We start from the raw sequence: 57671 nt of genomic DNA, 5'->3' as shown, positions 1-57671 counted from the left end.
ACTTTAATTGGAATAAAAGGAATCCTAACATTATATCCTGCTATCGCTTTATTGTTAGCGTCGCTTGTTATAGGTTTTTTGTATAAATTGACAGATGAAAAACACGCTATGATTGTCCAAGAGCTAAAAGAGAGACATGGCTCTATGTTATAACCGAGATGAAAAGAGGCGTAGCTCTTTAAACCGATAATAGCTTTTAAACATAAGTTTTAATTAAAGAATTAAGTTAAATTCTTTAATTGAGATACAGTCAAAATTTATTTGTGAGACAATCCAGATCGTGCTATATTTTATCATAAGATTACAAAAATTTGAGAAAGAGGTTGCTTAAAATTGGTAACAATCAAAGATATAGCAAGATTGGCAAATGTATCTCATACGACTGTATCTCGCGCTTTGAACAACAGTCCGCTGATTAAGGAGGAAGAATTTTAACGATCGCTTCAGAGTTGAACTACATACCGAATTACAGCGCGAAAAGCCTTGTTATGCAAAAATCTTATACGATCGGTCTTTTTTTTACGAGCATTAAGGCGGGAACATCCTCAAGTTTTTTTATAGATACAATCAAAGGGGTAAATGAAGTCATAAGCGAAAACTATCATTTGTTAGTTCGGGGTATCGATGATTTTCATGATTATACAACAATCCATCCGAAAAGATATGATGGAATTATTTTCATGAGCCAGAGCGATCGAGACAATGCGTTTATTTATCATGTTTTGGAAAAACAAATTCCGCTTGTTGTATTAAATAGGAAAATCAGGGATGAAAGGTTTACAAATATTTTAGCCAATGATAAAGAAGGGGCCTATCAGGGAGTTCTCCACCTTGTTGAAAATGGCCATAAGCGGATCGCGATCATTGAAGGGAAGGAAGGTTTTCAATCAACGGTTGAAAGAAAAGAAGGTTACATCCAAGCGTTGCTTGATCATCAGCTGCCGATTCATGGCGAGTATTTCATCAAGGGGGAGTATGATGTCAAAAGCGGTTACAATGCCATGAAGCAATTGCTTTCATTAAAAGAACCGCCGACTGCGGTTTTTTGTTCGAATGATGATATGGCGATTGGAGCGATGCATGCCGTGTTTGAAGCGGGCTTGTCTGTCCCTAAGGACATTTCCGTTGTAGGATTTGACGATATTGAATTGGCGCAATATACGTTTCCTCCTTTGACGACTGTTAAACGGCCAATCGAAACGATCAGCAAAAGGGGAGCTGAAAAACTGCTTTCTTGCATTGACAACCCGGATGCAGGAACAGAAACCATTTTCGTTCCGACGAAACTGACCATAAGAGGATCAGTCCGAAAGCTTTGTTCATAATGTTCACGTTAACATAAAAAGGGTGGATAGGCAATGAAAATGTTAAGGAAACAATTGATTCCTGATTATAAGAAATATCCCGAAAAAGTGCTGCAATTCGGGAGCGGAAATTTTTTACGTGCTTTTGTTGATTGGCAAATTGATCAAATGAATCAAAAGGCGGATTTTCATGGCAGTGTTGTCATTACACAGTCAACCGGAAGCGGAACAGTTGATAAATTAAATGAACAGGACGGTTTATTTACCGTTTGCATTCAAGGCTGTGAAAATGGGCGTGTCATTGAAAAACAGTCGGTTGTCACGTGTGTTCAAAGGGGGATCGCAATATCTGAAAGTTACCAAGAATTTTTACAAACGGCGCAAACTCCTTCACTGCGGTTTGTTGTTTCCAATACAACGGAAGCGGGAATCCGTTTTGAAAAGGAGGCATTGGGCAATCAGCCGCCCAAAACATTCCCTGGAAAATTGACCGTTTTTTTATATGAACGGTATAAAGCGTTTCAGGGGGACGACAGCAAAGGGCTGGTGATCATTCCTTGCGAGTTGATTGAACGAAACGGCGAAGTGTTGAAACAAACTGTCCTGCGATATGCAAAAAGCTGGCATTTGGAAAATGGATTTGTCCGGTGGATCTATGACGCCAACACATTTTGCTCCAGCTTGGTTGATCGCATTGTTCCCGGATTTCCGCAAGAAAAGTTCAGCGAAATGACGGCAAAATTAGGCTATCACGATCAGCTTCTCGTAATGGCGGAGCCGTATTATTTATGGGTGATCGAAGGCCCGGCATCATTAAGGGAGGAGCTCCCTTTTGAAAAAGCTGGATTAAACGTCCTTCTGGTCGATGATATGACACCTTATCGAACATTAATGGTAAGAATTTTAAACGGCGTTCATACGGCGATAGCGGCAGTCGCCTATTTGCATGGTTGCCGGACAGTCGGTGAAGCGGTAAGAGATCAATTGATTAAAGAATATATTGACAAACTTATATTTGGAGAGATTGTTCCAACATTGGATTTGCCCGAGGAAGAGGCAAAAACATATGCAAGGTCGGTGTTGGAACGTTTTGAAAACCCGTTTATTCATCATCATTTAACAAGCATTTCATTAAATGCCCTGTCAAAATTTAAGACGAGAAATTTGCCTGCAATCTTAGACTATTTTGAACGTTTTGGAACATTGCCGAACTGTTTAGTGTTTGCCCTCAGTTCGTTGATTTCCTACTATAAAGGCGAAAAAGGGAATGAAGCCATTCCATTGAACGATGATGAAGAAGCGATAGAGCTATTTTCTTCATTATGGCGCCGATATGATGGATCCGATACAAGCCTTGCTTTCATTGTCAAACATGTATTGGCTGCCAAAAAGATTTGGCAAATGGATTTGAATGTCATTCCTGGCTTGGCGGATCTTGCCGCATCTTTTTTAACGGCAATTGAACATGAGGGGATGGAATCAGCAGTCAAACGTGTGACAAAAAAGGGGGAGAGCGAGTGAAGGAATATATCATCATTAATGAGAAAGACAATGTTGCTGTTGCGCTTCGCGATTTGAGTCTTAATGAAATCATCAAGGTATATGAAAAAAAAGTCACCGTCAAACAGGATATTCCAAAAGGGCATAAAATCGCAATCAAGCCGATAAGCAAGGGTGAACATATTATCAAATATGGATTTCCGATCGGCCATGCGATCGAACCTATTCCGGAGGGCGGATGGGTGCATGTGCATAATACTAAAACGAATTTGCAAGGCGTCCAAAACTATTGCTTTAAGCAACGACTATTTCCGTTAAAGTTATCCAAAAAAAACTTGACTTTTCAAGGTTTTAGAAGAAAAAATGGAAGTGTTGGCATTCGCAACGGTCTATGGATTGTGCCAACCGTCGGATGTGTGAATGGGATCGCAGAACAAATGATCCAGCAATTTTTGGATAAAATTGAAAACTTTTCTCCATTTGATCATACGCTAGTGTTGAAACATCAATACGGCTGTTCACAACTAGGGGACGATCATTTGCATACAAGAGACATTTTAAGCTCCATTATTGAACATCCGAATGCGGGGGGAGTATTGGTTTTAGGACTCGGCTGCGAGAACAACCGTTTAAGTGAATTAAAAGAGGCGCTTGGGGCTGTAGACGAAGCACGGATGAAATTTTTGAATTGCCAGGAAGTTGACAACGAAGTGGAAGCAGGCGTCAAGCTGCTGATGGAATTATACGAATCGGCTCGGCATGACAAGCGGGAATCCTTTCCGTTGTCGGAATTACATATCGGTTTGAAATGCGGCGGGTCGGACGGTTTTTCCGGCATTACGGCTAATCCTCTTCTTGGCCGGTTTTCAGACTTTTTAGTAGCGCAAGGGGGAGCTACCGTTTTAACTGAGGTGCCGGAAATGTTCGGAGCTGAAACATTGTTGATGGAAAGAGCTGCAAGCAAAGAAGTGTTTGATAAAATAGTCGATCTGATCAACGGTTTTAAACAATATTTTCTGGAGCACAACCAACCGATTTATGAAAACCCTTCCCCTGGGAACAAAGCAGGGGGAATTACAACATTGGAAGACAAGTCGCTTGGCTGTACACAAAAAGCCGGCACGTCAGCGGTTGTGGATGTCTTGAAATACGGAGAACGCTTACGAACAAAAGGGTTAAATCTTTTAAGCGCTCCGGGTAATGATCTTGTCGCTTCAACGGCTTTAGCTGCAGCGGGCTGCCAGATGGTTTTGTTTACTACAGGCAGAGGGACTCCGTTCGGCACTTTTGTTCCAACTGTCAAAGTGTCCACAAACACGGCGTTATATGCGTCGAAACCCCACTGGATTGATTTTAATGCTGGAACTTTAGTAGAGGGAGCCGCTTGGGAGGATGTTCTCCAAGAGTTCATCTCATATATCATCAGCGTGGCAAATGGAGTAGAAGTAAACAACGAAAAAAATCATTTTCGCGAAATCGCCATATGGAAAACAGGCGTGACTCTATAATTCAATAGCCAACAAATACTAGAATTGTCGGGGGTGCACACATTGGAATCACGTTTACTTTCATTGTTAAAAGAAGAAAAAATCATTGCCATCATCCGCGGGGTTCAGGAGGAGACGATCGAACCGATTGCTCAAGCGCTGGCTGACGGCGGCATAAAATTTTTGGAAGTGACAATGAACACAGAAGGCGCTTTAAGGGCGATCGGCAATTTAACAGAAAAATTTGCGGGACGCCTGGAAATTGGGGCAGGGACTGTACTGAATGTCGAAATGGCAAAAGAGGCGATTCTTGCTGGAGCCGAGTATATTATTTCTCCCAATTTAGACGAACAGGTTATCCGCTATTGTGTGGAACAAAATGTCGAGGTATGGCCTGGAACGATGACACCGTCGGAAATATATAAAGCCTATCAATTAGGGGCAAAAGCGGTGAAAGTATTTCCGATCGGAACGCTAGGAGCCAAGTATATTAAAGAAGTGAAGGCACCGCTCAACCAAATTGAGTTGATTGCAACAGGAGGCGTGAATTTGGAAAATATTTCTGATTTCTTAAAAAACGGCGCCATTGCGGTAGGCCTCGGCGGGAACTTGGTCGATAAACAGCTTGTGGAACAAAAGAATTTTGAGGAGTTGAAAAAACGGGCGCAAATGTTTGTCGAGCGTGCGAAAGGAGCGGTCGCACAATGACCGCTCAAGTTGATGTCGTGACGCTCGGAGAAAGCATGATATTGTTTCAGCCGATGACGGAAGGTTCTTTAACTTATTCCCATCTGTTTTCAAAATCGATCGCCGGAGCGGAATCAAATGTTGCGATCGGGTTAACAAGATTAGGGAAAAAAGTTAGATGGATCAGCCGCGTTGGCGCGGATCCGTTCGGAAAGATGATTCTTTCCACTTTAGCCGGAGAAGGGATCGATGTATCGCATGTCATTCAAGATGATAGCGCACCCACTGGCATTTACTTTAAAGAATTTAAAGGGTATGGCGATCCGAATGTGTATTATTATCGGCATTTTTCCGCAGCAAGCAGGTTTTCCGTCAAAGATATAAAACCGGAATGGTTTGAAAATGCCAGACATTTGCATGTAACGGGCATTACTCCCGCCTTAGGCGATCATACGGCTGAATTTATGCAGGAAGTTATGAAACTGGCAAAGGAAAAAGGGCTGACCGTTTCATTTGATCCGAATTTGCGCCGTAAATTGTGGAGTGAAGAAAAAGCAAGGGCTGTCTTAACTTCTTTAATACCATTGTGCGACATTTTTTTGCCGGGAATTGAAGAAGCGGAGTTTTTGCTCGGGATTCAAGATTATTCTCGCTGCTCGGCAGAGTTTTTAAAGATGGGGCCGAAGTTAGTGGTGATCAAGCTCGGGGCGAAAGGATCAGCCGCATTTTTCGGAAAGCAAACGGTAATGGTGCCGTCAACACCGGTTGAAGTAGTGGTTGATACGGTAGGCGCAGGCGATGCATTTGCGGCAGGACTTTTGTCAGCGCTTTTAAATGAAAAAAATCCGTTGGATGAAGCAACTTTAACAGCAACAATACAAGACGCTTTACAGCGCGCCAATTTGCTTGGCGCACTAGCGACGCAATTTAAAGGGGATTGGGAAGGGCTTCCTTCTCTTGAAGAAGTTGAGCACCTTTTGGCGGGAAAAGAACAATTCACAAGGTAAAGATTTACGATAGAGGGCGAAAGTTTTTCTTTTGCCCTCTTTTTGTCCGTGTTAATGACGATCGAGGCAGGGAATGGGGAAGAAAAATTGATGAAAGTGAAAGCGGAGCCAAAAGAGAGGGAAAAGAAAGGTTATCAGTCATTCAAGAAATGCAATGATAGCCAAAGCCGCTTTCACAAAAGACGACATCGCCTCTGCATTAATTGGTTCACAAGCTACAGAGATGTTGAAAAATATGTGGGTAAACCGTTTATTTCTCGGGACAAAAGCGATTGATGCCAAACATGGATGAAGCGTTTTTAACAGTTTGCATGCTGATTGGAAGAAAGAGCCATTCAATGTGCCGAACATGTAACATTGCTTGCGGATTCAACAAAATTTAGGAAAACAGCCTTGCTTCAATTTGCCTCAATTGATCATATTGATGATATCATTACAGAGAAAAAATGGACGAATCTATGAAGGAGCAGTTTGCCCAGTTTGGTTTACCAATTGTCTTCGCAGCTGTCAATGGGCGCTCTTAGGGTCTGCGAGATCTTTTTTATATTTGCAAAAAAGTGTATTGCAGATCTGTCAGAAATACTAATGAAACCAAAACAAAACAATCATTTAATCTACTTTAAATAAAAAATAATCAAAAAGGAGAATGTTAAAAATACTAAGGAGAAGTTTGTCAATGTAATCCGCTTTGATAGACAAGTCGAACAATTTACGAAAGAAAATCCGTACCTGCAGGCAAATCTTTTGCGACTGGCGCGAAGAGGTGATTTCGAGGACTGACGACAGCCACGCCCTCCGCACCACTGATATCACCGCATTTAGACAATGATGCACGATCTCGTTTACAGATTGTCAGTCACGTGGCAAAATGTTGCCGACAAATCAACCTCCGCATTCAAGTTTTTTCTGTCATGGAATGAAAAAAACCGCCTTTGCCCGGTATTCATTGGTTGAAAAGAAAATCCGTCCTTAATTTTTGGGTTTCTGCACATTTGACACTCTTTTTTTTCTGCTGTTTTGATTCCAAATCTTTTTCCCATATGGAATGATGGTATCCAATATGATCAAAAGGATAAAAACAAACAGAACAACCCGTTCGTAGCCATCCATGACACGAAAGGGATTCGCAATGTTATGCAAAGAATTTCGCAAATTAGAACCGGATAAAATGTATAAGCATTGGATTAAAGACGTTAAAATAATAAAAAGCAGGATGGTCATTCCAAGATTTTTCATCCAATTTCACCCTCCATTTTTATGTTCCCCTTTTTTGTTCTTTTTAAAATATACATACATTTCCCTTTTAAAGAAAAAAATAAGAAAAAAAGCTGGGATGAAGATAATGACATTTTCTCCGAATAATCATAATCAACAACAGATACAAAACGATCAACGGAAGCCTCATCATCTAAACAAATCGTTAGCGGTCAATATGGATTATTTGAAAAAAAGGATCGGAAACAGTACGGATGTTATTTTTCGATCAATAAAAATCGGACACAAATTGGCTCTCCAATTAACGATCGTTTATGTCGAAGGGATTGCCGATGATAAAAAGATCGACCAATATTTAATTTCAACGATCTATAATAAGCGCAAATTTTACGATCAATCCATTCTCCAAGATACACTTAATAAGATAAAAGATGAAGTTTCCTCAATGGGCTCCGTCAAACAATCCGAAAATTGGGAAGACATCCTTGCCTCTTTAATGTCCGGAAATACGATCATCTTTGTCGACGGCATTGATCAAGCAATAATTGCCAATACTGCAGGTGGGGAAAAGCGTTCGATCGAAGAGCCCATCACACAAGTTTCCATCCGAGGGGCTCGGGATGGATTTATTGAATCAATCAGAACGAATACTGCAATGGTTCGCAAGCGTATACAGAATCCTGATCTTTGGCTTGAGACGTTCAAAATCGGCCGTACAACCAAGACAGATGTCGCAATCATGTATATAAAGGGAATTGCCAAGGATGAAATTGTCGAAGAAGTCCGGAGGCGGTTAAAGCGAATTAACATTGACAGCATCTTGGAAACAGGTTATATCGAACAGCTGATAGAAGATCAAACATGGACCCCTTTTCCAACCGTTTACCATGCGGAAAGGCCGGACGTAGTGGCCGGCAATTTGCTTGAAGGAAGGGTTGCCATTTTCGTAGATGGAACTCCGTTTGTTTTGCTTGTTCCGGCCGTCTTTATTCAGTTTTTTCAAGCTGTTGACGATTATTATGCCCGGTTTGATATTTCATCAGCGTTAAGATTTTTGCGGGTTTTGGTTTTCCTCTTGTCAATTATCGTTCCGGCCTTTTATATTGCGATTACCACCTTCCATCAGGAGATGATTCCAACGCAGCTTTTAATCGTTCTTGCCGCACAGCGGGAAGCGGTGCCATTTCCGGTTTTTGTTGAAGCGTTTTTAATGGAGGTTGCTTTCGAAATATTGCGTGAAGCAGGGATCAGGCTCCCAAGACCGGTAGGACAAACCGTTTCGATCGTTGGCGCATTAGTGATTGGGCAGGCGGCTGTTCAAGCCGGCATCGTTTCTCCTGCGATTATCATTATTGTTTCAATCACGGCCATTGCAAGTTTTGCCACTCCTTCTTATTCAATTGCCATCTCCGCAAGGTTGATTCGATTTATATTCATGATTACCGCATCATCGTTCGGGTTCTATGGTATTTTTCTCGGAATGGTGATCTTAGCAGCACATTTGTGCAGCCTCCGTTCATTTGGCATACCTTATTTGGAACCGCTGGCTCCTTTCGTACCAAAAAATGCTGGGGATACATTAGTGCGGCTGCCATTGTGGTCTCTCAAGGAAAGACCGAGATTAATTGTCGGGGAAAACAATATTCGCGAAGGGGAACATCTCAGACCCGGCCCTCCGAAAACCCGCTCCATCCGAAATGATAAGACAGAAGGGGGGAGAAAGGATGAATCTTAAACTCTTCTTTTTTTTGCCAATTATATTATTAACGATTGCCGTTGTTTCGGGTTGCTACAGTCAAAGGGAATTAACAGATATCGCGATTGTCACCGCAACTGGATTGGATAAATCGGAGGATGGGAAATATGTTCAATCATTTCAAATCGTCGATCCGGAGAACATTTCCAGCGGCGAGCAAGCAAAAGGCGGCGGACAAGGTCCGCCCATCACCGTTTATTCAGCAAAGGGAAATAATGTATCGGAAATCAATCAAAAAATTTCTAAAAAGGTGTCGCGAAGATTGTATTTTTCCCATACCCAACTGCTGATTATTGGCGAGAAAATTGCAAGGGAAGATGGATTGGATCATATTTTGGACGCGTTTGAACGGGACAATCAATACCGTTCCACGATGATCGTTGTCATTGCGAAAGGTTCAAAAGCAGAGGATTTTATTAAAACGTTGACGCCCATTGATAAAAACTCAGGGCGGAAAATCGTAAAATCTTTGGAAATCACTGAAGAATCTTCAGGTGAAAATATAAAAGTAAATTTGAAGGATGTCATTGATGATCTGATGTCTCGCGGCAAGGAGCCATTAATCAGCGGAGTTGAGCTCATTGGAAGCAAAGAAAAGGGGCAAAAGATGAATACATTGCAGAAAACTGAACCGGAATCGCTAATAGAAGTGGACGGGATGGCTTTATTTAAAAACGGGAAACTGGTGGATTGGATATCAGGCAAAACATGCAGGGGGGTTTCCATCATCCTTAAAAAAACGAAAATCTTTAATGTAAATCTTGACTGGAAAGGCAAAAAAAATGTTATTGCTTATCAATCGATACGTTCGAATACGGATGTTTCAGCAAAATTCCAAAACAATCGGCCTGCGGTCGCCATCCAAATTGAAATAGAAGGAAGAATTTCAGAGGCGAATGTGCCGATTGACCTCTCCAATCCGAAAGTTTTAGTGAAACTTGAAAAAAAGATTGAGAAAAAGATTCAGAAGGAAATATACGCTGCCATCAACAAGGCAAAAAAGGATAAAACGGATGTTTTTGGATTCGGTGAGCTGTTGTACCGCTCATATCCTAACAAATGGAAAAAAATGGAACATAAGTGGAACGATGTTTATTTTCCGGAAGTGCAGACAAAAGTGGGCGTTAATGTTTTTATCAGGCAGACAGGATACAAAAACAAATCTCATATGACGGAGATGGATTCCTAAAAGTCTATTAGAGGAAGTGTTACAGAATGGAAAATGCGAAAATCGATAAATTTCAGCTATTCGTGTTAATTTACCTTTTTGAACTCGGAAGTACGTTGTTAATTCCTCTAGGAATTGATGCGAAAAATGATGCATGGCTGGCAATCCTTTTAGGGATGGTTGGAGGTTTCCTGCTACTTTCCCTATATTTCGCTCTTTATCAATACCATCCTGATTTGCAATTGACGCAATATTCGATAAAGATATTAGGCAAATATGTAGGTTGGGTTGTCGGGTTTGCCTACAGTGTTTATTTTCTTTACATAGCTGCAAGAGTGTTGCGCGACTTCGGAGATATGCTGGTAACCTTTGCCTATCCGGAAACGCCTCTTTTTATTATCAACTTCATGTTAATTGCTACCATTATGTACGTGATCCATAAAGGAATCGAGGTGTTGGCCAGAACGGGAGAAATACTTTTTGTGCTTATGTGTCTTCTTGGCGTTTTGGGGTTTATTTTGATTTGCATTACCGGCTTGATCGATTTTAATAATTTGAAACCCGTTCTGGAAGAAGGCATCAAGCCTGTATTAAATGTGGTTTTTACGGAAACTTTGTATGTTCCGTTCGGCGAAACAATTGCATTTACAATGATTTTTCCATATGTCAACAACCATAAAAACATGAAACTTACCGGCTATGCGGCTATGGCGGCTAGTGGGATGGTTTTGGTGTTGACAATGGCTATCAATATTGCGGTTCTAGGGTATGGCGTTACCTACCGCTCACAGTTTCCGCTGCTAACGACCATCCAGCAAATTAAAATAGGGGAATTTTTGGCGCGCCTTGATATTTTTTTCATAATTGCGCTGATGATTGGCGCCTTTTTTAAAATCAGCATCTTTTATTATGGGGCGTTGTTCGGTTTTGCAGCCCTATTTAACGTGGAAAAAATCAGCAAGTTAATATTACCTTTGGGGTTTATTGCACTTTTATGTTCTGCGGCAATGGCGAGGAGCGCCCAAGAGCACATTAAAATAGGGCTGGAATATGTGCCAATGTTTTTGCATATCCCGTTTCAAATCATCATTCCGGTACTGTTGATGATGACGGCTTTTGCAAGGAAGAAATTTCGCAAATGATGGCAAAACCGGCTGAAGAAGACAGAAAGGTTGAAAAACTCAACGTTTGGGTGTTTCAATTTTTAATGCATATTAAGCAGCTAATAGATAGTTACCAGTTTATTCAATGATATAGTCAGTAAAAAAAGAACCAATTAAAACATAGTCAAACATGGTTATGGTGTTTGCAGGACGGCAAAGTGGCACTCGTGACAGGGGTCAGCAGGGGACTGGGGCAAGGGATGGCTGTCGGATTGGCGGAAGCGGGCGCTGAAATTATCGTCGTAGGGGGGAGCGGCAAGTCAGAAACAAAAGAGAAGAGGTTTTGACAAATTACGCTTGACCTTTCTGAACAAGAACCCACCTATCAGCTCGTAAAAAAGGCGTTAAAACAAACAAACTGAATTGACATTTTGGTAAACAATGCCGAAATTATCAGAAGGGAACAAGCTGAAAACTATTCGTACTAAGATTGCCATGAGGTGATTCAGGTCAATTTGGACAGTGTTTTCAAAATAACGAGAGAAGTTGGCAAACATATGCTTGAACAAGGAAAAGGGAAAATCATCAACATTGCTTCTATGCTGTCATTTCAAGGCGGAATGACAGTGCCTGCTTGCTGTATTGTCCGTTTCCATATAGCCAGATGGATTCGCTTTTCGTTGAGGCCTGTTTGACCATTCATTCGCGAACGATTTCGCCAATCCTGTTTCCGCATGCTTGCTTACCATAGTTTACATAATGAAGTTATCGTAAATATATGTTATATGTAATCTAGTAAAAGCAATTCGTGATATTATGCTTCGTTCTGTTTTTACGCGTTTTTGATCTTTGGTTTTGTAATTCTCTTTGGATTAGCCAACGGATATTGGCTTGACAATCACACTCTATCAATTTTAGAATTAACACCAAAATTTCTTCTAAATAATTGGGACTTGTTTAGGAATTTTATTGGTTATGCAGTTGGTTTGCGGGTAATTAAAAACCACTCAAAAAGAAGATGTGTTCCTGCTAACCGGCAAATTGAAGTTTGAAAAAATTAATTTGCATGTATGAAAGGAAAATAAGGAATAATAAAGTTTTTCGAGACGTAAAAGCAATGACGGGGTTTATTTTGTCTATATTATTGAGTTTTGCAGCAGTAATTCTTGTAGTACATAACAATAGTTTTTGGGTTGTTTTCGTTGTTATATCAATCATAGTTTCGACTTTAAGTGTATTTAGGGCTGATACGTTATACAAAGAAAATAAAGAACATAGTTGACGGCATTTACATTAAATAAGTAATGACGATCGTTTGCAACCTATATGCTGTTTTAAGGCATTGAACTCATTTGCTTTCAAAAAAATCTTTTTTTAGGATGGGAAAAAGAGAGCCGTGAATGTTCTCAAATGCCTTTGGCTCTCTATTGTTTCAACAGATTATGAATATTTTTTTACAAATTGCAATGATTTTTCAATAATCAACGGCTGGTCATGGTCGAGAGTTGCGACATGATAGCTGTTTTCTAATCGAATCAATTCTTTTTCTTTTGATGAGATGGTCTCATAGATCATTTGGGAATTATCAGGAGGTACAACGTGATCTTCATTAGAAACAAGAATGAGTGTCGGGCATGACACCTTATGAAGATTGTTTCTGACGATTTCCATTAATTTTAAAATTTCTTTGATAGAACGCACCGGCGTTTTTTCATAAGCAAGTTCTTTCACATTAGGGTTTTTTATATCCGAACCGATGGCCTCTAAAAATCTGGCATCTTCCAAATCTTTGGCCGATTCCATATCAGGAATTCGCAAAGCAGCATTGATTGGAATAATTCCCTTGATTTCGGGATATTGTTCCGCCATGTATAATGTTAACGTGCCTCCCATGGAAAGTCCCGCTACAAAAATCGTGTCGCACCGCTCTTTTAACCATTGGTAACCTGCTTCAACGGACGAAATCCAATCTTGATAAACGGTTCTCTCCATGTCTTCATAATGTGTCCCATGTCCTTTTAGACGCGGGCCGCATACCGTATAGCCTGCCTTTCTAAACGCTTCTCCTAACGGACGCATGCTTTGGGTTGTTCCGGTAAAACCGTGCGAAACTAAAATGCCGATGGAATTCCCTTCAAAGTAAAAAGGTTCTGCTCCATTCATCACCGGATATTTTTCATTCACTTTGCTCCCCTCCAATGACATGATGAATATCAAACATACTAAGTATTCGTTGCTAACGTTACAAACTCCTTTTTTGAAAAAAAAGAAAGTGTCGTTTTGAAGAAGCGAGCCATATTTGCTTTTTGGTCTGTAAACGCATCCTACCGCGTTGAGTTTTGCGTCTCTTGCCATTTGAAATCTCCTGGTACTCTTTTCCTTTTTCTTGTAGTAAAATTAATATGTATAGTCGTTTTTCAGCCAAAATTAGGCTTGGAAAAACTTTGCGGATGAATCAATAGTTTGCCGCTTCATGACCGCTTTTTCAAAAAAGCCTTTTTAGAAATGCAAATTTAACAAATTTTCGATTTTTACAAACGAACGGAGTTGATTAATATGACGTCCAAGACATATGAAATAGCATCCATCAATGTTGGAAAACCGAAAAGTTTTGTATATAACGGCAAAGAATTGCTGTCAGGCATTCAAAAAAAACCTGTTCATGAACCGGTATTTTTGTCGTTTCTTCATTTTTCCGGCGATGGCCAAGCCGATTTGGTTCATCATGGCGGAAAAGATAAAGCGGTATGCGTCTATTCGTATGATCATTATCCATTTTGGGAAAAGGAACTGGGCAGGCCGTTGGATTGGGCGGCGTTTGGCGAAAATTTAACGGTTAAAGGTTTAGTCGAAGAGGACGTTTGTATTGGAGATACATATCAACTTGGTGAAGCGATCGTGCAGGTCAGCCAGCCGCGGCAGCCGTGCCATAAATTGGCGAAAAAACATGATATCGCAGATTTGCCGCTTCGTATACAAAACAGCGGGTACACCGGGTTTTATTTCCGGGTGTTGAAAGAAGGCTGGGTGGCGAAGGATTCTTGTTTGATGTTGTTGGACAGACATCCTCTTGCTGTATCGGTTTCCTTTGCAAACCGCATCTTGTACAAAGATCAATCCAATAAAGAGGGGATCGAGAAGATTCTTCGTGTAGAAGAGCTTTCGGACAGCTGGCGGGAAATGTTTCAAAAACGGCTGAACAGGATTAAAGTGGAGAAAAGCAATGTTGCAAATAACTGATATGTTTCGCGTATTAAAGAATCAATATCGATCAAATGGCTCCTCCCAATTTTGGCAGGGGCTTTTTATTATTTCATCTGATTCATTCAAAATAATCCTTAAAACGTTTGAAAATCGGCGGAAAACAAAAGCCGGATTCCTTCGCGTTTTAGGGAAGTTTGCTTTGAAATTCATTTTCTTTCATGATGTTTTACAAAAAAACGGATTGGGTCGATGTTCAAATAAAATGAATCAAAATACGGATTGACATGAAAGAAAAATCGCTATATAGTTACTCTTGTTAATTATTAGCATAGGTAACTAATTGGCAAAAGGAGAGACATGGAGATGCAAGGTTTTTTTACCGATATATCCGTTTATACCGGCCATTGATTAATAAATTAAACGACCTATTAGGCGAATTTGATCTGACGTATTCCTTATGGCAAGTGATTTTTTATGTGAAAAATTTCGGGCCTTGCACCCTGGTGGAAATTTCGAAATATTATCAAGTCGAAAAGCCGAATATTACAAGAACCGTCCGGCGTCTGGAAGAAAAAGGCTTGTTGAAGCAGATTCCCGGAAAAGACAGGCGTGAAAAAATCATTCAGCTGACGGAAAAAGGGGAAGACATTTATCGGAATTGCCGAGAAAAAATTACAGCATTAGAGTTTCAAGTAATGGAAGGAATTCCGGAAGAAGATCAACGAACGATTTTTGAAATGCTTCCAAAACTTCGGGAAAAATTGACAAAGCAGAAGGGGGAATAACATGAAGCAGCAAAAGTTATGGACAAAAGACTTTGTGATTGTTTCGGTTGTTAATTTTTTTCTTTATTTCACATTTTATTTGTTAGTGGAAACGATCACGGTTTATGCGACAGAACAATTTCATGCTGCGCCAAGCGAAGCGGGTTTAGCCTCAGGTATTTTTGTGCTGGGGGCATTGATTTCCCGGCTTTTTTCAGGAAGGTCAATTGAACGTGTGGGCAGGAAAAAATTGCTCTACATTGGATTTATCTTTCTATTCTTTACGACGCTTTTCTATTTTTTTGTGCATAGTTTATGGTTTCTTTTCATAAATCGATTCCTCCATGGCGCTGCATTCGGCATCGCGACAACGGCGACAGGAACGATTGTTGCGAACATTATCCCGGATGAGAGGCGCGGGGAAGGAACGGGCTATTATGCCTTAAGCACAACACTGGCGGCCGCTTTCGGCCCTTTCTTAGGAATGTTTGTTCACCACCATGCTGGCTTTGCCGTCAATTTTGTTTTATGCGCACTTTTATTATCTGTCAGTTTTTTGGCATCCATTTTCCTGTACGTCCCAAAAGCCGAACTTTCGGCAGAAGAATTAAAACAAATGAAAGAATTTACATTCGGTTCCTTCTTTGAACAAAATGCATTGCCAATTTCCGCCATTAGCGCAGTCATCGGTCTCGCTTATTCCAGCATTCTTTCATTTTTAAATTCTTATGCAATGGAAAGGCATTTCGTTGATGCGGCCAGCTTTTTCTTTGTCGTTTATGCTTTCACTGTTTTGGCCTCGCGTCCGTTTACGGGCAGATGGTTTGATGAAAAAGGCGAGAATTTTGTCATGTATCCAGCTTTTATTTTGTTTGCCGTAGGATTGGTTATATTAAGCCTCGTTCATCAAGGCTACCTCCTGCTAATTGCCGGGATTTTTGTCGGACTTGGCTACGGTACCTATATGTCAAGCGCTCAAGCAATTGCCATAAAGGTGTCACCCAGTCATCGTATGGGGCTTGCCACTTCGACTTTTTTTATTTTCGTCGATTTAGGAGTCGGCGTTGGCCCATTTCTATTAGGGTTTATCATTCCGTCCGCAGGCTACAACGGTCTGTATGAACTTATGGGCGCAGTTGTGTTTGCTTGCATCTTCCTGTATTATGCTTTGCATGGGAGAAAAACGATGCGGGCAAAAAAAGTGGTTCATGCAGAACAATAAATTGATACCCGCTCTACTTTTTTGCGAGAGAGCGGGGTTTTGCAATTTGTTATAATGATGAGGAAGGTTGAAAACGGGGAGGAAAAAGAATGGACAATGTTACTTCGTCTATTAAAAAATGGATCACTCAATCCGTTTGGAAAAATGCCGAAATTCTGAACGTTCGTCCTTTAAAAGGCGGCACTTCTTCCACCGTTTTACTTATTCGTCTCATTGTGGCGGGAAAGGAAAAAGAGGCCGTTCTGCGCATTTTCGATAATGAAGAATGGCGAAAGGAAGAGCCTGATCTGGCAATGCACGAAGCGGAAAGTTTACGGTTTGCCGCAAACGTTGCCATTCGCACTCCTGAATTGATTTCCGTTGATCCGGAGGGAGAAGAGTGCGGGTTTCCGGCCGTTGTCATGACAAAATTGCCGGGAGCGGTGATTTTAAAACCGAATGACATGACGGCCTGGATTGAGGGAATGGCCGAATCCTTGGCCTTCATCCACCAATATGATGGCGATTTTCCTTGGTCCTATCAAGCATATACGGACGTATCCTTATTGACTACCCCTTTATGGACAAAATATAGTGAATATTGGGAAGATAGTCTACATTATTTAAAAAAATCACACCCGGCAGCTAATATCAGTTTTATTCCATCCCGCAAACGTGTTATGGACTGGAGATCAGGTGAGCGGCATTGTCGATTGGGTGAATGCTTGCCGCGGGCCAAAAGGAGTCGATGTAGGCCATTGCCGCTTTAATTTAGCCATGCTGCATGGCGTGGAGTGCGCTGATCTTTTTTTAAAGAAATATCAAATGAAAGCTGTTGATTTTCAATATGACCCGTATTGGGATATTTTATCGCTCGTTGATATTTTGACAGGTCCTCCCAATGTTTATGAAGGATGGAAAGCTTTCGGAATCACTCATTTAACCGATCAAATGATGGTGGAGCGTCTTGACGAATATCTCTTCAGTTTGTGGAAAAAAATTCAAAATCTATCCTAAAATAATATTTTTTTATCATTTTATTAAAGCGTTTACAATCCAACATTTATTCTTGATATAATAGGGAAAAAGGCAGTGGGAGGAAAAATATGAAAAAATTAATCAATGATCCAAATCAAGTTGTTCGGGAAATGTTGGCTGGAATGATATCCGCACATCCGAATCGGATCAAGCAATTGCCGAATACGACGGTATTAGTGCGAAAAGATGCACCTGTCCAAGGAAAAGTCGGATTGGTGAGCGGCGGAGGGAGCGGCCACGAGCCTGCTCATGCGGGATATGTCGGGAAAGGAATGCTGGATGCAGCGGTATGCGGAGAAGTGTTTACCTCGCCGACGCCAGATCAAGTGTACGAAGCGATCAAAGCGGTTGACAGCGGAAATGGGGTTTTGCTCATTATTAAAAACTATACAGGGGATGTCATGAACTTCGAGATGGCTGCTGAACTGGCGGAAGCGGATGGCATCAAAGTGGCCAAAGTCGTTGTGAATGATGATGTTGCAGTTGAAGATAGCACTTATACGACAGGAAGAAGAGGAATCGCCGGAACGGTCTTTGTCCATAAAATTGCAGGTGCTCTAGCTGAACAAGGAGCCACTTTGGAGGAAGTGGAGGCTGTTGCCAGAAAAGTGATCCAAAATGTCAAATCGATGGGCATGGCGTTATCCCCATGCATTGTTCCTGCAGCCGGGAAACCTGGTTTTACCCTTCATGACGACGAAATCGAAATCGGCATTGGCATCCACGGTGAACCGGGAATTGAAAAAACGGTCATCAAATCAGCTGATGAAACGGTGAAAATGCTGTTGGAAAAAATTTTATTCGACCTGCGCTTAAAAGAAAACGATCGAGTGGCTGTCATGGTGAATGGCATGGGCGCAACGCCCTTAATGGAATTGTACATCGCCAATCGAAAAATATCCGAGCTTTTAGTCGAAAAAAAGATACAAGTCCACGAAACGTTCGTAGGTGAATTTATGACGTCGCTGGAAATGGCCGGGTTTTCAATCTCATTGTTGAAACTAGACGATGAATTAATGCAACTTTTAGACGCCCAAGCTGATACGCTCGCATGGAAGCAGCTGAAATAAAAAGCAGCTGTTCTATTGGCCGATGAAATCAGAACATAGAGGAGAGATGAATCGTGGCATTCGGAATGGATCAAATGAAAAAGTGGCTGCTGCTTTTTTCAGAAAAGGTGAAAGAGCAAAAAGAGTATTTAACAGAACTCGACAGGGCCATCGGGGATGGCGATCATGGAATTAATATGGATAGGGGATGCCAGGCGGTTATTCAAAAAATTTCTGCTGCCAATTATGCAGATCTCGGGGAGTTGCTCAAAGACGTCGGCATGACGTTTGTGGCAACGGTTGGAGGAGCCTCCGGACCATTGTACGGCACGGCATTTTTGAAAGCTTCCGCTGCATTAAAAGACAAAAAAGAAGCAGATCTGAAAGAATTGATTCAAGCGCTTTCAGAATCGTTGGAAGGGATCAAAGCAAGAGGAAAAGCAAAAGCAGGGGATAAAACGATGATTGATGTTTGGGAGCCTTTAATGGAATTTTTAAAAAAAGAAGAGTTTAAAGCAAATGATATAGTTAGTTTGGCAAAAAAATGCATGGAACATACTCAACAACTTGAGGCGAAAAAAGGCCGTGCCGCTTATTTAGGAAAGCGTTCGATCGGTCATATCGACCCGGGAGCAGCTTCTTCCTATTTGCTGTTTGCATCACTTGCAGAAATTATGGATGAAGGGGATTTGTTTTTATGAAATCTGTGGGAATTGTGCTTGTCTCTCACAGCCGAGAAATTGTTCTTGGTTTGCAAAAGCTGCTCCATCAGCTTCAACCGAACGTTCCTATTGCGATCGCAGGAGGAATGGACGATGGAAGTCTGGGGACGAATGCATTGGATATTCAAAAGGCGATTGAATCGGTTTATTCGGAGCAAGGAGTCGTTGTTTTCATTGATTTGGGAAGCGCAAGGATCAACGCGGAAATGGCAATAGAAATGCTTGAGAATCAGAATAACGTCGTCATCGCTGACGCACCGTTGGTGGAAGGAGCTTTTGTGGCGGCGGTGGAGGCCGGCTGTGGAAGAGGCCTGCATGAGGTGGTAGAGGCAAGTGAAAAAGCCAAAACGATGAAGAAATTGCAGACGTAATTTTAAAAGCCAACGATCATCCTGATGGAAGGGTTAAGTCGTTGGCTTATTTTTTGGGCAAACAAGGAAGGCTGTTTATGATCGTTTACGACACTTTTGAAGATTTTATTCGTCTAATCGGAAGAGAAAGTGAGGTGGCATCGAGAATGCGTGATGAAGATTTGGTCAAAAGGGCGCTTGAAGGCGATGATTCCGCCTTTCGTGAACTTCACGACCGCTACATCGGCCAAGTGTTCCGCTATGCCTATTTGCAGACGGGCGATTATCATCGGTCGGAAGAAATTGCACAAGATGTGATGTACAAAATGGCGGTAAATCTAGCAACATATAAAGGGAAATCAAGCTTTAAAACATGGTTGTTCACAATCGGCAGGCGTGTTGTGATCGATTATCATCGGAAATATCGAAAAGATCGTGCATTGACCTATTTGCAGCATGATCAGCTGAACAAAGTGCGGGACCGCTTCGATAATGAACAAGAATTTTTACAGCATTCATCGCAAGAGAAATTGCTATCTTGTCTGGAAAAATTGTCGCCTGATGATAAAACGGTTCTTTATTTGCGTTTTTTTGAAGGGATGTCTATCAAAGAAACTGCCAAAGTGATGTCGAAAACGGTCATGGCAGTGAAATCACTGCAAACAAGGGCAAAAAAGAAACTTTTGTCCCATTTACAAAGCGAGGTGAACGAAGAATATGAAAAAACGGAACGGACTGCCGGCCAGTGAAAAGCACGAAGAAGCATTAAAACAGCTTTTTCAGCATATTGATATAGAACCAACTGATGAATTAAAAGAAAAAAGTTTTCAAAAAGCATTAGCCGGAATGGAATTAGCTAGAAATATAAAGAGAAGAAAAAAAGCTGCCAGCAAACTTCAACTCGTTTTCTCATTTGCTGCAGCAGCAGCCGGCATCCTTTTGATGATGTATTCTTTTTTTCAAACAGACGGGCAGCCGGAAAGCTTTCAGCATTCAGAACAACAAAACAACTATATAATGTCTCTTCAAGAATCTCAGTACGAAGAAAAGAACGGTAAAGCAAAAAATCGCCCCGAAACGATCGAGTTGACTATTTCGTTGGAAGGGATGGAAGAAAAGGAGACGTATCATCTAGTTAACATGGATCCGCTTCCTTTTACCACTTATATTCCGGATCGTTGGCAGGCTGAATTTATAAAAGAAAAATATTTGGTCGGTGCAAGACTGGTCGCAGTGAATGAAAAGTATGGGAAAGTGGATGTCATGTTTTTTCCAAACGGAACCTCTTTCGCTGAGGCGGAAAAATACATTATCGATCAATTGCTTTCAAATCAGTCTTATGAAGATTTGTCAAAGGAAAAAGAGGAGGGAAGAAATGTGTCTGACTGGTCTTTGCGCTCTTTTGTCTATCAAAATGCACAGCAAACGAGAACGGGCGAGATATATTTAAGTGAATATAACGGGCAGTACTTTTATATACAAAGCGAGTTTGAAAATGAAGCGCTGGAAGGCTGGGGTTCAAGAACGAAAACCATTTTGGAGCAGTGGGAATGGAAGGATACTATGAAAAGATTAGGAGATGACAAGGATTAAAAAAGGAGCGGATCGAACCGGTTTCTTCCTGAATTCTTATAAAATGGCATCTGGCAAAGGGGTTGTCCGAAAAATGGTTTTTCAGCCTAATCATGAAAAAGTAAGACCAAAGAATGCTGTTAAATCAACATTCTTTGGTCTTTTATTTGGAAACATGTGACACTAAAAATAGGCTTTTCAGACAGCCCCTTAATCTTCAGGCAGTACTGTTTTCGCAATCGTTTGATCGAGCGCTTCAAAATCATCGTAATGTATCACGTCATAAAGTTCTTTGCGGGTTTGCATATTCTCTAGTTCACTTTTCTGCGTTCCAGTCGATTTAATTGTTTGGAAAAGGCGTTCATATGCCTTTGCGGCGGCACGAAGAGACGATACAGGATAAATCACCATCGAATAGCCGAGTTCCGAAAATTCTTCGGCCGTGTAGTAAGGAGTTTTTCCAAACTCCGTCATGTTTGCCAGAAGCGGAACCGAAATAGACCGGCTTACCTTTAAAAAGTCTTCTTTCGTTGCAAGAGCCTCTGGGAAAATGGCGTCAGCGCCTGCTTCAACATATCTTTTGGCTCGTTCAATGGCGCTTTCAATCCCTTCCACTGCATAAGCATCCGTTCTGGCAACAATGACAAGAGTTGGCGCTGCTTGCTTAATCGCCTTTATTTTCTGCATCATCTCTTCAACAGGGACGAGCTTTTTGCCGTTCAAATGTCCGCATTTTTTCGGAAGATCTTGATCTTCGATTTGAACAGCAGCTGCTCGCGCTTCTGCCATCTCTTTAGCCGTTCGTGCGGCATTTAAAACTCCGCCGAAGCCGGTATCAATGTCAACGAGAACTGGCAGATCCGCCGCTCGAACAATTTCCCGAGCCCGGCGGGCAACCTCTTCTGATGAGACAATTCCCAAGTCAGGAAGCCCCTGGCTCGCCGTAAAGGCAGCACCTGATAAATATAGGGCTTGAAATCCAGCTTTTCTCGCCATAAGTGCAGCCAATCCATCGTGCGCCCCTGGAATTTGTAATAGTTCTTTTGCGTTCATGAGTGTTCGAAAGCGATCGGACAGTTCTTCTTGTGTTGATTCTTGTTCGACGATCCAAACCATGGAAGCACCTTCTTTCAAAGTGATTTTACTTAGATAACAAACAAATCAACAAACTCATGAACAAACATGTTTTCCAAGACGTGTTGGTCAAGTGAAACGTTTAAAATTTGCTTGAGCTGTTTGCTGGAAAATTTTGTTGCCAAATTGTTTTCATATTTTTGGATAAGCTTGGGCAGCCCTTCTTTACGGCGGAATCGGTGGCCAATTGGATATTCCCGAACGACTTGACGGGTTTCTGTGCCGTCTTTGAAGCGGATTTGAACGGCGTTGGCAATCGATCGTTTGTCAGGGTCTAAATAATCTTTGCTAAACTGTTGATTTTCCACAACTGTCATTTTTTCTCGCAATGCATCAATTCTCGGATCTTGTGCGATTTCATCTTCGTAATGGTCGGCCGTTATATCTCCGTAAATAAGACCGATGGCTGTAATATATTGAATGCAATGATCGCGATCAGCCGGGTTGTGTAGAGGCCCCGTTTTGTCGATGATGCGAATGGCTGACTCGTGTGTAGTAATGATGACTTCTTTTATCTCCTCAAGGCGATTTTTTACTTCAGGGTGAAGTTCAATGGCGCATTCAGCAGCTGTTTGCGCGTGGAACTCTGCTGGATAAGATATTTTAAAAAGAATGTTTTCTATTACGTATGTTTCCAAGGGACGGGCGAGCTTCAGTTTTTGCCCCCGGAAAAGCACGTCTTCAAACCCCCAATTCGGAGCCGACAACGCAGAAGGGTAGCCCATTTCCCCTTTCATTGTCATCATGGCAAGACGGACTGCGCGGCTCGTTGCATCGCCAGCCGCCCATGACTTGCGTGAACCGGTGTTGGGAGCATGGCGGTATGTACGCAAACTGGAATTGTCGATCCAGGCATTGGAAAGGGCATTGATGACTTCTTCTTTTCCGCCGCCAAAAAGTTTTGTTACGACAGCAGTTGAAGCAATTTTTACAAACAGCACGTGGTCAAGTCCGACGCGGTTCAAACTGTTTTCAAGAGCAAGCACCCCTTGAATTTCATGGGCTTTTATGATTGCTTCAAGAACCGCTCTCATTTCAATCGGCTTTTTTCCTTGCGCCAAATTCGTTCGGCTTATATAATCCGCTGCGGCTAAAATCCCCCCCAAGTTATCAGATGGATGGCCCCATTCCGCTGCAAGCCAAGTGTCATTGTAATCGAGCCAGCGAATCATGCAGCCGATGTTAAATGCACCTTGCACAGGATCTAGGACAAATGAAGTGCCGGGGATGCGACATCCGTTTGGAACGACCGTCCCCGGAACGATCGGTCCCAAAAGTTTTGTGCATTCAGGGTAACGAAGGGCAAGAATGCCGCACCCGAGCGTATCCAAAAGCACGTAACGAGCCGTTTCAAACGCTTCTTGGCTAACAATTTCTTGATTGAGAACATAATCGGCAATTTCCTCCAGCAGTAGGTCGGTTTGTCGTTTTTCATTATTTTTTACTAAAAGTTCACCCATGATCTACTAACCTCCTAGAGCTATTTTTGTTATTTTTTGTTCACTTTTAAAGAGCGTTCGCCTACATATTTCACGCGCGGACGGTACAGTCGGTTGTTGCAATGCTGTTCAATCACATGGGCGCAAAGACCGGCTGTTCGTGCACAGAAGAATATCGGAGTGTAAAGTTCAATCGGGATGCCGAGCATGTAATAGACCGGAGCGGCATAGTAGTCGAGATTAGGATATAATCCTTTTTCATCTTTCATGATCTTTTCGCCTGCTTCACACATTTCGAGCAAACGCATATCGCCATGCTCTTGACAGAGTTCCTGAAGCGCTTTTTTCATGAGCAATGCCCTAGGATCCATTTTCCTCATATACACACGATGGCCAAACCCCATAATTCGTTCTTTTTTCGCCAATTTTTTGTAGATAACGTTTTCAAAATTTTCTTTTGTTCCTGCCTCTTTTAAGAGATGCATCACCGCTTCATTCGCCCCGCCGTGAAGATGTCCTTTCAAGGATGAAACAGCACCGGCAAGAGCGCCATACAAGTCTGCATGGGTAGAGGATATGACGCGGGCAGTAAATGTAGAGTTTGGCATTTCATGTTCAATATAAGCGATGAGTGATCTGTCGAATATTTTTGTTTCAAGTTCAGTCGGAATTTTCCCTGTAATCATATATAAAAAATTGGCACTATAGGAGAGATTTTCATCTGGAGGAATGACATCTTGCTGATTAAGCAAATGATAACTGCTGGCCATCATTGTCGGCATCTGTCCGAGAAGATTGATTGATCTCAATTTGTTGGCTTGTTCAGATCGGTCATCAATGAGCGGGTCAAATCCTGCTAAAATGGAGATGCCAGTTCTCAGGGCGTCCATTGGATGGGTAGTGTTTGGCAGTTTGGATAATATGTCAAAAAGCACGGTTGGAAGGGTTCTTTTCGATTGAAGCTCCCTCTCAAATTGGACGCTTTCTTGGTCTGACGGCAGCTTGCCTTCAAGAAGCAAAAAAGCAACTTCAACATATGTTTTTGTTTCGGCAAGCTCAATTAAATCGTAGCCGCGTATGACAATTTCTTCATTTTCCACATCGAGAAACGAAATTGCCGTCTCAGCGGCCACTACATTTTCCAAACCAGGTCGAAACTCCATCTGATATTCCTCCCTTAATCAATTTTTTTGACTCAAAAGGAATGCTTTGTGGCCATAGGTGCAAGACGGGAGAATGGGTATTTGCGGATGGTCCCTTCCGTTTTCATAATGTGAAAAAGGGGAGACGGGGAATATTGTCATTAGGTTTTCTTTGTGTCCATTTGCCTTTTTTCAAACGATCGGTATCGCAAAGCTGTAAATGGCATCTTTTTTAGGACAATTCCGCATGGAGGAATTGGCTTTGCCTTCTCTTGCAATTGTTATATACGCAGACGGTTGCGTTGGTGAAGGCTTAAAGCGAAATCATCATAAATGATTCATCCACATTCTCCCAACTTGAAAACAGCCCCGACAACGAAAGTACCTTCTCATATTCAAAACGAAAAGACTTGAGGTTTTGGTAAAACCAAATTCTTACTTATGTTATCAATATAGCACAATTTTGGAAAAAAAGAAAATGTTCTGAATTTTTATTTTTAATGAAAGCATCGCCGGTTTTGCAACTTATCTGCAAATATCGCTTTATCTATCAATTCAAAACTTTTAAATAAACTGGAAAAATAGTACGATATAAATAAAAACAGGTGCTTGCATTATTGGATTTCATAAAAGGATGAGCAAAATGACAGAGAAAAAAATCGGCATTATTGATTTAGGATCAAACTCGATTCGTCTCGTTGTTTTTCATATTGAACCAAACGGGCAGTATAAAGAGCTTTACAATTTGAAAGTAAATGCCCGTTTAGCGACGTACATTGACGATGAAGGAAATTTATCCAAAGAAGGTATAGAGATCGTCGTCTCTTCATTAAAAAAATTTGTTCCAATCGTTCAATTTCATCAAGTGGCTGAAACGAAAGGGATCGCAACAGCAGCAATCAGATCCGCTAAAAACCGAAAAGTGGTCTTAGAAGCCATAAAAAAAGAAACGAATTTCGATTTTCGCATCCTTTCCGGCCAAGAAGAAGCCTATTACGGTTATCTGGCTGTCATTCATTCCGTTTATTTAACGGAAGGCATAACCATTGATATTGGCGGAGGAAGCACGGAGGTGACGTATTTTAAAAATCGGGAGCTCGTCCATTCTCACAGTTTTCCATTTGGAGCGCTGACATTAAAGAAAATGTTTATTGCCAATAGCGAACCTAAGTCTTCGGAAATGAAAGAGCTGACAGCATTTTTGCGACATGAATTTTCTTCGCAAAAATGGCTCATAAACAAAAATGTTCCGGTGATCGGGATCGGCGGCAGCGCCAGAAATTTAATGCGTCTCCACCAAAATAAGACCAATTACCCGTTATTCGGCATTCATCAATATGAAATCGAACCGAATGACATAAAAAAAATGAATCAATGGCTGATGGGAATGACTGTCACAGAGCGTCAAAAATTGGATGGGCTGTCGAAGGACCGCGCGGATATCATCATTCCTGCAATTGAAGCAATCTATGCGTTGACGGAAATCGCATCAGCCCCATTTTTTACAATAAGCAGCAAAGGCTTAAGGGAAGGGGTCTTTTTTGAGGAGGTGTTTTCCAACTTAAACGCCCGCTCTTTTTCTCATGTGGCGGACGAAACATTTTCCAAGCTTGCCAGTGATTATAAGATCAACTTGAAGCATACATCATTTCTCCTCCGTCTGGCTTACGTATTTGTCAGCGAATGTGAAGCAAAGCAATTCGCTGCCTTCACCCAAGAGGAGAAAGAAATTTTGTTTAAAAGCACAAAGCTGGTTCAATTCGGAGAATTTATCGATCAACAGTCAAGCAGCCAGCATACATTTTATATTTTGACCAATCGATCGCTTGACGGAATCAGCCACAAAATGCGGTTGAAGCTTGCGTGCGTCGCCTCCTTCAAATCCAAAAAAGCTTTGATGAAGTATGTCTCTTCTTACCAGTCATTATTAACGGAAGAAGACATTGTATCGTTGGAGCGTTTAGGCGCGATTTTAAAATTTCTTCATTCCCTCAATACGACACACCGTTGCATCATTTCCGAACTGAAGGTGAATAAAAATAAAGATGGCATAATGGAAATTTCTTTGGCATGCAACAGTGATTATACTTTTGAAGAGCAAGAAGCAAATAAGCAAAAAAAGCATTTAGAACGTGCTTTTAATTGCCAAGTCGAATTATCATTTACTCTCGTCTAATGGACATACGAAAGATTTAAAAGGTGGGCGAAATTATGCAAGATAAGAAAGAACAATTGACTCCTGATATAAGCCGTCCAGAATTTTATAATAACCGGGAACTAAGCTGGCTCGCTTTTAATGAGCGTGTCATGCAAGAGGCCATTGATCTTGAAAATCCTCTCCTTGAACGAATGAAGTTTTTAGCCATATTCAGTTCGAACTTAGATGAGTTTTTTATGGTTCGGGTTGCCGGTTTAAAAGATCAAGAAAAAGCTGGTTTTAATTTGCCGGAAAATAAAGCCGGCATGACTCCAAAGCAGCAGCTCAACGCCATTTCGGTAAAGTGCCACAAATTGGTCGACCGTCAATATGCCATATTCAATCAGTATGTTCAAGGAGAGTTAAAAGAGGAAGGGATTGAATTTCTTAAACTTCACCAATTAAACGGTGAACAATTACGTTTTTTGGAAAAGAAATTTGATGAGCAAATTTTCCCCGTTCTGACGCCTCTTGCGATCGATGCATACAGGCCTTTTCCGATGCTTTTGAATAAATCGTTGAACTTGGCCGTTTTGCTTCAATATAAGAAAAAAGAGCGGAAAAAACCTCTTTTTGCGATTGTTCAAGTCCCTGCTGTTTTGCGTCGCTTCATTGAAGTGCCGAATCAAGGTGGGAAGAGGCAGTTTATATTACTTGAAGATTTGATCAGCCGTTTTATTTACAAACTGTTTCTCGGTTACAAAATTATTTCTGTCTCACCTTTTCGGATTACGAGAAATGCAGATCTGACCATCGATGAAGAAGGAGCGCGGGATTTGCTGCAAGTGATTGAGAAAGAACTGAAAAAACGGAAGTGGGGAGCGGCGGTCAGGCTGGAAATTCAAAAAGGAACAATCGATGAACGGGTTTTAAACTACTTAATGGATGTGCTGGAAATTCAAAAAATGGATGTTTATGAAGTGGATGGACCGATTGATTTAACGTTTTTATTTCCATTTTACTCATTTATGCAAACCGATTTTGAACACCTTGTTCATGATTCGTTCATTCCGCCACCTCCGTTGGACATGCCTAACGGAAATTTGTTCGAAGCCATTTTAAAACGGGACTTTTTATTACACCATCCATATGAATCGTTTCAGCCTGTTGTTGAGTTTATTGAAAATGCGGCAGACGACCCCCAAGTGTTGGCAATAAAGCAGACGCTGTATCGTGTAAGCGGAAATTCGCCGATTGTTCAAGCGTTGGCGAAAGCGGCCGAAAACGGAAAGCAAGTGACGGTTTTAGTGGAATTAAAGGCAAGATTTGATGAAGAAAACAATATCCAATGGGCGAAAATGCTTGAACAGCACGGCGTCCACGTCATTTACGGCTTCCATCATTTAAAAACGCACAGCAAAATTACCCTTGTCGTCCGCCAAGAAGAAGGAACAGGCAAAATTCAACGATTCGTTCATTTGAGCACGGGAAATTACAATGATGTCACGGCAAAGCTGTATACGGATATTGGCTTTTTCACAAGCAAAGATACATTCGGCATCGATGCAACCAATTTTTTTAATTATTTAAGCGGCTATGCGGAAAAACCGGATTGGAACCATTTTTCTGTGTCACCATATGATATGCGCGAGACCTTTATCAAACTCATCAATCAAGAAATCGAGTGGCACCACCAAAGCGGCAAAGGGCGGATCATTGCCAAAATGAATTCATTAACAGATAAATCCATCATCATGAAGCTTTATGAGGCTTCACAGGCAGGAGTAAAAATTGACTTGATCGTAAGGGGAATATGCTGTTTGCGTCCGCAAATAAAAGGTGTAAGCGAAAATATTCAAGTGCGGAGCATCGTCGGCCGCTTTTTGGAACATAGCCGTATTTTTTACTTTCATCATTTTGGAGAGGAAAAAATATTCTTATCCTCCGCTGACTGGATGACAAGAAACATGATTAAACGAGTCGAGATTCTTTTTCCGATTTACGACGTTCATTTAAAAGAGCGCTTGAAAAACATTTTGGACATACAACTAAAGGACAACGTCAAAGTGCGGTTTCAAGACGCAAACGGCGAATATCATTATGTTGAACAAAGGGAAAATGAACCTTTGATTAACTCGCAAAAAATGTTGTATGAAGAAGTGATTCGCTATCATGACGCTGACTGAACTGACAAGGGGAAGCTGATCAATAGCACCAAAAGTTCTACGATTTTCAGCGTGGTAGATTGTGCAATCAAGGGGAGTTGGCCATCTGTTAACGGGTCAGCGAACCTATACAAAAATCATTATGCTTTACGGAGAAAATTTCTCTCCTCTCCAAACAAATTTCTTTCCTATTTGAAATGTTCAGTAATATAATGAATCTGAAGTAATTTTCTACTATTCTGAAAAAGGGGATGAAAACGTGAAATACCGCAAGTTGGGAAGAACGGGGCTGAAAGTTAGCGAAATCAGTTTGGGCAGCTGGCTTACATACGGGAACTCGATTGAAAAAGAGGCGGCAATAAAAACGATTGATAAAGCGTATGAACTGGGCATCAACTCCTTTGACACAGCGAACGTTTATGCTATTGGCGAAGCGGAAAAAATTGTCGGAGAAGCATTGCGCAGGTATCCAAGGGAATCTTATGTGCTGGCAACGAAAGTATTTTGGCCGATGGGCGATGGCCCAAACGATCGGGGACTGTCGAGAAAACATGTGTTTGAGCAACTGCACGCGAGTTTAAAACGCCTTCAATTAGATTATGTTGATATTTATTATTGTCATCGGTTTGATCCAGAAACACCTGTTGATGAGACTTTGCGCACCATCGACGACCTTGTGCGCCAAGGAAAAGTACTGTACGTAGGTGTCAGTGAATGGACGGCGCAGCAAATTCAAGAAGCGCTTGGTGCGGCAGATAAATATTTGCTCGATCGCATTGTCGTGAACCAGCCGCAATACAACATGCTGAACCGTTATATTGAAAAAGAGATAATACCTGTGTGCGAACAAAACGGCATCAGTCAAATTGTATTCTCCCCGTTAGCCCAAGGCGTTTTAACAGGCAAATATAAACGCGGAGAAAAAATACCTGAAGGAAGCCGGGCAAGCGATCCTAAAGCAAATAATTCTATTAAAAAATTGTTAACAGATGAAAATTTAATGAAAGTAGAGCAATTGGAAAAAGTAGCAAATGAGCTTGGAATAAAACTGTCCCAATTGGCTCTTGCATGGGTATTGCGCCAGCCGAATGTCGCTAGCGCCTTAATCGGATCAACCAAACCGGAACAAGTCGAGGAAAACGTCAAAGCAATAGAGGTGGAATTAACCGAAGAAGTGCTTGAAAAAATAGAACAAATTCTAGGATAAACGAAAGGAAATTTTTCCTTCTGAGTTTGGTTGGTGATTGTTTCAATAAATCGATAGGAACGATCCCAAAAGTGATATGCTCCCCTTAAGGTAGAAAGATACCAAAAGGGGAGTTTTTCTATGTATAAAAAAATTCGAAAGAGTTCGAGCTTGAATTTTTGCATTCTTATGAAAACAGAGATTAAAAAAGCTTGGTATGGTTTGGTATCAAAATATACTGTAACTCGGTTTAAGAGCTAAAGCGCCTAAGAAGTTATTATTATTACCAATGACTGCTTGACACAGTCAAAGCTATTAAACTGGCTTGTGAGAATGCCCTTTTTGGCCTCCAAAAACAACGCAATTTCAGCAAACTTTTTGTGGCAAAGCATTGAAAGCGGTTTAAAATATAACTAACTAACCAGTTAGTTATAAAAAGGAGGATTAGGATGGCGAGAAAAATAGGGGAAGAGAGCAAGAGAAAATTGTTTCAGGCGGCAGAAGAATTGTTTGCAGCGAAGGGAGTACACCGAACGAAAATCAGTGAAATTGTTGCCAAAGCAGGTCTTACACAAGCAGCTTTCTACCTTTATTTCAAGAGCAAAGAAGATATCTTCCAACAAATGCTCCATGAATTTGAACAGCAGTTAGTCGTATTCAGCAATGCAGGAAAAAAAGCTGCCGACTATTACCCGAAAGAGGTAAAAGGTTATGTCAGCGCGACAATTGCTGATTTATTCCGTTTTCTTTGCCAAAATCCCAACTTAACAAAAATCGCGCTCCGATACAACGAAGACGATCATATTCGCAAAAAAATCGTCGAGCACATTGCAAGCAACATGGCAAATAATCAAAAATTGGGAATTGTGAAAAAAGAAGTGGATGCAAAGTTCGCGGCGGAAGCATTGTTAGCAGTCATCGAACGTCTGGTTGAACGATATTTGCAGTCGGGGGAAAAAGACGAAAAAGAACTTGGTGAGCAAGTGGCGCTTATATTTTTGGAAGGCATTTTGACTTCAAGAGGGAGTGAATGAGATGATCCTGGAATGGCTTGATGCACGGATCGATATTGTGACCGTTTTATGGCTTTTTCCGATTTTATTTATGTTTCATGATTTTGAAGAAATTCTCACAGTAGAAAAATGGGCAAAACAGAACAAAGCTCATGTATTCGCTTTTTTGCCGAAATCTTTTCATAAATATTTCGCCTCAAGTTTCGAATTGACAACCCTTCAATTTGTCAAAGACGTTTTTTGGATTTATGTCATCATTACCATTGCAGCCGTTTTGGCTGTCTTGTTTTCCTTTTACTATCTATTGTTAATGCTTTTGTTTATTTTTTTTATCCATGTATTTACACATTTAGCCCAAGCAATCTATTTAAAAAATATACTCCGGGCGTGGCGACTTCCGTTATCTTGGTGCTGCCCTATTCCGTTTATGCTTACTACCGGCTGCTGCAAGCCGGTTTGATCAGCGCCGGAGACATTTTTTGGTGCAGTATTTTCATCTCAATTTTATCGCCTGCTTTTTTTCTTTTTTTAGTAAATGGAAGAAACAGAGCTATGAAGAGATTTTGATGAGGTAAAGAGGAGGATGCCGTGAACAGCGGGGAATGACGTGAAAATTGAGAAGAGCATTCTCCGTTCTTTGTTGGAAATTGCTATCCAATAGAACCTCTTTCCTAAAAAGCCCTTATCTCCTTAAACTCCTTTGGAACGCTGGCTAAGAGCTTTTTTCCAATTACGCATCTATTGCCTAAAGAAGCCGGCTCTTTTTCTATTCAACCGTTTAATATTCAGTTCTGGCTTGATATTTCCTTAGTTCATCAAAGCCAAAAGAAGCCGCAAATTCTTTTCGTTTGTTTCCTTTCATTTTCCCATTATTGCTTACATGAATTCTTAAACTATTCCTGTAAAAATAAGGGAATTTAAGAAATAGGCTTCAATCAAAAGACATTCAAAGATAAAATGATATATTAGTACTGTATACAGAAATTTCAGTCATCAATATTGAAAGGGGGAGAAATTGTTTGCTAAATCTTATGCCTTTAATGTTGGAAAGAGTAGGAATTTTGGTCATATTAGCTTTTTTGCTATCAAGAATGAAGGCGTTTCGGCGAATGATTCATCATGAGCATGGATTAAGCGAAAAGTTAATACTTATTGCCGTTTTTGGCATGTTCGGGATCATCAGCAATTATACTGGGGTTGAAATTGAACAGGGCAGCATCAGCTCACAAACGTGGCAAATGGAAGTGGGTGGAGATGCCGCTATTGCCAATACAAGAATTATGGGTGTGGTAATCGGCGGACTTCTTGGCGGTCCATTGGTTGGAATTGGCGCTGGTTTCGTAGCAGGGCTTCATCGGTTTACATTAGGCGGATTTACGGCATATGCTTGTGGAACATCAACCATTTTGGCTGGATTTGTGACGGGTTTTCTTTGGAAACGCTTTAAAATAAAAGACCATTTCACCTCTTGGAAAGCTGTTTTGATCGGAATTTTTATGGAATGCACGCAAATGGGACTGATCCTTCTCATGGCCCGTCCGTTTGAATCCGCCGTAAAGCTGGTGGAGTTGATCGCTTTGCCGATGATTACCATCAACGGTTTTGGGACTCTTATTTTTATTTTAATCATTCATTCGATATTAGTTGAGGAAGAACGGACGAAAGCCCTACAAACCCATAAATCTTTTTACATTGCCCAGCAGACTTTGCCGTTTTTCCGCAAAGGCTTAAACGAACATTCGTGTAAAAAAGCAGCGGAAATTATTTTGAAATGGACGAAAGCAGATGCCATTTCCATTACGAATTGCGAAGGTGTCCTCGCTCATATCGGCATCGGTTCTGATCATCATACGCCTGGGCAAACTTTGGCAACTAAGCTGACGAAAAAGGTGTTAGAGCAAGGAAAAATTATGAAAGCAAAAACAAAAGAAGAAATCCAATGCTCAAACCCTGATTGTCCGCTGCAGTCCGCGATCGTGATGCCGCTTCAAGTGCACAACCAAACAGTCGGAACATTAAAACTTTATTTTTTGGATCCGAGACAGATGGATAAAGTAGAGCAAGAGCTGGCGGAAGGGCTGAGCAAGCTGTTTTCTACCCAACTGGAGCTGGCGGAAGCGGAATTGCAGAGAAAGTTGCTGAAAGATGCAGAAATTAAAGCTTTGCAGGCGCAAATTAACCCGCATTTCTTGTTTAATTCTTTAAATACGATTTCCAGTTTGATCCGAACGGATGCGGATAAAGCGAGGAAACTGCTTTTGAAATTAAGCGTTTTCTTTCGCAGTAATTTGCAAGGTGCCAGACAGTTCGTCATTCCGCTGGAAAAAGAACTCGAACATGTGGAAGCATATTTATCAATTGAACAGGCAAGGTTTCCAAACAAATATCATGTAAGTTTTGAAATTGACCAGGAATTAAGGAAAGTGATGGTGCCGCCATTTACTCTTCAACCTCTCGTTGAAAACGCCATCAAACATGCATTTGCAAATAGGGAAAATGGAAGAGTGTCCATTCGAGCATATGCGGAAAATCAACAAATGGTCTTAATTACCGAAGATAATGGCAACGGCATTCCTGATCATTTAATGCGCCAACTGGGAAATCAGACCGTTCAATCGAATGATGGAACAGGAACAGCTCTATGGAATATCAAAAAACGAATAGAAGAAATATATGGTTCTGCCGGAACTTTTCATATTAGGAGCGATGAAAACGGAACAAAAGTAACAATTAAGTTTCCTTTAAAAGAAATGAAAGGGGGCATAGCCGTATGATCAAAGCTTTCATTGTGGAAGATGAACCTTTGGCTAGAGATGAACTCATCTACTTGCTGAAAAAGAGCAAACAGGTAGAAATTGTAGGAGAAGCGCAACAAATGGATGAGGCAATCGAAAAAATCTACCAAACTGAAATGGATGTGATCTTTCTTGATGTGCAGCTTTCATCTCACGAACAGGGAATAAGGCTTGCTGAAAAGCTGATGGAGATCGATCGTAGGCCGGAGATTGTTTTTGCCACGGCGTATGACGATTACGCTTTAAAAGCATTTGAACTGAATGCGATTGATTACATTTTGAAGCCGTTTGATGAAGAACGGGTTTTACAGACGGTTGAAAAAATTTCAAAACGTTTGGAAGCTCAACAGGGAAAAAAGCCGCAATTTCATTATAAACAAGAAGGAAAAATACCGATTACAATGGATGGCCGCATTTTTCTGATTAACTTAAAAGACATACTGTACATTGAATTTAACGATGGAAAAACGATTATCACCTGCCGAGACCAAAAATATGAACTGAAAGAATCACTTATCACATTGGAAAGAAAACTGCAGCAAACGCAAATCATGCGTGTTCACCGGGCTTATCTGGCGAACTTGAACGAAATCGTCGAAATTCAGCCCTGGTTCAACTCCACGTATCATTTAATTATGAAAGATGGCACGTCGATTCCTGTCAGCCGCACCTATACGAAAGAATTGAAAAAACGTCTCGGTTTCTAAATGTTTTAACAAAACAACACTGCAACTCGTTTGCGGAAAATGGCGTTTTATCTCCTTTTTCTTGCATTTTATTTAAAATTAAGCTCTAAATGATGTTTATCTAATACAATGAATCATAAAGAAAGTAGCAAAAAAAAAGGAGGGTGCAATAAAATGAATGCGATTACAATTGTCATCGCCTCAATGTGCATATTGGCGATTGCTTATCGTCTTTACGGGACATTTATGGCTGTCAAAGTATTAAAGCTGGATGATTCTAAACCAACGCCAGCTCATGAATTAAATGATGGGAAAGATTATGTGCCGACAAATAAATGGGTCAGTTTTGGACACCATTTTGCCGCCATTGCCGCGGCGGGACCCTTAGTCGGGCCGATCTTGGCAGCTCAATTCGGCTATTTGCCCAGTCTTTTATGGCTTTTGATCGGCGCGGTCATAGGGGGAGCCGTCCATGATGCTGTCGTGTTGTTTGCTTCCATGCGCAAAAAAGGGAAATCTTTATCGGATGTTGCGAAAGAGGAGCTCGGTCCTGTTGCCGGCTTTTGTACAGGACTTGCCATGCTGTTCATTATTACCATTACAATGGCGGGTCTTTCAATGGTTGTCCTTCATGCGTTGGAAAACAATCCATGGGGAACATTTGCCGTTGGAATCACGATTCCCATTGCAATGGGGGTGGGGATTTATTATAAAAAGACAGGCAACTTAAAGTTAGCTTCAACAATCGGCTTTATTTTGTTGATGATTGGTGTTTTCGTGGGGCCGTCCATTCAGGACACAGTGGTTGGAGATTGGCTGACGTTCGATTCGAAAACATTAGCCATTATTTTGCCGATCTATGCGTTTTTTGCCGCAGCTTTACCGGTTTGGCTGCTTTTAGCACCTCGTGATTATTTGAGCAGTTTTATGAAAATCGGTGTGTTCATAGCGTTGATCATCGGTGTTTTTATGATAAACCCGACAATTGAAATGCCAGCCCTGACGGAATTTGTTCACGGTGGTGGTCCGATTTTAGCCGGACCGGTTTGGCCGTTTATTTCGATTACCATCGCATGCGGAGCGATTTCCGGTTTCCACGCATTCGTTGGATCGGGGACAACGCCAAAAATGCTTAATCAATGGAGCGATATTAAAGTTGTCGGCTTTGGCGCTATGCTTGTGGAATGTTTAGTTGGCATCATGGCTTTAATCGCTGCAACAGCCCTTCATCCGGCTGATTACTTTGCAATCAATTCCGCTCCCGAGGTTTTCCGGACACTTGGGATGGAAGTGATCAATTTACCAGCTTTAAGCCAAGAAATTGGTTTGAATTTGGAAGGAAGGACCGGTGGGGCGGTCACACTTGCGGTAGGCATGACGTACATTTTCACTGCGATTCCATGGTTTGAGAATTTGGCTTCATATTTTTTTCAATTTGTTATCATGTTTGAGGCGGTATTTATTTTAACGGCGATTGATGCCGGAACACGTGTTGCCCGCTACTTAATTCAAGATTTCTTCGGAGAAGTGTATCAGCCGCTGAAAAAAGTTGATTCGGTGCCGGCTTCCATTTTTGCCAGTGCTTTGGCCTGCTTCATGTGGGGCTATTTGCTTTACTCAGGTGATATTGGATCAGTTTGGGCATTGTTTGGTGTATCGAACCAGCTGATGGCATCCATCGGGCTGATCGTCGGTGCGACGGTCATTTTAAAAATTGCCGATAAACGAAGATATATGCTGACTTGCTTAATTCCGCTTGCTTATTTATTTGTTACGGTGAACTATGCTGGTTATTGGATGACCGTCAATGTCTATCTGAACCCAGAAGCTGCCGGATACAATGTGTTAAACGGAATTTTGTCGATTATCATGCTTATTCTCGGCATTGTCATCATGGCAACAGCATTGAAAAAATGGATCAATATTTGGAAGAAACCGAGCTTGGAAATAGTGGCCGGATTGGCCTAGCAAAAAATGTATTCAGATTCAAACGAACGGTTGGGAGCGTCAAAACCAAAAATTGGTTGGCAGGCGCTCCTTTTTTCTTACGGCATTTTTCCGGTCACATGCGAAACAGATCTACTTTTGCTTACGGCCGTCCAAATAACAGATCAGGAAACAGCAACATCATCATTGCCAAGCAGTAAATTAAGACAAACAGTTTCGGAGCAGACCTGAATGAAAAAGCGCCGGAAGGGTCTATAAAAAGGTAATTATTTTATTCAACGCCAAATGTACAAATATACAAAAATTTTTCGGTCTTCACTGATGATTTTTGTGGATCCATCTATGTTCATCCAAAAATACTACTAGTATAATTTAGTTAGAAAATTCAAAAAGAAGAAATAATAAAATTTTTAAAAACATATTTATGTTAACGCTTACAAAACGGGGAGGAATGGCTTTGATCAAAACTTCCAGTGGAGAAGAGATTTTTGTCATTGACGGACATATTGCTTTATGGGATGGGAGCAAGGAGAACCAGTTGAATATTCACGGTGAAGAGTTTATTAGCTGTTTTTATGACTATCACAAAAATTTAAGTCCAAAAGAATATTTGTGGCCGAAAGATTCATTTGTCAAATATTCCCCTGAAAGACTTGTTCATGATGTGTTTGTGAAAGGGCATGTTTCGGCGAAGTTTTTAAACATTTAACTGATGGCGATCTTGAGGAATTAAGAAAAACTTTTGCGATAAAAGCATATTATGCTAGACAGGAAAAACTTTTGCGCTATCTTTTGGATCAAGGAGTGAAGGAAAAGGAGATGATTTCCTTAACTCTCCAACAATTGAAGCAGCTGTCTCTCCCGGTTGAAGGAAAGTTGTTAATGGAGCAATATTTGGAGAAGAAAAAAGAGTTGAACCATTCCAGTTCATTAGCTTTTACGACACCGGATGACAAGCAATTGAAGGAAGAACAGTTTTCCGATTACTTGCTTGGCGCCAGAAGAACGAGAATGAGCATGGAATTCAATGCCTGCTATTGCCAAGGTTTCCTAAAGGCCCGTTACCATTTGCCTGCTGCTCATGAAGTCAGTTAGGCAAAACAATAAAATCAACTGAAAAAGAAAGGTGATGGAACATGAGTAAAAAAGTTCTCATTATTACGGGGGATGCGGCTGAAGCGCTGGAAGTGTTTTATCCTTATTACCGTTGTCTTGAAGAAAATATTGACTGCACCATTGCTTCACCAGTAAAAAAGAAGCTGCAAACAGTTGTCCATGACTTTCTGCCGGAAATGGAGACTTTTACAGAAAAATGGGCTTATAAAATTGAATCACACGCATCCGTTGATGAGATTGATCCTGCCGATTATGACGGATTGATTATTCCGGGTGGACGTGCACCGGAGTACATTCGCATGAATCCAAAAGTTCAAGAAATCGCCGCTCATTTTTTAAAAGAAGAGAAGCCTCTCGGAGTCATTTGCCACGGGCAGTTAGTTTTAACAACGGTAAGAGAATTTATTAAAGGAAGAGAAATGACCGCTTATTCCGCTTGCCGGCCGGAAGTGGAAGCAGCAGGTGCGACTTATGTGGAAAAAATGCTTCATGTTGACGGCAATATTGTATCAGGACATGCTTGGCCGGATTTGCCCGGATTCATGCGCGAATTTTTTAAACTATTAAATGTGAAAGAAACAACCTCTGTTTAAGGCAAAACAATTTCTTCTGCCTTTACCGTTTATGAACGCACCGCCTGAGACAGTTTCAGGCGGTTGCTTTATTTTTGTTCAACTTTTGGACAGTCAATTGTTTGATAATCGTTTTCTCATCAATGGCGATTCCATTAAAAAGGACTTTTGTTCATCGAGAAACGCTGATCAAAGCGGCCGCCGCCAAGAGAATTCAAGTACTTTAAAGCGATATAAAAAATAACAATTCCCTCTGTTGTTTTCGGATGAATGCCTGTTAATTGTTCAATTTTATTTAAGCGGTAATGCAAAGTATTAATATGAATATTCATTTCCTCTGCCGTATCTTTAATCGACAAGTTGTTTGCCATATAAAACTGTAAAGTCTCGATTAAGATTTGATCGTTTTTCAACATGTGAACGGTTCTTTTCAAAAAGTCTTCCTGCACTTCTTTCGGCACTTCTTCCAAAATGATTTCCAGAATAAGATCTTCGTAGAAAACAATCGTTTTTAGCAGTTGCGCCACTTTTAATGCCTTATTGGCTTCTTGAAACGATTTTTGAATGACTTGCTGGCAAACGGTTTTTCCAATGCCGATGGCAAAAGAACGATGGTACTTGTTTTCAAAATAATGTTTCAATTCATGCAACTGTTGCTTCAAATAACGTTTGTTGAGCGGAGTTTCCATCTTTTTTAAAACGAAAAAACGTTCTTGTCCAAAACGGGCAATAAAATGATGTTCTTTGTCAAAAATTGTGTAAAACAAATCGATCATTTCTTTTTGAAAAAGGTGGACATCGTAATGATGGAACATTTCCAGTTCAGTGTGAAACAGCAAACAGATGTGCGGGTCGTAAACAGGGATTCCAAGCATCAGTCCGCGTTCCAAAAACTCTTTTTCAACGGAACTGGCGTTTATCCATTCATAGAGATACGATTCAATGCCTCTCGTTTCCCATTCGTTCCTTTCCGTGTAATACGCTTCCTGAATAATGAGTTCCGTCAATCTCCTGACAATTTCAGCAAAGGGCTCGACCTGTGCCGGTTCGCCGGTAATACCGATCACTCCGATTACTTCTTTCTGGAATTTTATCGGCATATTGATCCCCGCTTTGACACCTTTTAAAATACGCGCTTTTTCTTGATCAATATAAAGTTTTTGTTTTGTTTTTACGACGATCGCAGCCCCTTCATGAAAAGAACCGATCCTGTTTGGCTGCGTTGAAAAAATAATCACCCCGTTTGTATCAACCAAGATGAGATCTTCTTTAATTACTTGTTGAACTTCCGTAAAGATTTTCGCTGCCAGTTTAGGAGATAAATGCATATCAGTTCCCGCCTTTTTGGAGGATTAAACAATAAAAAATAATTTTTAACCGCTTTAATTATATCATCGCACATAGATTGAAAAATCACAATTTTTTATAATATAAAAAATGGAAAAGCGAGGTTTTTCTGATGGAACAAAATGTGCGGAACTTGTTGATAAATATCGTTGGGGAAGAAAATTTTCAAGATTCGGAAATTGAAAGATTGGTTTATTCATACGATGCGACACCTAATTTTCAATCAAGGCCGGATGCGGTGATTTCCCCAAGAAATACGCAAGAAGTTTCGAAAATTTTAACGTTGTGCCATGAATATAAAATACCGGTCGTCCCGAGAGGATCAGGGACGAATCTAAGTGCCGGCGCTTGCCCGGTTGAAGGCGGGGTTGTCCTTCTCTTTAAACATATGAACAAAATTTTGGAAATTGATGAAGAAAATTTAACGGTTACTTGCCAGCCGGGCGTCATTACGCTTGATTTAATCAAAGCAGTGGAACAAAAAGGCTTGTTTTATCCGCCCGATCCGAGTTCGCTGAAAATTTCAACGATAGGCGGGAACTTAAACGAAAATTCCGGCGGTTTAAGGGGGTTGAAATATGGAGTCACCCGTGATTATGTTTTGGGGCTGGAGGTTGTGCTTCCGAACGGCGAAATCTTGAGAACGGGAGGAAAACTTGCCAAAGACGTAGCCGGCTATGATTTAACGCGGTTATTCGTCGGTTCTGAAGGCACGTTAGGGGTGATCACAGAAGCAACTTTGAAATTATTGCCTTTGCCGGAAGCGAAAAAAACTATGCTTGCTTTATATCAAGATTTAGAAGCAGCGGCGCGTTCCGTTTCAAAAATTATCGCCAGCAAAATCATCCCGGCGACTTTGGAGTTTTTGGATCAACCAACGTTGAAAGTGGTGGAAGAATATGCGCAAATCGGTCTTCCGACAGATGTAAAAGCGGTTTTATTAATCGAACAGGATGGAACAGCGGAAAACGTTGATCAAGATATCGAGTTAATGGCGAAAATATGCAAAAGCGAACAAGCCGTTTCTGTAAAAATCGCTCAATCTGAGGAAGAAGCAAACGCATTGCGGACAGCAAGACGCGCCGCATTGTCCGCTTTGGCGAGATTAGCTCCGACAACCATTTTAGAGGATGCGACAGTGCCGAGATCCGAAATTGCCAAAATGGTAAAGGCCATTAACGAAATTGCTGAAAAATATCAAGTAACAATATGTACGTTTGGTCATGCTGGAGACGGAAACTTGCATCCGACCTGTACGACTGATATCCGGAACAGAGAAGAAATGGAGCGAGTGGAAAAAGCGTTTGCGGAAATTTTTGCAAAAGCGATTGAACTCGGCGGCACGATTACAGGAGAACATGGCGTGGGGGCGATGAAAGCGCCGTATTTGGAATGGAAGTTGGGGGAAGCAGGCATCAAAGTCATGAAATCGATCAAAAACGCTATCGATCCGAACAATATTATGAATCCGGGAAAATTATTTGCCAAAGATACGAAAAAACGGGTGGTGATCGCCAAATGAAGACGGAAACCGAAAAACAAAAAATACAACAAGTCTTCAAGGAACGAATGGATGAAGATGAGCTGTTGAATTGCATGAGGTGCGGATTTTGTCTTCCGTCTTGCCCTACGTATATCGTCTCAGGACAGAAGGAAAGCCAATCGCCAAGAGGTAGAATCGCATTAATGAAGGCGGTTTATGATGGCAAGATTGAACCTGATGAAGAATTTGAACAATCATTGAATTTATGCCTCGGATGCCGAGCATGTGAACCTGTTTGTCCGTCAGGTGTCAAATACGGATACCTGCTGGAAGAAGCGAGAGACATTCTTCATCAACATAAAAACTATTCCTTTCCGGTACAAGCCCTGCGTCGGACGGTTTTCAAACACCTTTTTACAAAAAAAAGCCATCTCATCAATGTTACAAGCCTTGTTGGATTTTATCAAAAATCCGGTCTGCAAAACGCAGCCCGGAAAATCGGTTTTCTAAATTTATTCCCAAGACATTTGCAAGACATGGAAAAAATATTGCCAAACATGCCGAAAAAGAAAGCGATGTCAAAACATCAAGAGCATTTTCCTTCTTATGGAAAGAAAAAAGCAACCGCCGCTTTTTTTTCCGGTTGTTTAATGGATACAATGTTTCTGGAAACAAATCAAGCGACAATTCAATTGCTGCAGAAAGCGGGTTGTGACATCTATATTCCGGAGAAACAAGTTTGCTGCGGTGCTTTACATGGCCACAGCGGTGAAAAGGAATTAGCAAAAGAACTGGCAAAACAAAATATTGAGGTATTTGAACAGCTGGATGTCGATTACATCGTTACAAATGCCGGCGGCTGCGGCGCTTTCTTAATGGAGTATGGACACATGTTTGATGATGATCCGGAATGGAGAGAAAGGGCGCAGGCATTTGCAGCTAAAATCAAAGATTTCAGCGCTGTTTTAGTTGAACTTGAATTTCATAAAGATCATGATTTCGAATTGCCTGAACAAATTGTCACCTATCAAGATTCTTGCCATTTGCGAAACGTGATGAAAACAGCAAACGCTCCAAGGGAATTAATTCGTTCCATCCAAGGGGTGGCATTTAAAGAAATGGAAAATGCGGAAAGCTGCTGCGGTTCTGCCGGCATTTACAATCTTGTTCAACCAGAAACATCCATGAAGATTTTAGATCAAAAAATGGATCATATGAAGAAAACGCAGGCAACAACCATTGTAACAGCAAATCCGGGCTGCTTAATGCAAATGCAGCTGGGGATTCAACGGGAAGGATTGAAAAACGTCAAAGCCGTTCATATTGCCGATCTATTGCTGGAAGCCATTCAATCGTGAAGTAGTTGACATTGTATTGGCATGGAACTTCATGAAAAAGGGACATAATTAATATACAGCCCCCTTTAGGTATACGGATAAAAATCTGTTTTACCTAAAGGGCGTTTTTCTATGTATAAAGAATATTCGAAAGAGTTCAAGCTTGAAGTTTTTTTTGCTTATGAAAACAGAGATTGCCCAATGAATGAGCTTTGCCTGAGATATGGAATGACTAAAAATTCATTCATACAATGGAGGAAGGATTTTCAGCAATATGGGTTAGAACGTTCTTGGAAAAGTTAATCGAAAGAACTCAAGAAAGCCTGCTATAAATTTGTCAGCACGAGAAGAAAAAGCGGTATGGAATATCGGGTAGATCCGTACTCCAACGGTGGATGATAATAGAGAAATAGAAGATACGTCAAAAGAAAGGACGAGTTCTATAACGAAAGGGAGAACTTCGTTGGAAGAAAGGCTTCAGATCGAAAATATTGTCTGGATCATGAAAAACAGGTGAAATTTATGAGGCTTCTTATCAACAAGTCTATCAGTGGGTTTGAAAAATAGGAATAATGGTCCGATTACAAGAACGATTAAACGGCTTTAGCCCTCTGGAATATAGAGCTAAAGCCGCTTAAGAAATTTTTTATTATTTCCACTGTCTACTTGACAGGGGCAGTATGCCTTTTTTATAAATAACGTTGAAATTTTTTTACATTTAATGGTATTTTTCTTTTAGGATAGCCCCTTGTTTCCATTACGCGTTACTTGATTAGCAAGTTCCAAATCTTTAACAGCGTCCTCGGCTGTAACCAATCCATCCCAATTTTCCTCCTCTATCTCTCGGCAAAAGTCGAGAAAACGATCCTGAACCATTGCTTCATACCATGCTTGTCGTTGTTCCAATTGGATGGTTCGTTGATAGGAAATTTTTGAATCGGAAGATAGCCGCTCGGGTGTGAACGGTTTATTGTTTAAGGAACGAAAGACGGAAGAGCGTACTATTTCAGCTGCTTTCTCAACAGGTTTTGCCGGTATGCTATCAAGAATTTGATCAATCCGTTCGCCCTGTTCTTTTGAGATTTTGCCCTCCAAAAATAATTTTTGAGGGATCCATCCTTCGAGTACGATTCTGCCTTCTGTACAGTGAATTTCCCATTTTGTTGATTCCGGCGCATCCGGATCCATTGTGAAACCGTGGTAATATTGAACGGGGATAAGTTGATAAAATCTTTTTGTTTCATTTTGATAAGCCGGCTGATGAAGGACACTTGCCCAAACTCGCTGCTTCTCCCCGTTTTCCTCCGTCAGGGCAAACCCGTCCGCATTGACGGCTTCGCCAAACCAATGGCGTCCCACTTCAAAAAAATGAACACCGTGTTCAATAAAAATTCCTCCGCTTTGTTGATCATTCCAAAACCAGTGTCCCCCTGCTACGCGATGAGCCGAATTGGCAAGGCTGGCATGGTGGACAAATCCGAGCAATCGGTGGCGAATCAACCATTCAACCGCTTCTGTCAGCGGGTTGTACCGCAATACGAGATTGACGGCGAACGCGCGTTTTTGTTTTTTTGCATACTTTCTGTTTTCCCTCAATTCTTTTGCATTCAGGGCGCCCGGCTTTTCTAGCAAGATGTGCTTTCCGTTCGCCAAAGCCCGTTTGCCAAGAGAGGAGTGAAGGTGGGGAGGTGTTGTTAAAATGACAATCTCGATTTCAGGATCTGCTATAAGCTCGGCGGCATCATGGTATTCTTTTGGGGTAATGGTGTTAAGTCTGTGTTGGTGATATGCCGAGAGAACACTTTTTCTTTTGCTTTCTGTCCTCCCCGCGACAGCCGTCAATTGGAATTGAGGCAGCCGGGCAAGTGCACCGCCCAAAAATGCTGCAAAGGCGCCCGCACCAGCGATTCCCACTCGGTACGTTTTCACCTTGACAGACATGTTGTTTCCCCCTTTTTTCATAGATGGTAACAACTCTATTATAAATCAATAATTTTGTCAGTTGTTTTTTAAAAATTTGGCTGAATTTCTTGTTATTCATATTGAAATCAGACAGTCATTCCCCTTCCCTTTCATAACAGGATAAATATTTATTTTTATGATATTCCTAAAAAGTAATAGCAAAAGATATTAAAACTGGAAATAAAGTAAAAATACCTGTTATTTTTTACGATATTAAAACTGGAAAAACAAAAAAGGAAAAGTGGTCGCAAAGCGAAAAAGAGGTGGACGAACTTATTTGCATTTTAATAATAAAGGCATTTTTCCCGAAAGGTTGCTAAGGGGAAAATGTTGGGATTTTCAAGTTGATGGGAAGGATTGCTCAAAACCCATTTGCAACCGTTTAAGATTTTAAAAAAAAGGTTGGTCGTCATCCAAAAACGACCAAGGAGGGATTTTTATGAAGAAGAAAGTAATTGTCAGTACATCAGTTGTCGCAATGTTAGTTTTAGGCGGTACGGGTGCTTATGCATACAATAGTCATGTTCAGGAACAAAAACGTCAGCAAAGCGTTGAGCAAACGTTGTCTTCTTTTCACCAAAATGTAGACGATTTGACGGAGGAAAAAATCCAATCCGTTAAAGCGAAAATTAACAAACTGAAGGATGAAGAGAAGAAACAGGAGCTTTCTCAGGATTTAAGAGATCTCGAAGCAATGTACAAAGTCAATGTATTCGTCACATCTCTTTTGGACAGTAAGCAAGTGATCAAAGACGGAGTAACGTTAAAGCAAATCAATGATGCCAAAAGTAAGTTGGAAAACATTAAAACAATCGACGAATCTTTCTACGAAAAACAAAAAGGCCTTTTAGATATAGTTATTGCACAATATGAGGACATTCAAAAAGCTCAAAAGGCAGTAAGTGCTTTGGAAAAACAGCCGAAAGAATCGAGATACAAGGCATCGAAAGCCCTAGTCGAAAAAATCAAAAATGAAAAGATCAAGCAAGAGTTATCAAAGAAACTTGCAGCTGTCTATAAAACGATTGAAGAAGAGAAGGCAAAAGCTAAAGCTCTTGCAGAAGCAAAGAAAAGAGAACAAACTAAATTGGCTCAAGCTACACAGAAATCATCCATGAACTCAACATCAGGTAAAGTCGGATCATCTAGCTACTCGGACTCATCTACTTCATCCAGTAAATCATCGAGCAAGTCATCATCCAGCAAATCATCCAGTAGTTCTGCAAAATCATCTGTAAAATCTAGTAGCTCAAAATCCAGTAGTTCTACTAAGTCGAAAAGTACAGCTAGTTCAACAAAAAAGCAAGGGTCATCTTCCGCATCATCTAAAAGCAACACTCAATCAAAAGATCCTTATGCCGGAGGTAGCGATTGGGATAAATTCGGTAAGTTTGTTGAAAGTTCCGAGTGGGTAAAAGTTGATTCTGGTGAAATCGGAGATCCATCAGAACCAGGGTATGGACATACGTGGGAATCTTGGAAAGCTAAATAGTTTTAATTAGAAAAAGGACAATCATTTTATTAAGATTGTTCTTTTTATTTTGTTTGAAAGGGTGTGAGTCTTTATGTTCCGGAAAATAAAGGTTGTATTTATCTTTCTCTTATCTTTCTTAATAATTTTTCCATCTTTGCAAATGGAAAAAGCAGAAGCTGCACCTAGAATTGAATATTTAGGACAGGCACACTATGGATTTTATACGGTTGGAGTATTTCGGGTAGACGGACAAATTGCTTTCTGTATAGACCATTATAAATCTAGTCCTGGAACTGGTGCAGCGTATAGTGCGGGGGAAATTTATAACAACGAGAGTGTTCGAGCTATTTTGTATTATGGGGCAGGAGGTCAGGAGCCTGTTGTTGGGATGAATGATGCGGGTATTGTTGCTACTTCTCTAGCTCTTGATTCCGTTGTAAATGGGAACCATAGTAGTGGACGCAATTCTATTCCTGGATACAAAGAATTAATGGCTCATGCAAAGGCTAAAGATGCTCCTTCCGATAATATTGATTTTAGTAAATATTCTTTGAACAGCAGTGTTTCAGGAAATAGACAAGTTTCTGAAAGAGTTACTTTTCATGCAGATTCAAGAAACTTTATTAAAATTCCTGTTCCTCAAAATGTCACCCTTCATATTGTCGGAGGAGGCAGCTATACCAATAGAACGGTAACAATTAAAGGCGGACAAACGTTTTATTTTTCGGCTGGATTGGATTATGGACAAACAATTTCGTTTAAGAATCTGAAGCCTACTCTTAAGAAATTTCAATCAATTGTATTTAAACCTCGAAGTAGTAACTTACAAAGATTAAGTGCTAGGGTTGAATTTGACCCAGATGTAATGGCGAGTCTGAGTGTTAAATTCCAAAAAAGACAACGAACAATAACAGTGAATCATCGAGACAAATATGATAACAGGCTTTTGGAAAGTTCTCAGTATAAACGGAATATTGGTTCGTCTTACAGTTTTTCACCGTTGTCAAAGATTGTTTCAGGAGGAAACACTTTTATTCCAGTAGCTAACCAAAGGGTAACTGGAAAAGTACCAAACAGAGATATCACTATTAATTTTTATTACAACTTACAAAGAACAATCACTGTTCTTCATAAAGACGCACGGACAGATCAATTGATCAAAAGTGAAAAATACACCAAATACAGAGGTGATAAATACAGCTTTTCTCCACGAACTGATTTGAAGAAAGGCGAACACACATACAGGCCTGTAGATAAGTCGAAAAAGACCGGAACAGTTGGAAGCAAGGACATTTCTTTGACTTTTTATTATGATGTTCCACTCATCAAAGTAGGTTTGGAAAAAATTCAAATTTGTACAGCTCCAACTGATTGGGGGGCAAGTTAAAGTGATTTTATCGAAACAGAATCTATATCCTGAAACGGTCTCTGATAAATCTAAATTTATACAAAGGATCCAAACTGATTGTAAGGAAGAAATACAAGGCCGAAACTTTACCAAAGAGCCTTCGTTTTCTTTCCCACGGCAGCGTCCATTAAAGGGGGGAATTGGCTTGTTTTGGATTTTTGCTTGTTAAGGCAATTTTTTATGATTTTATAATGGGAAAGATTCTTACATTCTATTTAACCTTTTTTTCATGATATGTTATAATAATTATTAGCAACCGGTTGCATTGAGTGCTAACAGAGTTTACTTCCATAGTTTTGGATTCTTAAAATCTTAAACGAATGGAGGGATAATAACTAAAAATGAAAGCATTATTGTTAGCAGGAGGTCTAGGCACTCGTTTGCGTCCGTTGACGGAAAATTTGCCAAAACCGATGGCGCCCATTGCCAATAAACCGTGGTTGGAACATTTGATCGTTCATTTGCGCAAACAAGGCGTCGATCAGTTTGTCGTCGCCTGTCATCATTATTCCGAAGTGATACGCAATTATTTCGGAGAAGGACATAACCTCGGCGTGAAAATGGAGTACGCTATTGAACCGTTTCCGATGGGAACGGCGGGAGCTATCAAAAATGCAAAAGACTTTTTTCATGAAACATTTCTTGTTGTCAATGCCGACATCGTCCATTTGCCTGAATTGCTGCCTCTTCTTGAATTCCATTACAGACATAAAGGAATGGCGACCATTGCCTTGACAGAAGTTGAAGATCCAACTTCGTACGGCGTTGTGGAGCAGGATAAAAACGGACAAATTTTGCGTTTTGTTGAAAAACCCAGCCGGGAGGAAGCGCCATCAAACCGGATTAATGCCGGTTTATATGTTTTGGAGCCTTCGATTATGAACCATATTCCAAGTAATCAAGAAGTGTCAATCGAACGTGAAACATTTCCGTTCTTGATTGAAAATAAAACAGGTGTTTACGGAAAAGTAATCAACGGCTATTGGTTCGATATGGGAACACCTTCCCGTTATCGCCAAATTCATTGGGATGTGCTTGATCGTCGAAGCCCGCTCACCATTATGGGACGTGAATATCAAAAAGGTGTCTGGATTGGGGAAGGCAGCAAAATTGGCAACGAAGTCCGATTTATACCACCCGTTTTAATCGGCAAAAGTGTTAAAGTGGGGGATAAAGCAGTGATCGGCCCTTATGCCGTGATTGGTGATCATTGCCATATCGGCAAAGGTGTCAAGTTTTCAAGTTCTATTCTTTGGGATCGTTCTACTATAGGTGATCATTGTCAAATTAAAGAGAGCATTTTAGCGCACAAAACTTCACTTTCATCCGGAAAACTATTGAACCATTCCATTATCAATCAATCAGAGAAGGTGATGTATGCATGAATTCTATTGCATTTGTCGGCACTTACCCTCCCCGCCGCTGCGGCATTGCCACATTTACAGATCACCTCTTTCAAAATATTCAATCTGTCGGAAAACGAAACGATCGGGATAAGGTCATCGTCCTTTGCAATGAAAATGACGATTTAACAGCCTACCAGAATCGGCCGAATTTCTGGCTATTGCCGATGAATAACCGGGCTGACTATAAACAAATGGCAAAAAAAGTGAATAGCAGCGACATTTCGCTCGTTGTACTAGAACACGAGTTCGGTATTTTTGGGGGAGAAGCAGGGGAATATATTATTGATTTTGTCAAGGAGTTGAAAAAGCCGCTTATCACGACATTTCATACCATTTTCGCTGATCCTCCCATGCCGTATCGCCGAATTCAACAATCCATCGCTGATGAAAGTGATGCAATTATTGTCATGAATCGCCAAGCCATTTCGTATTTAAAAAGAGCCTATCGTTTGCCCGAAGAGAAAATCTATTATATACCGCACGGGTCGCCAAAACCGCGGAAGAAGGAGAGAAAAAGCCTCCGTCATTTTCTCGGGTTTGAAAATCGGAAGGTTTTGTTAACGTTTGGACTTTTAAATCGCGGAAAAGGCATTGAGTCAGTCATTGCTTCCTTGCCCGGAGTTGTCGAAAAAGTCCCGGAAACTCTTTATGTCATTGCCGGGCAAACGCATCCCGAAGTGAAAAAACGGGAAGGAGAGGCATATCGGAAAGAACTGGAAGAATTGATCAAACGCCTCAAATTAGAAAACAATGTCAAAATGGTTGACCGTTATTTCAGCGAGGATGAACTTGTTTCCTATTTAACGGCATGCGATCTGTTTATTACACCATATCCCGGAATGCAGCAAATTACAAGCGGGACTTTGGCTTATGCAGTAGGTGTGGGCCGCGCTGTTTTGACGACGCCTTATGAGCATGCCCGCGATCTTCTCAACGGATGCGAGGAACTGATTCTTCCGTATGGCGACACGAAAGCATGGGAACAAACGCTGCTAAAACTTTTATCGAATGATGAAGAATTGCATAAATGGGAGAACCGAATTCGCGAGATTGGCGAAGCGACTCATTGGCCGAACGTGGCAAAACAGCATTTGCAGCTTTTTTCCAAACTAATCGAGGAAACAAACGGTGAGATGAAAACTGCCGGAGGGTTCTGAAGGGAGGAGAAAAACATTGTCTAAAGCATCCATTCCATTTGACCACTTGGAACGGATGACAGATGACACAGGACTCATTGAACATAGTCTCGGGCGAATACCTCGCAGGAAGGAAGGATACTCGACGGACGATAATGCCCGGGGGATTTGGACATGCATTGAATGGCTGAAACTGCTTGGAGACAATCATTCAACCGAGAGCAGAAGGCTGCACCGTCTTTTGGACCGATACTTGGCCTTTTTGCTCTGGGCTCAGCGCGAGGACGGTTGGTTTCAAAACAATTTCCATTATGATCGAACACCTGAAACCGAATCACGTTCTGAAGATTGTTTTGGACGCTCTTTTTGGGCTGCGGCCGTCGTTTATGTTCATCTTGATGATGAAGCACGTGTTTGCGTTGCTTCCGAGATTCTAAAAAAAGCACTCCCGGCTAGCCAACAACTCCGATTTTTGAGGGGGCAGGCATGGGTGCTTGCAGCTTCCAGCCTGCTGTTAACCAGGAAAAAGGAACACGGTAATCATACAGCGCTGGACGAAGGGGCTCTCCGAAATCTTGCGGCTATGTATGAAGAAAACTTGATCAATGCTTATAAAGCGAACCAATCAAGCGAATGGAAATGGTTTGAACCGCAAATGACCTATGCCAACGGTCTTTTGCCATGGGCTTTATTTATGTCCTTCCGTGTGCAGAAGCGGCAAGAAACAATGGAAGCCGCCAAAGACAGCCTCGATTTTTTAATCAGCAAAATGGATGGAAAAGACGGTGTCATCCGGCCAATCGGAAACCGCGGTTGGTGCGATCAACAAAAACGAGCCATCTGGGATCAACAACCCGTTGATGTCATGAAGCTTTGTCTGGCGGCTAAAGAGGCTTATCAAGAACTAAAAGAGCCTAATTATCTAAATGTCGTACGACGTTGTTCCGATTGGTTTTACGGAAAAAACGATCTTCGTCTTCCTTTGGCTGATCCTTCAGATGGCAGCTGTCAGGACGGCCTCAATCAAAATGGTGTGAATCCTAACAGAGGGGCGGAATCTACACTTTCTTATTTGTTGACAGAAGCTTTCGCCCATTCATTGCTCGCAACTGATGAAGCCGTTTCATCCTCTCCAACTGCTTAAAACGGGTGCACTTGATCGTTCATAACTGGAACAACTTTCATCCTATTTGCAAGGAATGTCCATCAAACTGACCATCAGATTATTTATTTCCGATATTGTCGCAAGGCATCTTCCGAGATCAACTATCTCGAGATGCCTTTTTTTACAGGTTCGACCCTGAAAGTCTTGAAGCTTGTGCCGATAACGGAACAGTTCAGTTGATTTGTACGTCCTCTGTTCCGGAAAAACGCGATTCAATTTTTCCCATTGAAACTTTAGCCTTCGATTACCTAAAGTTTGCGAATGATAATTTTTCTATACATTCCATTTAACATGACAGGTTGGTCTGCTTCGATTTGTAAATTTTTGTTATTTTTAAAGAACAATTGTTCGAAATTTACGCCTATATCCGTTCCTAACACTTTAATAACAGGTCTAAGAATGAGCATTGGCAGCGAAAGTCTTTTATTTTTGGGGGCAAATTTATCAAAAATGATGATGTTTCCTCCTCGTTTTAAAACTCTGGCCATCTCTTGAAAACATTTATTTGCATCAGGCACTACCGAAAGGACGAGACTGGCAACGACACAGTCAAATGATTCATTGCGAAACTCCATTTGTTGCGCATCCATTTCTAAAAACTTTATAGACGAATTGTTAAATTTTCTTCTTGCTTTTTCAAGCATGTCAAGAGATATATCAATGGCTGTGATATTGAATTCTGAATGGTTTATTAACTCTAAATCAGCACCAGTACCTATCCCAATGAACAAAATATTTTGGCCGCTTTTGAATGTTGTTTCTTGGAATACTCGTTTTCTCGCCTTAAAAAAAATGCCTGAATGAAAGATTTGGTCATAGACTGGAGACCAAACTTTATATATGATTTTATTCCAAGAATTGTTCATCATTCCGCACTCCTGAGTTTTTTCAGATTGAACAATTTGATTTTCCAAGTTTGTCAATTCCGTTAATCACAGACTATCACAAGCAGCAGTTTTTTAAAATAAAAAATTTAAGAACTTTGATTTACGAGCTCCTGCAACTAGACTTGACACAAACGGAAAGTGTTGGGACGACGCCGCCTTGTAAGAGTGGAATCCATGTCGTCCTTCCGATTAAAGAATAAATTTCGCCTATTTGCCAAAAATACCGTTAATCATTCATTTTCACATAAAGGAGAATTTGGAATGGAACAATTCGAACAATTGAACAAAAGTTTTTTAAATGGCGAATGGACGGAAGGATTAAGCGGGCGTACATTTGAAAATGTAAATCCTTATGATCGAACGGTTATCCATACAATACGATTGGCAACTGCGAAGCAGCTCGAAGAAGCATTTGAAGCCGCCAAAAAAGCCCAAAAGGAATGGGGAAAAACATCCGCGGAGGAAAGAAAGGCGGTGCTTCGAAAAGTCGCTGAATTTTTTAAAAAAAATCAGGATAAGATTAAAAATATCATTTCTCGTGAAACTGGCGGAAGCGCCATTAAGGCGGAAGTTGAACTTGGTCTTACGATAGGTCTTGTTGAAGAAGCTGTCAACATGGCAGAGAAATTACATGAAGTAAGAGAAATTAAATCAGACATTGAGGGAAAAGTAAATCGTGTTTATCGTCTTCCTTTGGGTGTTATTACATCCATTTCACCTTTTAATTTTCCGATGAATTTGTCGATTCGGACAATAGCTCCGGCAGTTGCGCTTGGAAACAGCGTTGTGCATAAACCTGATATTCAAACAGCTTTGACAGGCGGATCAATTATCGCTAGAGCATTTGAATATGCAGAACTCCCGAAAGGGATTTTTAATTGTATTTTAACAGATATAGAGGAAATTGGAGATGCCATGCTGACAACACCGCATTCACCGTTAATCAGTTTCACAGGATCTACTGCTGTAGGAAAACATATAGGACAAATTGCCGGCAGCATGTTAAAACGTGTCGCCCTAGAACTAGGAGGCAACAATCCTTTTGTTGTTCTTGCCGATGCAAATGTCGACCGTGCCGTTGACGCCGCAGTTTTTGGCAAGTTTATTCACCAAGGGCAAATCTGTATGATCATTAACAGGATCATTGTTCATAAAGACAAATATGATGAATTTGTAGAAAAATTTGTTGAAAAAGTAAAAAAACTCCCTTATGGAGATCCGACCGATCCGAACACTGTGATCGGGCCATTAATTAATGAAGCACAAATAGAAAAAGCGCTGAACATTATTGAAAAGGCGAAAAAAGAAGGTGCGAAAATGGTTTTGGAAGGAAAACGTGTCGGAAACATTTTGACTCCAACCGTATTTATTGACGTCAACAATCGCAGCACGCTGGCGCAAACAGAACTGTTTTCACCGATTGCGACGATTCTGAAAGCCGAATCGGATGACCATGCCATTGAAATGGCGAATGACACGGAATATGGTTTAAGCTCTGCCATTTTCACGGAAGATGTAAGCGAGGGTGAACAGTTGGCGCTAAAAATCGAAAGCGGAATGACGCATATTAACGACCAGACCGTCAACGACAGTCCGACAATTCCTTTTGGCGGTACGAAATCAAGCGGCATGGGACGATTTGGAAATCCATGGGTGGTAGAAGAATTTACAATGACAAAATGGGTGTCGATTCAAAAGAAATACCGGGAATTTCCATTTTGACAAAAGTTAATGAACCGGCTTGTGCGGGCTGATCTTGCAAAAGATCTATGCCCGTCATTTTGTTTTGTCATCAACTTTCCTTTTTCTTGGAATCAAGCATTTGACGGAATCAGTTTTATGACCATTTTTCCAATCCTTGCTTGATTCTTTGTTTTGTAGGATGATAGAAAAAGCTGTTTTGGGAAGCTATGTAAAACGGAGTTTCCGTCGGGGTTGCCTTTACTGTAGTGTGGAAAAAGGCCAACCGATCTATTTTTGGAATAAAGCCCAAGCAGTAGGCTGAATTGAAAAAGGCAAAACAGCAGTTGAAACAAGAGGTTTATAACAGAAAACATGAGAATGAAAAAAATTTGCTTTGAACGATTTCCTGTTTTCATTTGTATAAACAAGTGAATAAAGAAAAAGGGGTTGAAACTATGCCAGTCACAGGCTGGGTGATAAGCGCGGTTGTCGGAGCGGTGATCGGGACTATTTTTGGCCTTTCCATTACCTCTTTGAATAAAAAAGTTGTTCGCGACCGCTGGGGGAAAATTGATTTTCGCAAAAGCGATCTTTATTTTTACTGGACACGTTGGGACACCATTACGGTTTTGTCCGCTGTTTATTCCTTTCTCTGCCTGACGGGTTTGTTTATTTTTCTGTTGAAAGGTGATAACATTAACAGTCCGGTCATCCAATTTTTTCTTCATCAATCGTTTATGTTTACATTGATGACGTTTATTTGGCTCATCTCAAGAATCGTATATGTTTTCAAAGGGATAAAAGAGCGGTGGTCCGATGAATTTAACAGATGAAGAGTTGATGGAAAATTTTCAAAACGGTGATATCAATTCTTTAAAAGAATTGTATAAACGCTACCGTGACCCTCTATACCGATTCGTTTACAGGTATACGCAAGACGAACAGCTAAGCATGGATGCCGTTCAAGATACGTTTTTAAAATTGCAGGAAAAAAGGCATTATTTTAACCGTGAAAAAGGAAGGCTGAAGACGTACCTTTTTCAAATCGCTTATAACACCATGATCACGAAAATAAGAACGAGGGAGAAATGGAGTCGTCTGCTTCCGTTTTTATACAATAAACCAGTCCATGTTTCCGACCAAGAGGATAAAATGGATGTCGAACGATTGCTGCGTTCGCTTTCTGAACAGCAGCGGACGGTCATTTTGCTGTATTATTATCATGATTTATCGCAGCAAGACATTGCCCGCATTCTCAATATCTCGGTTGGAACCGTAAAATCGAGAATTCATTTGGCAATTCAAAAAATGAGAAAGGAATGGGGGATCGAAGCAAATGGAAAAGGATCGGGAAATTGAAAAAATATTAAAAACTTTTATCGTCCATGTACCAGATTTTCCAATGGAAAGCTCGAAATTAGAACGCATTTCCAATTGGTTGTTCGAAAAGGCGCCATACCCAATCCCTGAGAAAAAAATAAATTTTCAGAAAATGGTTTTTGTTCAAGTAGCTCCTATTCTTTTTTCCCTCGCTATTGCCGTATGCTTGATTTTATAAAATTTTCGGGGGGATTTTTCATGAGGGGTTGGCCCGAATAAGGAATTCCATTAATTTGAAAAACATTATTACATGAAAAAGGGGCTGTTATAAGTCGAAAATATCGGCTTATGAGACAGCTCCAGGTGCAAAAACAAAAAGCGTTGACGGTATTCCGGTTTTTTAGTTAAACTATTTAATAGTTAAATTATTAAACTATTCGGAATAGGAAGGGAGATCATGAATCGGAAAAAAATAAATGAATTAATCAAGCGGTATTTAGATGTTTCATTTGTCGTGACGAAGAGGGCGGAAGAGCTCGTGAAATGTGAGATGGATCCTGATATTACAAACGATCAGCACTACATTTTGCGCTATATCAGCCAAAAGGAAAAGTGTACATCTTCAGAACTGGCCGAAATATTTTGCGTAAACAAAAGCGCGATTACGGCTATGACGAACCGATTAGTCGAGAAGGGATTAATACGGCGGATTCGCGGCCGTCATGACCGCCGTGTTGTTTATTTGGCTTTGACCGAAAAAGGCAGCCGCTTGTTTAAAGAGACGGAAGAGAAGATTCATCAATTGGTTGAGTCGTTTATAACAAAATTTTCAGAGGCGGAAATCGAATCATTTATTAAAACATATGAAAAATTGGCGAACATACTGCTGGAACTGGAGGTTGAGCCGTGAGAGCAATTATAAAAGGAAGATGGTTTGTCCTCATAGCTTGGTTGTTGGCTATCATCTTTTTGTTTGCAACTTCGCCAAATATGGCTGAACTTGTTCGGGAAAAAGGGCAAATTACAGTGCCAAAAGGCTACTCATCTTCCATTGCGGGCGAAATATTGCAGCAAGTGCAAAATAAAGAGCAGAAAGGAAATCAAGTGTCTGCCGCCCTCGTGTTTCACAATAAGAAAGGGTTAACAAATGAGGACTGGAAAGAAGCGGAACAGGCTGTTAAGCAACTGGAACAGAAGAGCGGGGATTTACAGATTACCAAAATCATTTCCCCTTTTACTGAAGAGGACTTAAAAGATCAGCTTGTTTCCAAAGACGGAACAACGATCTTAACATCCATTCAGATGGATAGAGGCGGAAGAACAGAAAAGGAAATGGCAGCAGCGCTTTACGAAGCCATCGATCACATATCATTGGAACATTATTTCACAGGCAGCTGGATCATTGATGAAGATGTAGTGGCAAGTTCGCAAGCGGGGCTGAAGAAAACGGAAGGGATTACGGTTGTCTTTATTTTGATTGTGCTGTTTATTGTTTTTCGTTCGTTTGTCGCGCCGTTTGTGCCTCTCTTGACTGTTGGGATGACCTATTTGGCTTCCCAATCCATTGTCGCTTTTTTGGTAGATTTCGTCAATTTTCCTTTGTCCACTTTTACGCAAACTTTTCTTGTGGCAGTGTTGTTTGGAATTGGAACAGACTATTGCATCTTGCTTTTAAGCCGGTTTAAAGAGGAACTGGGAAAACATGAAAATCGCACTGATGCAATTTTAGCAACCTATCGGACGGCAGGAAAAACCGTGCTGTTCAGCGGTTTAGCGGTCATGATCGGGTTTGCGGCAATTGGGTTGTCAACATTTAAACTTTATCAATCGGCGGCTGCTGTTGCTGTCGGTGTAGCTATTTTGCTCGCGGCGCTCATGACGCTTGTTCCTTTTTTTATGAGCGTTTTAGGCCCCGTATTGTATTGGCCGGTCAAAGGGAGCCTCGAACATAAACAAAGCAAGCTCTGGGATGTTGTCGGACGCTTTTCGTTTGCAAGACCGCTAGTTTCTCTAATCATCGTTGCATTGATTGCATTGCCTGTTCTGCTCACCTATGATGGCAAACTGTCATTCAATGCTCTCGATGAAATCGGCGAAGACTATGCATCTGTTAAAGCCTTTCAGATTATATCCGAAAGCTTTAACCCCGGTGACGCAATGCCGACAAAAGTAGTCATGAAAAATGACGACAACATGAATTCAACTGAATATTATGCCATTATTGAAAAAGTGAGCCAGAGCATTGAAAAGATTGACGGAGTGGAAACCGTTCGTTCTGTGACAAGACCAACAGGGGAACCAATTCAACAATTCTATGTGACAGAACAGGCGAAAACGTTAAAAGAAGGCCTTCATCAAGGAAATAATGGGATTGAGAAAATCAGCTCCGGTTTGACCGAAGCAAGCAAGCAGTTATCTTCTTCTTCGCCAAAATTGAAGCAAGCTGCGGACGGCATTCAACAATTAGTTTCCGGAACGGATGAGCTGAAGGAGGGAGTGGTTGATCTTGAAAAGGGGCTTTCCCAAATTAAAACAGGTATTGAGAACGGCTCCATGGGGGCGGGTGAGATAAAAGAAGCGCTTGAGAAAGTTCAAGAACAGGCG

53 protein-coding genes and 3 pseudogenes (2 of these 56 cut by a window edge) are annotated in these 57671 nt (G+C 41.0%); 48 read left to right on the top strand and 8 right to left on the bottom strand.

All coding sequences use genetic code 11. The features are described from left to right. The 8 genes and pseudogenes from AC0KTX_RS06630 to AC0KTX_RS06595 all read left to right on the top strand — a co-directional run. A pseudogene (locus tag AC0KTX_RS06630) lies at positions 1 to 153 on the top strand (MFS transporter) (its annotated part extends 270 nt beyond the left edge of the window); the annotation flags it as partial. Between the two features lie 180 nt (positions 154 to 333). Beyond that, positions 334 to 1325 (top strand): annotated as a pseudogene (locus AC0KTX_RS06625) (LacI family DNA-binding transcriptional regulator). A gap of 33 nt (positions 1326 to 1358) precedes the next feature. Next, complete coding sequence (locus AC0KTX_RS06620) at positions 1359 to 2825, top strand: tagaturonate reductase (RefSeq protein ID WP_474251436.1); 1467 nt, start codon at positions 1359 to 1361, stop codon at positions 2823 to 2825. Further along, entirely contained in the window at positions 2822 to 4312 is a 1491-nt protein-coding gene (locus AC0KTX_RS06615) for a UxaA family hydrolase (protein WP_474251435.1), read from the top strand. Before AC0KTX_RS06620 ends, AC0KTX_RS06615 begins: the two co-directional genes overlap by 4 nt. A 33-nt stretch (positions 4313 to 4345) precedes the next feature. Further along, positions 4346 to 4999, top strand: a complete 654-nt coding sequence (locus AC0KTX_RS06610) for a bifunctional 4-hydroxy-2-oxoglutarate aldolase/2-dehydro-3-deoxy-phosphogluconate aldolase (RefSeq protein ID WP_474251434.1) — start codon at positions 4346 to 4348, stop codon at positions 4997 to 4999. Further along, positions 4996 to 5985, top strand: a complete 990-nt coding sequence (locus AC0KTX_RS06605; protein ID WP_474251433.1) for a sugar kinase — start codon at positions 4996 to 4998, stop codon at positions 5983 to 5985. The genes AC0KTX_RS06610 and AC0KTX_RS06605 overlap by 4 nt, the downstream gene beginning before the upstream one ends. Positions 5986 to 6303: 318 nt before the next feature. Next, a complete protein-coding gene (locus tag AC0KTX_RS06600; RefSeq protein ID WP_474251432.1) occupies positions 6304 to 6447 on the top strand; it encodes a hypothetical protein in 144 nt (47 codons plus the stop codon). A 249-nt stretch (positions 6448 to 6696) separates the two neighbouring features. Further along, positions 6697 to 6958, top strand: a pseudogene (locus AC0KTX_RS06595) (rhamnogalacturonan lyase family protein); the annotation flags it as partial. Here AC0KTX_RS06595 and AC0KTX_RS06590 read toward each other — a convergent pair. Continuing rightward, entirely contained in the window at positions 6955 to 7221 is a 267-nt protein-coding gene (locus AC0KTX_RS06590) for a YczF family membrane protein (RefSeq protein ID WP_474251431.1), read from the bottom strand. The pseudogene AC0KTX_RS06595 and the gene AC0KTX_RS06590 sit on opposite strands and share 4 nt — an antisense overlap. A 106-nt stretch (positions 7222 to 7327) precedes the next feature. Between AC0KTX_RS06590 and AC0KTX_RS06585 the strand changes: the two genes are divergently transcribed. The 5 genes from AC0KTX_RS06585 to AC0KTX_RS06565 all read left to right on the top strand — a co-directional run bounded on the left by AC0KTX_RS06585 (position 7328) and on the right by AC0KTX_RS06565 (position 11922). Beyond that, positions 7328 to 8935, top strand: a complete 1608-nt coding sequence (locus AC0KTX_RS06585; protein ID WP_474251430.1) for a spore germination protein — start codon at positions 7328 to 7330, stop codon at positions 8933 to 8935. Continuing rightward, complete coding sequence (locus AC0KTX_RS06580) at positions 8925 to 10145, top strand: Ger(x)C family spore germination protein (protein WP_474251429.1); 1221 nt, start codon at positions 8925 to 8927, stop codon at positions 10143 to 10145. Before AC0KTX_RS06585 ends, AC0KTX_RS06580 begins: the two co-directional genes overlap by 11 nt. A gap of 26 nt (positions 10146 to 10171) precedes the next feature. Then, positions 10172 to 11266, top strand: coding sequence for a GerAB/ArcD/ProY family transporter (locus AC0KTX_RS06575; RefSeq protein WP_474251428.1), 1095 nt, complete (start codon positions 10172 to 10174; stop codon positions 11264 to 11266). A 179-nt stretch (positions 11267 to 11445) separates the two neighbouring features. Next, on the top strand, positions 11446 to 11574 hold the full coding sequence (locus AC0KTX_RS06570; protein ID WP_474251427.1) for a hypothetical protein: 129 nt from the start codon (positions 11446 to 11448) through the stop codon (positions 11572 to 11574). A 153-nt stretch (positions 11575 to 11727) separates the two neighbouring features. Beyond that, positions 11728 to 11922 (top strand): SDR family NAD(P)-dependent oxidoreductase, encoded by a 195-nt coding sequence (locus AC0KTX_RS06565; protein WP_474251426.1) that lies wholly within the window; start codon positions 11728 to 11730, stop codon positions 11920 to 11922. Positions 11923 to 12667: 745 nt separating this feature from the next. Here AC0KTX_RS06565 and AC0KTX_RS06560 read toward each other — a convergent pair. After that, positions 12668 to 13411: an alpha/beta hydrolase gene (locus AC0KTX_RS06560; RefSeq protein WP_340856504.1), complete on the bottom strand. Its 744-nt coding sequence runs from the start codon at positions 13409 to 13411 to the stop codon at positions 12668 to 12670. Positions 13412 to 13783: 372 nt separating this feature from the next. Here AC0KTX_RS06560 and AC0KTX_RS06555 point away from each other — a divergent pair, with 372 nt between their 5' ends. The 10 genes from AC0KTX_RS06555 (at position 13784) to AC0KTX_RS06510 (ending at position 21148) form a co-directional block, all read left to right on the top strand. Beyond that, positions 13784 to 14467, top strand: coding sequence for an MOSC domain-containing protein (locus tag AC0KTX_RS06555; protein WP_474251425.1), 684 nt, complete (start codon positions 13784 to 13786; stop codon positions 14465 to 14467). Between the two features lie 368 nt (positions 14468 to 14835). Beyond that, on the top strand, positions 14836 to 15216 hold the full coding sequence (locus tag AC0KTX_RS06550; protein ID WP_474251424.1) for a MarR family winged helix-turn-helix transcriptional regulator: 381 nt from the start codon (positions 14836 to 14838) through the stop codon (positions 15214 to 15216). Position 15217: 1 nt separating this feature from the next. Continuing rightward, positions 15218 to 16417, top strand: coding sequence for an MFS transporter (locus AC0KTX_RS06545; protein WP_474251423.1), 1200 nt, complete (start codon positions 15218 to 15220; stop codon positions 16415 to 16417). Between the two features lie 89 nt (positions 16418 to 16506). After that, positions 16507 to 17166 carry a phosphotransferase family protein gene (locus tag AC0KTX_RS06540; protein ID WP_474251422.1) on the top strand — a complete coding sequence of 220 codons (660 nt, stop codon included), beginning with the start codon at positions 16507 to 16509 and terminating at the stop codon, positions 17164 to 17166. After that, a complete protein-coding gene (locus AC0KTX_RS06535) occupies positions 17072 to 17413 on the top strand; it encodes a hypothetical protein (RefSeq protein ID WP_474251421.1) in 342 nt (113 codons plus the stop codon). The genes AC0KTX_RS06540 and AC0KTX_RS06535 overlap by 95 nt, the downstream gene beginning before the upstream one ends. An 89-nt stretch (positions 17414 to 17502) precedes the next feature. Further along, positions 17503 to 18504, top strand: coding sequence for a dihydroxyacetone kinase subunit DhaK (gene dhaK, locus AC0KTX_RS06530; RefSeq protein ID WP_474251420.1), 1002 nt, complete (start codon positions 17503 to 17505; stop codon positions 18502 to 18504). Between the two features lie 53 nt (positions 18505 to 18557). Continuing rightward, on the top strand, positions 18558 to 19184 hold the full coding sequence (gene dhaL / locus AC0KTX_RS06525) for a dihydroxyacetone kinase subunit DhaL (RefSeq protein ID WP_474251419.1): 627 nt from the start codon (positions 18558 to 18560) through the stop codon (positions 19182 to 19184). Continuing rightward, positions 19181 to 19576, top strand: coding sequence for a dihydroxyacetone kinase phosphoryl donor subunit DhaM (dhaM, locus tag AC0KTX_RS06520; RefSeq protein WP_474251418.1), 396 nt, complete (start codon positions 19181 to 19183; stop codon positions 19574 to 19576). Before dhaL ends, dhaM begins: the two co-directional genes overlap by 4 nt. A gap of 41 nt (positions 19577 to 19617) precedes the next feature. Next, positions 19618 to 20304 (top strand): RNA polymerase sigma factor, encoded by a 687-nt coding sequence (locus tag AC0KTX_RS06515; RefSeq protein WP_474251417.1) that lies wholly within the window; start codon positions 19618 to 19620, stop codon positions 20302 to 20304. After that, positions 20273 to 21148 carry a hypothetical protein gene (locus AC0KTX_RS06510; protein WP_474251416.1) on the top strand — a complete coding sequence of 292 codons (876 nt, stop codon included), beginning with the start codon at positions 20273 to 20275 and terminating at the stop codon, positions 21146 to 21148. Before AC0KTX_RS06515 ends, AC0KTX_RS06510 begins: the two co-directional genes overlap by 32 nt. Positions 21149 to 21337: 189 nt before the next feature. Here the strand turns inward: AC0KTX_RS06510 and prpB are convergent, their stop codons facing one another. From prpB to mmgD, 3 genes are read right to left on the bottom strand one after another with little or no spacing between them, the layout of a single operon-like run. Beyond that, on the bottom strand, positions 21338 to 22243 hold the full coding sequence (prpB, locus tag AC0KTX_RS06505) for a methylisocitrate lyase (protein WP_474251415.1): 906 nt from the start codon (positions 22241 to 22243) through the stop codon (positions 21338 to 21340). A 29-nt stretch (positions 22244 to 22272) separates the two neighbouring features. Beyond that, positions 22273 to 23721 (bottom strand): bifunctional 2-methylcitrate dehydratase/aconitate hydratase, encoded by a 1449-nt coding sequence (locus tag AC0KTX_RS06500; protein ID WP_474251414.1) that lies wholly within the window; start codon positions 23719 to 23721, stop codon positions 22273 to 22275. A 29-nt stretch (positions 23722 to 23750) separates the two neighbouring features. Next, positions 23751 to 24863: a citrate synthase gene (gene mmgD / locus AC0KTX_RS06495; RefSeq protein WP_474251413.1), complete on the bottom strand. Its 1113-nt coding sequence runs from the start codon at positions 24861 to 24863 to the stop codon at positions 23751 to 23753. 622 nt (positions 24864 to 25485) lie between these two features. Here mmgD and ppx point away from each other — a divergent pair. The 11 genes from ppx to AC0KTX_RS06440 all read left to right on the top strand — a co-directional run bounded on the left by ppx (position 25486) and on the right by AC0KTX_RS06440 (position 38480). After that, positions 25486 to 27018, top strand: a complete 1533-nt coding sequence (ppx, locus tag AC0KTX_RS06490) for an exopolyphosphatase (protein ID WP_474251412.1) — start codon at positions 25486 to 25488, stop codon at positions 27016 to 27018. A gap of 35 nt (positions 27019 to 27053) precedes the next feature. Beyond that, entirely contained in the window at positions 27054 to 29165 is a 2112-nt protein-coding gene (locus tag AC0KTX_RS06485) for an RNA degradosome polyphosphate kinase (RefSeq protein ID WP_474251411.1), read from the top strand. A gap of 238 nt (positions 29166 to 29403) precedes the next feature. Next, entirely contained in the window at positions 29404 to 30351 is a 948-nt protein-coding gene (locus AC0KTX_RS06480; protein WP_474251410.1) for an aldo/keto reductase family protein, read from the top strand. 428 nt (positions 30352 to 30779) lie between these two features. Then, positions 30780 to 31364: a TetR/AcrR family transcriptional regulator gene (locus tag AC0KTX_RS06475; RefSeq protein ID WP_474251409.1), complete on the top strand. Its 585-nt coding sequence runs from the start codon at positions 30780 to 30782 to the stop codon at positions 31362 to 31364. A gap of 1 nt (position 31365) precedes the next feature. Beyond that, positions 31366 to 31803: an HXXEE domain-containing protein gene (locus AC0KTX_RS06470; RefSeq protein ID WP_474251408.1), complete on the top strand. Its 438-nt coding sequence runs from the start codon at positions 31366 to 31368 to the stop codon at positions 31801 to 31803. 559 nt (positions 31804 to 32362) lie between these two features. Further along, a complete protein-coding gene (locus tag AC0KTX_RS06465; protein WP_474251407.1) occupies positions 32363 to 34117 on the top strand; it encodes a LytS/YhcK type 5TM receptor domain-containing protein in 1755 nt (584 codons plus the stop codon). Next, complete coding sequence (locus tag AC0KTX_RS06460) at positions 34114 to 34845, top strand: LytR/AlgR family response regulator transcription factor (RefSeq protein WP_474251406.1); 732 nt, start codon at positions 34114 to 34116, stop codon at positions 34843 to 34845. Before AC0KTX_RS06465 ends, AC0KTX_RS06460 begins: the two co-directional genes overlap by 4 nt. 153 nt (positions 34846 to 34998) lie before the next feature. Further along, positions 34999 to 36792 (top strand): carbon starvation protein CstA, encoded by a 1794-nt coding sequence (gene cstA, locus AC0KTX_RS06455; protein ID WP_474251405.1) that lies wholly within the window; start codon positions 34999 to 35001, stop codon positions 36790 to 36792. Between the two features lie 430 nt (positions 36793 to 37222). Next, a complete protein-coding gene (locus AC0KTX_RS06450) occupies positions 37223 to 37480 on the top strand; it encodes a hypothetical protein (RefSeq protein ID WP_474251404.1) in 258 nt (85 codons plus the stop codon). A gap of 71 nt (positions 37481 to 37551) precedes the next feature. Further along, positions 37552 to 37866 (top strand): hypothetical protein, encoded by a 315-nt coding sequence (locus AC0KTX_RS06445; RefSeq protein ID WP_474251403.1) that lies wholly within the window; start codon positions 37552 to 37554, stop codon positions 37864 to 37866. 41 nt (positions 37867 to 37907) lie between these two features. Then, positions 37908 to 38480, top strand: a complete 573-nt coding sequence (locus tag AC0KTX_RS06440; RefSeq protein WP_474251402.1) for a DJ-1/PfpI family protein — start codon at positions 37908 to 37910, stop codon at positions 38478 to 38480. A gap of 134 nt (positions 38481 to 38614) precedes the next feature. Here the strand turns inward: AC0KTX_RS06440 and AC0KTX_RS06435 are convergent, their stop codons facing one another. Next, on the bottom strand, positions 38615 to 39787 hold the full coding sequence (locus tag AC0KTX_RS06435; RefSeq protein WP_474251401.1) for a CdaR family transcriptional regulator: 1173 nt from the start codon (positions 39785 to 39787) through the stop codon (positions 38615 to 38617). A 131-nt stretch (positions 39788 to 39918) separates the two neighbouring features. Here AC0KTX_RS06435 and glcD point away from each other — a divergent pair, with 131 nt between their 5' ends. The 3 genes from glcD to AC0KTX_RS06420 all read left to right on the top strand — a co-directional run bounded on the left by glcD (position 39919) and on the right by AC0KTX_RS06420 (position 42929). Further along, entirely contained in the window at positions 39919 to 41328 is a 1410-nt protein-coding gene (gene glcD, locus AC0KTX_RS06430; RefSeq protein ID WP_474251400.1) for a glycolate oxidase subunit GlcD, read from the top strand. Next, a complete protein-coding gene (locus AC0KTX_RS06425; protein WP_474251399.1) occupies positions 41325 to 42647 on the top strand; it encodes a (Fe-S)-binding protein in 1323 nt (440 codons plus the stop codon). The genes glcD and AC0KTX_RS06425 overlap by 4 nt, the downstream gene beginning before the upstream one ends. A gap of 111 nt (positions 42648 to 42758) precedes the next feature. Beyond that, positions 42759 to 42929: a transposase gene (locus AC0KTX_RS06420; protein ID WP_474251398.1), complete on the top strand. Its 171-nt coding sequence runs from the start codon at positions 42759 to 42761 to the stop codon at positions 42927 to 42929. 432 nt (positions 42930 to 43361) lie between these two features. Here AC0KTX_RS06420 and AC0KTX_RS06415 read toward each other — a convergent pair whose 3' ends face one another. Further along, positions 43362 to 44567 carry a Gfo/Idh/MocA family protein gene (locus AC0KTX_RS06415; protein WP_474251397.1) on the bottom strand — a complete coding sequence of 402 codons (1206 nt, stop codon included), beginning with the start codon at positions 44565 to 44567 and terminating at the stop codon, positions 43362 to 43364. A gap of 460 nt (positions 44568 to 45027) precedes the next feature. Between AC0KTX_RS06415 and AC0KTX_RS06410 the strand changes: the two genes are divergently transcribed. From AC0KTX_RS06410 to AC0KTX_RS06390, 5 genes are all read left to right on the top strand, one after another. Then, entirely contained in the window at positions 45028 to 46080 is a 1053-nt protein-coding gene (locus tag AC0KTX_RS06410) for a hypothetical protein (protein WP_474251396.1), read from the top strand. Between the two features lie 73 nt (positions 46081 to 46153). Beyond that, the gene (locus AC0KTX_RS06405; protein WP_474251395.1) at positions 46154 to 47449 is read left to right on the top strand and encodes a thioester domain-containing protein; all 1296 of its coding nucleotides are present in this window, start codon (positions 46154 to 46156) and stop codon (positions 47447 to 47449) included. Positions 47450 to 47811: 362 nt separating this feature from the next. After that, complete coding sequence (locus tag AC0KTX_RS06400) at positions 47812 to 48855, top strand: nucleotidyltransferase family protein (protein WP_474251394.1); 1044 nt, start codon at positions 47812 to 47814, stop codon at positions 48853 to 48855. Further along, positions 48852 to 50033, top strand: coding sequence for a glycosyltransferase family 4 protein (locus AC0KTX_RS06395; RefSeq protein WP_474251393.1), 1182 nt, complete (start codon positions 48852 to 48854; stop codon positions 50031 to 50033). Before AC0KTX_RS06400 ends, AC0KTX_RS06395 begins: the two co-directional genes overlap by 4 nt. A gap of 16 nt (positions 50034 to 50049) precedes the next feature. After that, positions 50050 to 51156: a glycosyl transferase gene (locus AC0KTX_RS06390; RefSeq protein ID WP_474251392.1), complete on the top strand. Its 1107-nt coding sequence runs from the start codon at positions 50050 to 50052 to the stop codon at positions 51154 to 51156. A 269-nt stretch (positions 51157 to 51425) separates the two neighbouring features. Here AC0KTX_RS06390 and AC0KTX_RS06385 read toward each other — a convergent pair whose 3' ends face one another. Further along, positions 51426 to 52043 (bottom strand): class I SAM-dependent methyltransferase, encoded by a 618-nt coding sequence (locus tag AC0KTX_RS06385; RefSeq protein WP_474251391.1) that lies wholly within the window; start codon positions 52041 to 52043, stop codon positions 51426 to 51428. Positions 52044 to 52325: 282 nt separating this feature from the next. Between AC0KTX_RS06385 and AC0KTX_RS06380 the strand changes: the two genes are divergently transcribed. From AC0KTX_RS06380 to AC0KTX_RS06355, 6 genes are all read left to right on the top strand, one after another. After that, positions 52326 to 53786: an aldehyde dehydrogenase family protein gene (locus tag AC0KTX_RS06380; RefSeq protein WP_474251390.1), complete on the top strand. Its 1461-nt coding sequence runs from the start codon at positions 52326 to 52328 to the stop codon at positions 53784 to 53786. A gap of 416 nt (positions 53787 to 54202) precedes the next feature. Then, a complete protein-coding gene (locus tag AC0KTX_RS06375) occupies positions 54203 to 54580 on the top strand; it encodes a hypothetical protein (RefSeq protein WP_474251389.1) in 378 nt (125 codons plus the stop codon). Next, a complete protein-coding gene (locus AC0KTX_RS06370) occupies positions 54564 to 55106 on the top strand; it encodes an RNA polymerase sigma factor (RefSeq protein ID WP_474251388.1) in 543 nt (180 codons plus the stop codon). Before AC0KTX_RS06375 ends, AC0KTX_RS06370 begins: the two co-directional genes overlap by 17 nt. Continuing rightward, positions 55084 to 55305 (top strand): hypothetical protein, encoded by a 222-nt coding sequence (locus tag AC0KTX_RS06365; protein WP_474251387.1) that lies wholly within the window; start codon positions 55084 to 55086, stop codon positions 55303 to 55305. Before AC0KTX_RS06370 ends, AC0KTX_RS06365 begins: the two co-directional genes overlap by 23 nt. 219 nt (positions 55306 to 55524) lie before the next feature. Next, a complete protein-coding gene (locus AC0KTX_RS06360) occupies positions 55525 to 55977 on the top strand; it encodes a MarR family winged helix-turn-helix transcriptional regulator (protein ID WP_474251386.1) in 453 nt (150 codons plus the stop codon). Next, positions 55974 to 57671, top strand: the 5' portion of a protein-coding gene (locus AC0KTX_RS06355; protein ID WP_474251385.1) for an MMPL family transporter. The gene runs 1431 nt beyond the window's last position; the window shows 1698 of its 3129 coding nt (coding positions 1-1698); the start codon lies at positions 55974 to 55976; its stop codon lies beyond the right edge, outside the window. The genes AC0KTX_RS06360 and AC0KTX_RS06355 overlap by 4 nt, the downstream gene beginning before the upstream one ends.

The organism is Aeribacillus sp. JST-2 (assembly GCF_056032925.1).
This window is presented reverse-complemented; position numbering and strand designations above follow the sequence as displayed.

Coding starts and splice junctions, on each gene's coding strand:
- AC0KTX_RS06620 (WP_474251436.1), top strand. CDS start 1,359: ATGAAAATGTTAAGGAAACAATTGATTCCTGATTATAAGAAATATCCC.
- AC0KTX_RS06605 (WP_474251433.1), top strand. CDS start 4,996: ATGACCGCTCAAGTTGATGTCGTGACGCTCGGAGAAAGCATGATATTG.
- AC0KTX_RS06590 (WP_474251431.1), bottom strand. CDS start 7,221: ATGAAAAATCTTGGAATGACCATCCTGCTTTTTATTATTTTAACGTCT.
- AC0KTX_RS06585 (WP_474251430.1), top strand. CDS start 7,328: ATGACATTTTCTCCGAATAATCATAATCAACAACAGATACAAAACGAT.
- AC0KTX_RS06580 (WP_474251429.1), top strand. CDS start 8,925: ATGAATCTTAAACTCTTCTTTTTTTTGCCAATTATATTATTAACGATT.
- AC0KTX_RS06575 (WP_474251428.1), top strand. CDS start 10,172: ATGGAAAATGCGAAAATCGATAAATTTCAGCTATTCGTGTTAATTTAC.
- AC0KTX_RS06555 (WP_474251425.1), top strand. CDS start 13,784: ATGACGTCCAAGACATATGAAATAGCATCCATCAATGTTGGAAAACCG.
- AC0KTX_RS06545 (WP_474251423.1), top strand. CDS start 15,218: ATGAAGCAGCAAAAGTTATGGACAAAAGACTTTGTGATTGTTTCGGTT.
- AC0KTX_RS06540 (WP_474251422.1), top strand. CDS start 16,507: ATGGACAATGTTACTTCGTCTATTAAAAAATGGATCACTCAATCCGTT.
- dhaK (WP_474251420.1), top strand. CDS start 17,503: ATGAAAAAATTAATCAATGATCCAAATCAAGTTGTTCGGGAAATGTTG.
- dhaM (WP_474251418.1), top strand. CDS start 19,181: ATGAAATCTGTGGGAATTGTGCTTGTCTCTCACAGCCGAGAAATTGTT.
- AC0KTX_RS06510 (WP_474251416.1), top strand. CDS start 20,273: ATGAAAAAACGGAACGGACTGCCGGCCAGTGAAAAGCACGAAGAAGCA.
- prpB (WP_474251415.1), bottom strand. CDS start 22,243: ATGGTTTGGATCGTCGAACAAGAATCAACACAAGAAGAACTGTCCGAT.
- AC0KTX_RS06500 (WP_474251414.1), bottom strand. CDS start 23,721: ATGGGTGAACTTTTAGTAAAAAATAATGAAAAACGACAAACCGACCTA.
- mmgD (WP_474251413.1), bottom strand. CDS start 24,863: ATGGAGTTTCGACCTGGTTTGGAAAATGTAGTGGCCGCTGAGACGGCA.
- ppx (WP_474251412.1), top strand. CDS start 25,486: ATGACAGAGAAAAAAATCGGCATTATTGATTTAGGATCAAACTCGATT.
- AC0KTX_RS06485 (WP_474251411.1), top strand. CDS start 27,054: ATGCAAGATAAGAAAGAACAATTGACTCCTGATATAAGCCGTCCAGAA.
- AC0KTX_RS06475 (WP_474251409.1), top strand. CDS start 30,780: ATGGCGAGAAAAATAGGGGAAGAGAGCAAGAGAAAATTGTTTCAGGCG.
- AC0KTX_RS06470 (WP_474251408.1), top strand. CDS start 31,366: ATGATCCTGGAATGGCTTGATGCACGGATCGATATTGTGACCGTTTTA.
- AC0KTX_RS06460 (WP_474251406.1), top strand. CDS start 34,114: ATGATCAAAGCTTTCATTGTGGAAGATGAACCTTTGGCTAGAGATGAA.
- cstA (WP_474251405.1), top strand. CDS start 34,999: ATGAATGCGATTACAATTGTCATCGCCTCAATGTGCATATTGGCGATT.
- AC0KTX_RS06450 (WP_474251404.1), top strand. CDS start 37,223: ATGGCTTTGATCAAAACTTCCAGTGGAGAAGAGATTTTTGTCATTGAC.
- AC0KTX_RS06440 (WP_474251402.1), top strand. CDS start 37,908: ATGAGTAAAAAAGTTCTCATTATTACGGGGGATGCGGCTGAAGCGCTG.
- AC0KTX_RS06435 (WP_474251401.1), bottom strand. CDS start 39,787: ATGCATTTATCTCCTAAACTGGCAGCGAAAATCTTTACGGAAGTTCAA.
- glcD (WP_474251400.1), top strand. CDS start 39,919: ATGGAACAAAATGTGCGGAACTTGTTGATAAATATCGTTGGGGAAGAA.
- AC0KTX_RS06425 (WP_474251399.1), top strand. CDS start 41,325: ATGAAGACGGAAACCGAAAAACAAAAAATACAACAAGTCTTCAAGGAA.
- AC0KTX_RS06420 (WP_474251398.1), top strand. CDS start 42,759: ATGTATAAAGAATATTCGAAAGAGTTCAAGCTTGAAGTTTTTTTTGCT.
- AC0KTX_RS06415 (WP_474251397.1), bottom strand. CDS start 44,567: ATGTCTGTCAAGGTGAAAACGTACCGAGTGGGAATCGCTGGTGCGGGC.
- AC0KTX_RS06410 (WP_474251396.1), top strand. CDS start 45,028: ATGAAGAAGAAAGTAATTGTCAGTACATCAGTTGTCGCAATGTTAGTT.
- AC0KTX_RS06405 (WP_474251395.1), top strand. CDS start 46,154: ATGTTCCGGAAAATAAAGGTTGTATTTATCTTTCTCTTATCTTTCTTA.
- AC0KTX_RS06400 (WP_474251394.1), top strand. CDS start 47,812: ATGAAAGCATTATTGTTAGCAGGAGGTCTAGGCACTCGTTTGCGTCCG.
- AC0KTX_RS06395 (WP_474251393.1), top strand. CDS start 48,852: ATGAATTCTATTGCATTTGTCGGCACTTACCCTCCCCGCCGCTGCGGC.
- AC0KTX_RS06385 (WP_474251391.1), bottom strand. CDS start 52,043: ATGAACAATTCTTGGAATAAAATCATATATAAAGTTTGGTCTCCAGTC.
- AC0KTX_RS06380 (WP_474251390.1), top strand. CDS start 52,326: ATGGAACAATTCGAACAATTGAACAAAAGTTTTTTAAATGGCGAATGG.
- AC0KTX_RS06375 (WP_474251389.1), top strand. CDS start 54,203: ATGCCAGTCACAGGCTGGGTGATAAGCGCGGTTGTCGGAGCGGTGATC.
- AC0KTX_RS06370 (WP_474251388.1), top strand. CDS start 54,564: ATGAATTTAACAGATGAAGAGTTGATGGAAAATTTTCAAAACGGTGAT.
- AC0KTX_RS06365 (WP_474251387.1), top strand. CDS start 55,084: ATGGAAAAGGATCGGGAAATTGAAAAAATATTAAAAACTTTTATCGTC.
- AC0KTX_RS06360 (WP_474251386.1), top strand. CDS start 55,525: ATGAATCGGAAAAAAATAAATGAATTAATCAAGCGGTATTTAGATGTT.